Source organism: Allorhizobium sp. GW101-3B10 (genome assembly GCF_059424725.1).
The window spans coordinates 2,794,813-2,848,917 of the sequence record NZ_JBWKZR010000001.1 but is presented as its reverse complement, the minus strand read 5'-3'; the positions used below and the strand labels follow the sequence as shown (position 1 = coordinate 2,848,917).

The 54,105-nt window shown below is 64.1% G+C and carries 60 protein-coding genes and 1 pseudogene (2 of these 61 cut by a window edge); 18 read left to right on the top strand and 43 right to left on the bottom strand.

Annotated elements, in window-relative coordinates; translation table 11 throughout:
* Nucleotides 1–589 carry the end of a methyl-accepting chemotaxis protein gene (locus AC07Y0_RS14345; protein ID WP_498678348.1) on the top strand. The gene continues 1,364 nt to the left of window position 1, outside the view, so 589 of the gene's 1,953 nt are visible here — the last part of the coding sequence; the start codon falls outside the window, past its left edge; the stop codon is at nt 587–589.
* Between the two features lie 91 nt (nt 590–680).
* Here AC07Y0_RS14345 and AC07Y0_RS14340 read toward each other — a convergent pair whose 3' ends face one another.
* The 3 genes from AC07Y0_RS14340 to AC07Y0_RS14330 form a co-directional block, all read right to left on the bottom strand.
* Nucleotides 681–1,013, bottom strand: coding sequence for a hypothetical protein (locus AC07Y0_RS14340; protein ID WP_498678346.1), 333 nt, complete (start codon nt 1,011–1,013; stop codon nt 681–683).
* 92 nt (nt 1,014–1,105) lie between these two features.
* Complete coding sequence (locus AC07Y0_RS14335) at nt 1,106–1,390, bottom strand: antibiotic biosynthesis monooxygenase family protein (RefSeq protein WP_498678344.1); 285 nt, start codon at nt 1,388–1,390, stop codon at nt 1,106–1,108.
* Nucleotides 1,391–1,401: 11 nt separating this feature from the next.
* Complete coding sequence (locus tag AC07Y0_RS14330) at nt 1,402–1,704, bottom strand: monooxygenase (protein ID WP_498678343.1); 303 nt, start codon at nt 1,702–1,704, stop codon at nt 1,402–1,404.
* 117 nt (nt 1,705–1,821) lie between these two features.
* Between AC07Y0_RS14330 and AC07Y0_RS14325 the strand changes: the two genes are divergently transcribed.
* Nucleotides 1,822–2,745, top strand: coding sequence for a LysR family transcriptional regulator (locus tag AC07Y0_RS14325; RefSeq protein ID WP_498678342.1), 924 nt, complete (start codon nt 1,822–1,824; stop codon nt 2,743–2,745).
* Between the two features lie 52 nt (nt 2,746–2,797).
* On the opposite strand, the gene AC07Y0_RS14320 is transcribed toward AC07Y0_RS14325, so the two are convergent.
* Both AC07Y0_RS14320 and AC07Y0_RS14315 read right to left on the bottom strand, forming a co-directional pair.
* Nucleotides 2,798–3,121, bottom strand: a complete 324-nt coding sequence (locus tag AC07Y0_RS14320; protein ID WP_498678340.1) for a hypothetical protein — start codon at nt 3,119–3,121, stop codon at nt 2,798–2,800.
* A 150-nt stretch (nt 3,122–3,271) separates the two neighbouring features.
* On the bottom strand, nt 3,272–3,874 hold the full coding sequence (locus tag AC07Y0_RS14315; protein WP_498678339.1) for a superoxide dismutase: 603 nt from the start codon (nt 3,872–3,874) through the stop codon (nt 3,272–3,274).
* A gap of 193 nt (nt 3,875–4,067) precedes the next feature.
* On the opposite strand from AC07Y0_RS14315, the gene AC07Y0_RS14310 reads away from it, so the two are divergent.
* The gene (locus AC07Y0_RS14310) at nt 4,068–4,385 is read left to right on the top strand and encodes a hypothetical protein (RefSeq protein WP_498678337.1); all 318 of its coding nucleotides are present in this window, start codon (nt 4,068–4,070) and stop codon (nt 4,383–4,385) included.
* A gap of 6 nt (nt 4,386–4,391) precedes the next feature.
* Here AC07Y0_RS14310 and AC07Y0_RS14305 read toward each other — a convergent pair whose 3' ends face one another.
* Nucleotides 4,392–4,730: a YkgJ family cysteine cluster protein gene (locus AC07Y0_RS14305; RefSeq protein ID WP_498678335.1), complete on the bottom strand. Its 339-nt coding sequence runs from the start codon at nt 4,728–4,730 to the stop codon at nt 4,392–4,394.
* 54 nt (nt 4,731–4,784) lie between these two features.
* Nucleotides 4,785–5,954 carry an MFS transporter gene (locus tag AC07Y0_RS14300; protein WP_498678334.1) on the bottom strand — a complete coding sequence of 390 codons (1,170 nt, stop codon included), beginning with the start codon at nt 5,952–5,954 and terminating at the stop codon, nt 4,785–4,787.
* A gap of 166 nt (nt 5,955–6,120) precedes the next feature.
* On the opposite strand from AC07Y0_RS14300, the gene AC07Y0_RS14295 reads away from it, so the two are divergent.
* On the top strand, nt 6,121–6,477 hold the full coding sequence (locus AC07Y0_RS14295) for a type II toxin-antitoxin system RelE/ParE family toxin (RefSeq protein WP_498678333.1): 357 nt from the start codon (nt 6,121–6,123) through the stop codon (nt 6,475–6,477).
* Here the strand turns inward: AC07Y0_RS14295 and AC07Y0_RS14290 are convergent.
* From AC07Y0_RS14290 to AC07Y0_RS14275, 4 genes are all read right to left on the bottom strand, one after another.
* On the bottom strand, nt 6,474–6,785 hold the full coding sequence (locus AC07Y0_RS14290) for a helix-turn-helix domain-containing protein (protein ID WP_498678332.1): 312 nt from the start codon (nt 6,783–6,785) through the stop codon (nt 6,474–6,476). The genes AC07Y0_RS14295 and AC07Y0_RS14290 overlap by 4 nt on opposite strands.
* 79 nt (nt 6,786–6,864) lie before the next feature.
* Entirely contained in the window at nt 6,865–7,122 is a 258-nt protein-coding gene (locus tag AC07Y0_RS14285) for a hypothetical protein (protein ID WP_498678330.1), read from the bottom strand.
* Nucleotides 7,123–7,158: 36 nt separating this feature from the next.
* Nucleotides 7,159–9,078, bottom strand: a complete 1,920-nt coding sequence (gene dxs, locus AC07Y0_RS14280) for a 1-deoxy-D-xylulose-5-phosphate synthase (RefSeq protein WP_498678326.1) — start codon at nt 9,076–9,078, stop codon at nt 7,159–7,161.
* A gap of 116 nt (nt 9,079–9,194) precedes the next feature.
* The gene (locus AC07Y0_RS14275; RefSeq protein ID WP_498678322.1) at nt 9,195–10,121 is read right to left on the bottom strand and encodes a pirin family protein; all 927 of its coding nucleotides are present in this window, start codon (nt 10,119–10,121) and stop codon (nt 9,195–9,197) included.
* A 233-nt stretch (nt 10,122–10,354) separates the two neighbouring features.
* Between AC07Y0_RS14275 and AC07Y0_RS14270 the strand changes: the two genes are divergently transcribed.
* From AC07Y0_RS14270 to AC07Y0_RS14260, 3 genes are all read left to right on the top strand, one after another.
* Nucleotides 10,355–11,242, top strand: coding sequence for a hypothetical protein (locus AC07Y0_RS14270; RefSeq protein WP_498678318.1), 888 nt, complete (start codon nt 10,355–10,357; stop codon nt 11,240–11,242).
* Nucleotides 11,243–11,286: 44 nt separating this feature from the next.
* Entirely contained in the window at nt 11,287–11,514 is a 228-nt protein-coding gene (locus AC07Y0_RS14265) for a hypothetical protein (protein WP_498678316.1), read from the top strand.
* A 96-nt stretch (nt 11,515–11,610) separates the two neighbouring features.
* Nucleotides 11,611–11,844, top strand: a complete 234-nt coding sequence (locus AC07Y0_RS14260) for a hypothetical protein (RefSeq protein WP_498678313.1) — start codon at nt 11,611–11,613, stop codon at nt 11,842–11,844.
* 38 nt (nt 11,845–11,882) lie between these two features.
* Here AC07Y0_RS14260 and AC07Y0_RS14255 read toward each other — a convergent pair whose 3' ends face one another.
* From AC07Y0_RS14255 to AC07Y0_RS14235, 5 genes are all read right to left on the bottom strand, one after another.
* Complete coding sequence (locus tag AC07Y0_RS14255; RefSeq protein WP_498678309.1) at nt 11,883–12,245, bottom strand: DUF1850 domain-containing protein; 363 nt, start codon at nt 12,243–12,245, stop codon at nt 11,883–11,885.
* A complete protein-coding gene (locus AC07Y0_RS14250) occupies nt 12,242–14,350 on the bottom strand; it encodes a TRAP transporter permease (RefSeq protein WP_498678307.1) in 2,109 nt (702 codons plus the stop codon). The genes AC07Y0_RS14255 and AC07Y0_RS14250 overlap by 4 nt, the downstream gene beginning before the upstream one ends.
* 239 nt (nt 14,351–14,589) lie before the next feature.
* Entirely contained in the window at nt 14,590–15,549 is a 960-nt protein-coding gene (locus tag AC07Y0_RS14245) for a TAXI family TRAP transporter solute-binding subunit (RefSeq protein ID WP_498678305.1), read from the bottom strand.
* A 150-nt stretch (nt 15,550–15,699) separates the two neighbouring features.
* Nucleotides 15,700–15,954 (bottom strand): exodeoxyribonuclease VII small subunit, encoded by a 255-nt coding sequence (locus AC07Y0_RS14240; RefSeq protein ID WP_028736872.1) that lies wholly within the window; start codon nt 15,952–15,954, stop codon nt 15,700–15,702.
* Nucleotides 15,955–15,956: 2 nt separating this feature from the next.
* Entirely contained in the window at nt 15,957–16,892 is a 936-nt protein-coding gene (locus AC07Y0_RS14235) for a histone deacetylase family protein (RefSeq protein WP_498678303.1), read from the bottom strand.
* Nucleotides 16,893–17,105: 213 nt separating this feature from the next.
* Here AC07Y0_RS14235 and AC07Y0_RS14230 point away from each other — a divergent pair, with 213 nt between their 5' ends.
* On the top strand, nt 17,106–17,507 hold the full coding sequence (locus AC07Y0_RS14230) for an acyl-CoA thioesterase (protein WP_498678301.1): 402 nt from the start codon (nt 17,106–17,108) through the stop codon (nt 17,505–17,507).
* Between the two features lie 134 nt (nt 17,508–17,641).
* Here AC07Y0_RS14230 and AC07Y0_RS14225 read toward each other — a convergent pair whose 3' ends face one another.
* From AC07Y0_RS14225 to AC07Y0_RS14205, 5 genes are all read right to left on the bottom strand, one after another.
* A complete protein-coding gene (locus AC07Y0_RS14225; protein WP_498678297.1) occupies nt 17,642–17,806 on the bottom strand; it encodes a hypothetical protein in 165 nt (54 codons plus the stop codon).
* 149 nt (nt 17,807–17,955) lie between these two features.
* Nucleotides 17,956–18,978: a ribosome small subunit-dependent GTPase A gene (gene rsgA, locus AC07Y0_RS14220; protein ID WP_498678295.1), complete on the bottom strand. Its 1,023-nt coding sequence runs from the start codon at nt 18,976–18,978 to the stop codon at nt 17,956–17,958.
* Between the two features lie 145 nt (nt 18,979–19,123).
* Nucleotides 19,124–19,399, bottom strand: coding sequence for a hypothetical protein (locus AC07Y0_RS14215; protein ID WP_028736876.1), 276 nt, complete (start codon nt 19,397–19,399; stop codon nt 19,124–19,126).
* Between the two features lie 174 nt (nt 19,400–19,573).
* A complete protein-coding gene (locus tag AC07Y0_RS14210) occupies nt 19,574–19,783 on the bottom strand; it encodes a cold-shock protein (protein WP_028736877.1) in 210 nt (69 codons plus the stop codon).
* 264 nt (nt 19,784–20,047) lie between these two features.
* Nucleotides 20,048–20,593, bottom strand: a complete 546-nt coding sequence (locus AC07Y0_RS14205; protein ID WP_498678293.1) for an SH3 domain-containing protein — start codon at nt 20,591–20,593, stop codon at nt 20,048–20,050.
* 248 nt (nt 20,594–20,841) lie between these two features.
* Between AC07Y0_RS14205 and AC07Y0_RS14200 the strand changes: the two genes are divergently transcribed.
* The gene (locus AC07Y0_RS14200; protein ID WP_498678292.1) at nt 20,842–21,300 is read left to right on the top strand and encodes a hypothetical protein; all 459 of its coding nucleotides are present in this window, start codon (nt 20,842–20,844) and stop codon (nt 21,298–21,300) included.
* A gap of 70 nt (nt 21,301–21,370) precedes the next feature.
* Here the strand turns inward: AC07Y0_RS14200 and AC07Y0_RS14195 are convergent, their stop codons facing one another.
* The 11 genes and pseudogenes from AC07Y0_RS14195 to AC07Y0_RS14145 form a co-directional block, all read right to left on the bottom strand.
* Entirely contained in the window at nt 21,371–22,672 is a 1,302-nt protein-coding gene (locus AC07Y0_RS14195) for a PQQ-dependent sugar dehydrogenase (protein WP_498678290.1), read from the bottom strand.
* A 72-nt stretch (nt 22,673–22,744) separates the two neighbouring features.
* A complete protein-coding gene (locus AC07Y0_RS14190) occupies nt 22,745–23,164 on the bottom strand; it encodes a type II toxin-antitoxin system MqsA family antitoxin (protein WP_498678286.1) in 420 nt (139 codons plus the stop codon).
* A gap of 2 nt (nt 23,165–23,166) precedes the next feature.
* Nucleotides 23,167–23,472: pseudogene (locus AC07Y0_RS14185) on the bottom strand (type II toxin-antitoxin system MqsR family toxin).
* A gap of 66 nt (nt 23,473–23,538) precedes the next feature.
* Nucleotides 23,539–24,654, bottom strand: a complete 1,116-nt coding sequence (pqqE, locus tag AC07Y0_RS14180; RefSeq protein WP_498678284.1) for a pyrroloquinoline quinone biosynthesis protein PqqE — start codon at nt 24,652–24,654, stop codon at nt 23,539–23,541.
* Nucleotides 24,651–25,004, bottom strand: a complete 354-nt coding sequence (gene pqqD / locus AC07Y0_RS14175; RefSeq protein WP_498678282.1) for a pyrroloquinoline quinone biosynthesis peptide chaperone PqqD — start codon at nt 25,002–25,004, stop codon at nt 24,651–24,653. The genes pqqE and pqqD overlap by 4 nt, the downstream gene beginning before the upstream one ends.
* A complete protein-coding gene (gene pqqC / locus AC07Y0_RS14170; RefSeq protein ID WP_498678281.1) occupies nt 25,001–25,801 on the bottom strand; it encodes a pyrroloquinoline-quinone synthase PqqC in 801 nt (266 codons plus the stop codon). Before pqqC ends, pqqD begins: the two co-directional genes overlap by 4 nt.
* A complete protein-coding gene (gene pqqB, locus AC07Y0_RS14165; RefSeq protein ID WP_498678279.1) occupies nt 25,764–26,678 on the bottom strand; it encodes a pyrroloquinoline quinone biosynthesis protein PqqB in 915 nt (304 codons plus the stop codon). Before pqqB ends, pqqC begins: the two co-directional genes overlap by 38 nt.
* Nucleotides 26,679–26,703: 25 nt before the next feature.
* Nucleotides 26,704–26,799, bottom strand: a complete 96-nt coding sequence (gene pqqA, locus AC07Y0_RS14160) for a pyrroloquinoline quinone precursor peptide PqqA (protein WP_028736886.1) — start codon at nt 26,797–26,799, stop codon at nt 26,704–26,706.
* Between the two features lie 791 nt (nt 26,800–27,590).
* A complete protein-coding gene (locus AC07Y0_RS14155) occupies nt 27,591–28,154 on the bottom strand; it encodes a biotin transporter BioY (RefSeq protein WP_498678278.1) in 564 nt (187 codons plus the stop codon).
* A gap of 90 nt (nt 28,155–28,244) precedes the next feature.
* Complete coding sequence (locus AC07Y0_RS14150; RefSeq protein WP_498678276.1) at nt 28,245–28,847, bottom strand: energy-coupling factor transporter transmembrane component T family protein; 603 nt, start codon at nt 28,845–28,847, stop codon at nt 28,245–28,247.
* A complete protein-coding gene (locus AC07Y0_RS14145; protein ID WP_498678275.1) occupies nt 28,844–29,524 on the bottom strand; it encodes an energy-coupling factor ABC transporter ATP-binding protein in 681 nt (226 codons plus the stop codon). The genes AC07Y0_RS14150 and AC07Y0_RS14145 overlap by 4 nt, the downstream gene beginning before the upstream one ends.
* A 739-nt stretch (nt 29,525–30,263) precedes the next feature.
* Between AC07Y0_RS14145 and AC07Y0_RS14140 the strand changes: the two genes are divergently transcribed.
* Complete coding sequence (locus tag AC07Y0_RS14140; protein WP_498678273.1) at nt 30,264–31,451, top strand: winged helix-turn-helix domain-containing protein; 1,188 nt, start codon at nt 30,264–30,266, stop codon at nt 31,449–31,451.
* A gap of 14 nt (nt 31,452–31,465) precedes the next feature.
* The gene (locus AC07Y0_RS14135) at nt 31,466–31,888 is read left to right on the top strand and encodes a GNAT family N-acetyltransferase (protein WP_498678271.1); all 423 of its coding nucleotides are present in this window, start codon (nt 31,466–31,468) and stop codon (nt 31,886–31,888) included.
* A 419-nt stretch (nt 31,889–32,307) separates the two neighbouring features.
* On the opposite strand, the gene AC07Y0_RS14130 is transcribed toward AC07Y0_RS14135, so the two are convergent.
* Nucleotides 32,308–33,003, bottom strand: coding sequence for a hypothetical protein (locus AC07Y0_RS14130; protein ID WP_498678270.1), 696 nt, complete (start codon nt 33,001–33,003; stop codon nt 32,308–32,310).
* Nucleotides 33,004–33,242: 239 nt separating this feature from the next.
* Between AC07Y0_RS14130 and AC07Y0_RS14125 the strand changes: the two genes are divergently transcribed.
* Nucleotides 33,243–34,799: an ISL3 family transposase gene (locus AC07Y0_RS14125; protein ID WP_498678269.1), complete on the top strand. Its 1,557-nt coding sequence runs from the start codon at nt 33,243–33,245 to the stop codon at nt 34,797–34,799.
* Nucleotides 34,800–35,088: 289 nt separating this feature from the next.
* Nucleotides 35,089–37,026 (top strand): GTP-binding protein, encoded by a 1,938-nt coding sequence (locus AC07Y0_RS14120; RefSeq protein ID WP_498678267.1) that lies wholly within the window; start codon nt 35,089–35,091, stop codon nt 37,024–37,026.
* Nucleotides 37,027–37,192: 166 nt separating this feature from the next.
* Here AC07Y0_RS14120 and AC07Y0_RS14115 read toward each other — a convergent pair whose 3' ends face one another.
* Nucleotides 37,193–38,617, bottom strand: a complete 1,425-nt coding sequence (locus AC07Y0_RS14115) for an aminotransferase-like domain-containing protein (protein ID WP_498678263.1) — start codon at nt 38,615–38,617, stop codon at nt 37,193–37,195.
* 88 nt (nt 38,618–38,705) lie between these two features.
* Here AC07Y0_RS14115 and AC07Y0_RS14110 point away from each other — a divergent pair, with 88 nt between their 5' ends.
* The gene (locus tag AC07Y0_RS14110) at nt 38,706–39,569 is read left to right on the top strand and encodes a DMT family transporter (RefSeq protein ID WP_498678261.1); all 864 of its coding nucleotides are present in this window, start codon (nt 38,706–38,708) and stop codon (nt 39,567–39,569) included.
* 82 nt (nt 39,570–39,651) lie between these two features.
* Here the strand turns inward: AC07Y0_RS14110 and ribB are convergent, their stop codons facing one another.
* From ribB to AC07Y0_RS14095, 3 genes are all read right to left on the bottom strand, one after another.
* Nucleotides 39,652–40,752, bottom strand: a complete 1,101-nt coding sequence (ribB, locus tag AC07Y0_RS14105; protein ID WP_498678260.1) for a 3,4-dihydroxy-2-butanone-4-phosphate synthase — start codon at nt 40,750–40,752, stop codon at nt 39,652–39,654.
* 9 nt (nt 40,753–40,761) lie between these two features.
* Nucleotides 40,762–41,856 (bottom strand): chorismate synthase, encoded by a 1,095-nt coding sequence (aroC, locus tag AC07Y0_RS14100; protein WP_498678258.1) that lies wholly within the window; start codon nt 41,854–41,856, stop codon nt 40,762–40,764.
* A gap of 139 nt (nt 41,857–41,995) precedes the next feature.
* Nucleotides 41,996–44,446, bottom strand: a complete 2,451-nt coding sequence (locus AC07Y0_RS14095) for a sensor domain-containing protein (protein ID WP_498678256.1) — start codon at nt 44,444–44,446, stop codon at nt 41,996–41,998.
* Between the two features lie 313 nt (nt 44,447–44,759).
* Between AC07Y0_RS14095 and AC07Y0_RS14090 the strand changes: the two genes are divergently transcribed.
* Nucleotides 44,760–45,020 (top strand): DUF1344 domain-containing protein, encoded by a 261-nt coding sequence (locus AC07Y0_RS14090; protein WP_028736899.1) that lies wholly within the window; start codon nt 44,760–44,762, stop codon nt 45,018–45,020.
* 25 nt (nt 45,021–45,045) lie between these two features.
* Here the strand turns inward: AC07Y0_RS14090 and AC07Y0_RS14085 are convergent, their stop codons facing one another.
* The 4 genes from AC07Y0_RS14085 to AC07Y0_RS14070 form a co-directional block, all read right to left on the bottom strand.
* Nucleotides 45,046–45,636 carry a histidine phosphatase family protein gene (locus AC07Y0_RS14085; RefSeq protein WP_498678255.1) on the bottom strand — a complete coding sequence of 197 codons (591 nt, stop codon included), beginning with the start codon at nt 45,634–45,636 and terminating at the stop codon, nt 45,046–45,048.
* Between the two features lie 23 nt (nt 45,637–45,659).
* Nucleotides 45,660–46,478, bottom strand: a complete 819-nt coding sequence (gene fabI / locus AC07Y0_RS14080; RefSeq protein ID WP_498678254.1) for an enoyl-ACP reductase FabI — start codon at nt 46,476–46,478, stop codon at nt 45,660–45,662.
* A gap of 122 nt (nt 46,479–46,600) precedes the next feature.
* Entirely contained in the window at nt 46,601–47,815 is a 1,215-nt protein-coding gene (locus AC07Y0_RS14075) for a DnaJ C-terminal domain-containing protein (RefSeq protein ID WP_498678252.1), read from the bottom strand.
* A 190-nt stretch (nt 47,816–48,005) separates the two neighbouring features.
* Nucleotides 48,006–48,455, bottom strand: coding sequence for an RT0821/Lpp0805 family surface protein (locus tag AC07Y0_RS14070; RefSeq protein WP_498678251.1), 450 nt, complete (start codon nt 48,453–48,455; stop codon nt 48,006–48,008).
* A gap of 66 nt (nt 48,456–48,521) precedes the next feature.
* On the opposite strand from AC07Y0_RS14070, the gene pdxH reads away from it, so the two are divergent.
* Nucleotides 48,522–49,142: a pyridoxamine 5'-phosphate oxidase gene (pdxH, locus tag AC07Y0_RS14065; RefSeq protein ID WP_498678250.1), complete on the top strand. Its 621-nt coding sequence runs from the start codon at nt 48,522–48,524 to the stop codon at nt 49,140–49,142.
* A 51-nt stretch (nt 49,143–49,193) separates the two neighbouring features.
* Here the strand turns inward: pdxH and AC07Y0_RS14060 are convergent, their stop codons facing one another.
* Entirely contained in the window at nt 49,194–50,237 is a 1,044-nt protein-coding gene (locus AC07Y0_RS14060; RefSeq protein ID WP_498678248.1) for a polysaccharide deacetylase family protein, read from the bottom strand.
* Nucleotides 50,238–50,360: 123 nt separating this feature from the next.
* Nucleotides 50,361–51,818 carry an MFS transporter gene (locus AC07Y0_RS14055; RefSeq protein ID WP_498678247.1) on the bottom strand — a complete coding sequence of 486 codons (1,458 nt, stop codon included), beginning with the start codon at nt 51,816–51,818 and terminating at the stop codon, nt 50,361–50,363.
* Between the two features lie 307 nt (nt 51,819–52,125).
* On the opposite strand from AC07Y0_RS14055, the gene AC07Y0_RS14050 reads away from it, so the two are divergent.
* Together AC07Y0_RS14050 and AC07Y0_RS14045 are read left to right on the top strand one after the other, a co-directional pair.
* Nucleotides 52,126–52,890, top strand: coding sequence for an SDR family NAD(P)-dependent oxidoreductase (locus AC07Y0_RS14050; protein WP_498678245.1), 765 nt, complete (start codon nt 52,126–52,128; stop codon nt 52,888–52,890).
* A gap of 208 nt (nt 52,891–53,098) precedes the next feature.
* A protein-coding gene (locus AC07Y0_RS14045) for a serine hydrolase (protein ID WP_498678243.1) crosses the window boundary here: on the top strand, nt 53,099–54,105 show its 5' portion. 310 nt of this gene lie beyond the right edge of the window; the window shows 1,007 of its 1,317 coding nt (coding positions 1–1,007); its start codon is at nt 53,099–53,101; the stop codon falls past the right edge of the window.

Here is a 54,105-nt window from a genome sequence, read left to right as displayed (position 1 = left end):
CTTGAATGCCGGTGTCGAGGCGGCCCGTGCCGGCGAGGCAGGCAAGGGCTTCGCCGTCGTCGCCCAGGAAGTGCGCGAACTGGCGCAACGCTCGGCCAATGCCGCGAAAGAGATCAAGGCGCTCATCTCGACCTCGTCGACCCAGGTCGGCAATGGCGTGGCGCTGGTCGGCGAGACCGGCTCGGAGCTGGAGAAGATCGTCTCTGCAGTTGAGGAAATCAGCGCCCATGTCTCGGCGATCGTCACCGCCAGCCGCGAGCAGTCGACCGGCCTGCAGGAGATCAATACCGCAGTCAACACCATGGACCAGGGCACGCAGCAGAACGCCGCCATGGTGGAAGAGCAGACGGCGGCCAGCCATGCGCTGGCAACCGAAGCCGCATCGCTGAACGCGCTTCTGGCCCAGTTCCAGCTCGGCCAGGCTCACGCAGCAGCGGCTCCTGTTCGCACGACCCGCGCCGCTCCGCTTTCCGCAGCCGATCGCAACGCCAAACCTGCCGCCTCGCCGGCCCGCGCGCTTGCCGGCCGCATCACCCAGGCTTTCGCCGGGGGCAACACGGCTGCCAAGCAGGAATGGTCTGAATTCTGACCGCCATCCGCGGATAAGGAACAACATGAAAACACCCGGCTCTCTTGCGAGGGCCGGGTGTTTTTTAACTTCGGAACCTGCGTCCCGAGGCTTAGAGCCAGCGGCGCGACGAATAGGTCGGCGCCTGCGACGAGGTCGCGAGGAAATAGCCGATCACGCCGCCGACGAGACCGGCCGTGAGCAGCGCGGTGGAGGTGCCCGTCGGGTGTTCGCGCGCCACCGAACCGATGCTGACGGCCTCGTCCTTGGCATAGCTCGCAACGTCCTGGACCTTGCGACCGGCGCCGTTCAGCAGTGTCGCAGCGCGGCCGCGCGCCTCACCGGCAACCTTTTCGCCTTCTTCCGAAAGCAGGTCCTTGAAGTGCATGACCTGGGCCTGGAGGCTGCGCAGTTCGTTCATCATGTCGCTGTTGTTGCTGGCCATGGGTGATCCTTTCCTGTTGAGGGCTTTGTTCCCAGGGGAAACGCGGCGCCGAGGGTAAGGTTCCTTTGCTCGGTGCGAAGGCGTATCGCGCCTCAGGCGGGTAGCGTCGCCACCCGCTCGACGGCGGTGAAGACCGGCGGCGCCAGCGCCCCGCCGGAGGCCATGGTCCCGGGAACCTCCGGATCGGCGCGGAAGGCGACAAAGGCCGCCTCGCTCGGCCAGTCGATCAGCACGAAGACACGACCGGGCTCGGCCGTGGCAAGCACGCTTGCACCCAGGCTGCCGTGTCTGGCACGCATTTTCGCGCCCGCGGTGGCGAAGACGGATATGAAACGGGCGAGATCCTCGATCGGTACCTCTGCGAGTGTGGTGTACATGTCGTTTCTCCTCACAGCGGCGCGCGGGTGATCGCCGAGAGGTCGGCATTGACGGCGAAGGACCGCGCGATGATGCCCCTCACGCCAAAGCCTTCCAGCCTTGCCTTGTGCTTGTCCGCATAGCGGGCGGCCGAGGCCGGATCGGCGAACAGGTAGATGCCGCCGGCGCGGCGCTCGGCCTCGTTCTCGGTCCAGATCTTCCAGATCAATCCGTCCTCGGCGGCTATGTCGTGAGCCAGACCCGAAAGGGCGGCGGTCATCTCGGCGCCGAAGGGCCCGTCGAAAGGAAAATCGAATTGCAGCAACGTCGTCATTCTGGTCATCCGCGAAAGAGTTTGATGGAATGGCGCGGTTGTATCGGAGCGCATCCTGCGGCAGAAGCGTGCGGCGGGTAAACGGACCCGTTACTGCCAGTGAACGGTGGAGGGAGCATGGACACACTGGAGAGCATGCGGGTCTTCGTGCGGGTCGTGGAGCTTGGCAGTTTTGCGGCGGCGGCGCGGGGCTTTGATCTGTCGCCCGCCATGGTCAGCAAGCATATCGGCCATCTGGAGAAGCGGACCGGCGCACGGCTGTTGAACCGCACGACGCGGCAGGTGCGGCCGACCGAGACCGGAGCCACGTACTTCGATCAATGCTGCGCCATCCTGCGCAGTGTCGATGCGGCCGAGGCAGAGGCGGGCGCCGACACGAGCACGCCGCGCGGCACGCTGAGGATCACTGCGCCGACCGAGTTCGGCAACCTGCATCTGCCGCCGGTGATCGCGGCCTTTCTCGATCGGCTCCCGGCGATCGACATCGCGCTCGATCTCACCAATCGCAGCGTCGACATCGTCCAGGAGGGCTATGATCTGGCGATCCGTATCGCCCGTGATCTCGACACCAGCCTCGTCGGTCGGCGCATCGCGCTGTCGCGCTTCCATGTCGTCGCGAGCCCGGCCTATCTTGCGCGGGAGGGGCGCCCGATGGAGCCGGCGGAACTGGCGCGCCGGCAATGCCTGACCTTTGCCGTTCCACAGCCCTTGACCACCTGGACCTTCAGTCATGGCGGCGAGACGCGGCAGGTGAAGATCACGCCGCGCATGTTGTCCACCAGCGCCGAGGCCCTGCTCCAGACTGCGCGCGCGGGCGTCGGCATCGGACTGCTGCCGACCTTCGTCTGCGGCGAGATGCTTACGCGCGGTGAACTCGTGTCGCTCTTCCCGGATTGCGAATGTGGGGTGCTGGGGATCTATATCCTGTTTCCCCATCGCACCCTGCTGCCGGCGCGCGTGCGCCTGTTCATCGATTTCCTCGTGGAGGCGATCGGTGGCGGTGCGGACCGGGATCCGTGGGAATTCAGGCCGGAGAACTGACAAGGAGAAGGCAGGGCGCGCCGGCAGGCACGCCTAGACGCTTCCTAAGCCGTCAATACCAGCGGCGGTGCGGATGATGTGGGGCCTGCGAGGCGCCGATGAGGTAGCCGACGAGGCCGCCGATCAGCCCGGCGGTCAAGAGGGCCGTCGAGGTCGCGGCCGGATGCTCCCGCACGATGCCGGCGACGCTTTCCGCTTCCGACCTGGCATAGTCGACGACCTCCTCGGCGGTGCGTGACGCATCGCGCATCGCGGCGGATGTGCGCTTGCGAAGTCGGGAAGCCGCAGCGTCCCCCTGTTCCGCCAGGCTTTCCGTCAGCGCGGCCACCTGTGCCTGAAGCTCGCGCAGTTGTGTCTGTAGGGAATTGTCGGCCATGGATGGCTCCTTCTGGTCTGGTGAAATCCGAACCGTTCTGCAACCCCGACTGTTTCACCCAACAGCCGCCCAAGCAAGGGGCTTCGTACCAAAGGAAAACCCGGCGCCTTTCGGCACCGGGTTTCTCGCATAGTCGAGATCGGACGAAGCTTACTTCGATGCGGCTTCGTACATTTCCAGGACGTAGTCCCAGTTGATCAGGCTGTCGACGAAGGCTTCGAGGTACTTCGGGCGGGCATTGCGGTAGTCGATGTAGTAGGAGTGTTCCCACACGTCGACGCCGAGGATCGGCGAGGCGCCGTGGACCAGCGGGTTTTCGCCGTTCGGGGTCTTGGAGATGGCGAGCTTGCCGTCCTTGACCGAGAGCCAGGCCCAGCCGGAGCCGAACTGGGTGGTGCCGGCCGCGATGAAGTCGGCCTTGAACTTGTCGTAGCCGCCGAGGTCCGAAGCGATCGCTGCTTCGAGCTTGCCCGGAAGCTTGGTACCGCCGCCGTCCTTCTTCATCCACTTCCAGAAATGGATGTGGTTGTAGTGCTGGGCGGCGTTGTTGAAGAGGCCCTGGTTGGTGCCGGAGGACTTCTTGACCACTTCCTCGACCGAGAGATCACCCATGCCGGCTTCAGCAGCGAGCTTGTTGCCATTGTCGACATAGGCCTTGTGGTGCTTGTCGTGGTGATACTCGAGAGTCTCCGCCGACATGAAGGGCTGGAGCGAGTCGTAGGCGTAGGGAAGTTCGGGCAATTCGAAAGCCATGGTGAAATCTCCTTTTGGCAACTGAATGCGGAAATCGGTGATCGGGAACATAGGAGCGGAACCCTACCGAGGCAACCTGCCAAAGGTCAAAATCGTTCCCTGCGGGGGAAGATTTATCTTCTCGGGTGAACTAGAAAGGGATCGGTTTTTCTGCTGCCGCGGACGCGGCCCCTCTCGTCGAAAGGATGTCTTCATGCCACGTCCCGCTTCCGCCCTTTTCCTGTTCCTCGCTGCCGCCGTCCCCGCTTCGGCCTCGTCCGACGACGCCTGGCAGGAATTTGCCAAGGAGGTCGGCGACAAATGCCTCGAAGCCGCGGCACCGATGCTCGAGGGCGCGCGCGTCGCCGTCGATCCGTTCGGCAGCGAGCGCTTCGGGCTTGCCGTGCTGTCGGGCAAGGCGAAGGGCGCGGAGGCGACCGTCTCCTATGTCTGCGTCATGGACAAGCAGACCCGGGCCGTCGAACTCGGCAGCGAACTGCCGGCCGAGACACTGGGCGTCACCATCCCCTGACGGGTCCTAGAGAAAGCGGTCCGGGTCGGGCAGCGCCTCGGTGCTGAAGCCGAATTCGGCGCGCGCCATCTTGCACTCTTCGTCGCCCGGCATGCAGGTCCGGCAGACTTGCGGCCGGTCGGCATAGACCGCGCAGCCGACATGCTTGCCCACTTCGCCGGTCAGCGCCGCGCAGCGCCCGGCCTCGAACTTCATGCCCGACAGGTCGGCGGCGATGAACGTGTCGGGGATCTTCGCGATCTCCTCGTCGGTCTCCAGCGAGAAACGCGGCCACTCCGCCGAATAGGCGCAGCAGGCGCCACAGGTCTGGCAATCGAAAATGTCGGGCGGCGAGGTTTCCAGCATGGGTCGGTCAAAGCAGATCGGGCCGGCAAAATCCAGCACGATCTGCCGGGTCGCTCAAGCGCGGGGCGCCCGGCGTCTCAGGCCGGTGGCGAAGATGGCGGCGAAGACCAGCATGATCGCGCCGACGGAAATGGGCCCGGCGCTCAACGACAGATCCATGATCACCCCGGTCGCGCCGGCGCCGGCCGCACTGCCGATCGCATAGGCCAGGCCATAGGCCGCGGCACCGGAGACCAGCAGCCCGCCGCGGAACTGGTCCCCCAGCAGGGTGAGCGCGCAGGTATAGAGCGAGAAGCTTGCCGCCCCGAGCAGCGAAACGGTGGCGAGCAGCGCGTATTCCGACGACAGGAAGGGCAGGAGCAGGAAGCTCGCGCCGCAGGCGACCGCCGAGCCGACCGCGATCAGCGGGCGTGACGCATGGTCGAGCAACCAGCCGACCAGCGGCTGGGCAAGCGCCGTCGGCAGCGCCACCATGGTGACCACCAGGGCGGCAAAATTCTCCGAATAGCCGCGTTCGACGAAATAGAGCGGGATCGTCGAGATCGCTGCGATGTCGGAAAAGCCGAAGGCGACCACCATCAGGGCGAGAACCGGCGCGGCGCGCACGAACTGCATCAGCCCGCCGGCGCTCGATGCCGCCGGCCGCGTGCGGGCAAAGCGCCCGAGCATGACCGAGGCAAAGGCGACGAAGGCGACATAGACGGCAATCAGCGCAAAGGCGAAACCGTCTTCCGTGCCGACGAAGGGAATGGCGAGCGGACCGGCGGCAAAACCGGCGCACATGCTGGCGCCATAGATGCCCGACACCCGCCCGCGCAGGCGGTCGGGGCAGGCGGTGTTGAGCCAGGCCTCGCTGACGGTGAAGATGATGCTGGTCGAAAAGCCGAGCAGGTAGCGGGCGACGAACCAGACGGCGAGATTGTCGAACAGGGCGAAGGCCGACAGCGACAGCGAGGCGCCGACCAGTCCCGCGACGATCAGCCGGTCGCCGCGCAGCAGCGCCGTCAGCCGGGTGATCATCAGCGTCGAAGTGGCAAGCCCGGCAGCAAAGACGGAGGCGTTCAGACCGGCAAGGCTCGACGAAACGCCCCGGCTGTCCATCACCAGCGCGATCAGCGGGTAGGTGAGCCCCTGGCCGACGGAAAAGGCCGTGACGCCCAGAATGACCACGGCGATCGCCGCCCAGTCGGGCGCGAAATCCTCGGCAATGGCATGCGACGACATAACGGCCTCCCTCAAGGCGCAATTGCCCTTGGGTTCGGGCTTTTGGTCCGGTCTATCCGGGGGAGGGGCGGAAGTCCAGCGGGGGCGAGGAGCCGATGCTTGTCAGGCGCTGTGCAATATGGCTGGATACAGTCAGGGGTGGTGCGTCGGGGCAGGATGGCGATCCATGAAGAAGTTCGAGTTCGTCAACGAGGCGGCGAAGCGTGCCTTTCTTGATCTACCGCGTGATGTCATGCGCCAGTTCGGTGCCGATTTGCAGGCCGTCCAGAACGACGAACGCCCCTTCTCCGATTACAAGCACCTCAAGGACAGCGTCGGTCCCGGCGCCATTGAGCTGATAGAAAACGGCAGTCCTGCTTACCGAGCGGTCTACTGTGCGAAATTTGCCGACACGGTTTTCATTCTCCATGCATTCACCAAGACCACCAACGGGGTGGATCGCAAGGCAATGAACACGGCGCGTGAGCGTTACAAGGAGATGCTGGAGCGCATCAAGCTTAGGAAGGCCAGTCCGTCGGCTTAAGCGGCATCGAGAACGTCGCAGACGACCTTTCCGTCTGGCCCCAGCGAGGGCTTCAGGCGGACATTCAGTCTGGCCAGAAGCCCGATCAGCTTGTCGGCGGAAAACAGGTCAATTTTGCCACGCATCAACTCGCTTACCCGGGGCTGCGAAATACCGAGCGTCGCCGCTATCTCGCTCTGCTTCCGGGCCTTGCTCTCGAGGATCTTTCGCAGCGTCAACAGCAGGTCGGCGCGAAACCGGAGGTCGGCCGCCTCGGCGCCGTCTTCGGTCATGACGTCGAAAATGTTGTCGTAGCTCAGCTTTGTCATCGTGCGCGCCCGGTTATACGAAATTTCGTATAATTTACTCCCGATGCCGTAAAGAGTCAAAGCGCAGCGGCACGGCCACTCAGTCGGCCGCTTTTCGCGTGCAGACATAGTCCTTCTTGATACAGGCCGTCGAAGGGGTCGAGCACATCGCCTTGCCGTCCGCCAATTTGCAGAAGCTGCACTGGTCGGTGAATTCCGCGCAATCGGGCGTATTGTGCAGGAAGTCCTGCATGCTCTGCATGGCCGTGGTTTCGTCGTCGGCCCATGCCGGCCCGGCCACGCAAAGGAGCGTGAAGGCGAAGAGGCAGGCCGTCGCTTTAGGGGACCTGTACGTCATGCGAGCCCTGTCCTCTTGGCGGAAAATCCGGTCGTCTCACCCGGCTGCATTCACTCCGACGCCGGGCTGGCCGAGTGCCTTGAACACGGTCTGGGTGATGCCGTGGCAGTCGAGGCCGGCCTTGGCATACATCGCCTCGGGCTTGGCCTGGTCCATCCAGAAATCCGGCAGCACCAGGGAGCGGAATTTCAGGCCGTTGTCGAGAAGCCCCTCGCTGGCGAGCAGCTGCACGACCTGGCTGCCGAAGCCGCCGACGGCGCCTTCCTCGACGGTCACCAGCACGGCGTGATGGCGGGCGAGCTGGCGGATGAGATCGTGATCGAGCGGCTTGGCGAAGCGCGCATCGACGACTGTGGTGGACAGGCCAGCGGCATCGAGGTCCTCGGCTGCCAGCAGGCAGTCGGCCAGCCGCGTGCCGAAGGACAAGAGCGCCACCTTGGTGCCCTGTTTCATCACCCGGCCCTTGCCGATCTCGAGGATTTCGCCGCGCTCCGGCAGCTGCACGCCCACACCCTCGCCGCGCGGATAGCGGAACGAGATCGGGCCGGCGTCATAGGCCGCCGCCGTGCGCACCATGTGCTTCAGTTCCGCCTCGTCGGCCGCCGCCATGACGACGAAGCCGGGCAGCGAGGCGAGGAAGCCGGTGTCGAACGAGCCGGCATGGGTCGGGCCGTCGGCACCGACGAAACCGGCGCGGTCGATCGGGAAGCGAACGGGCAGGCCCTGGATCGCCACGTCGTGGACCACCTGATCATAGCCGCGCTGCAGGAAGGTCGAATAGAGGGCGCAGAACGGCTTGAAGCCTTCGGCCGCGAGGCCGGCCGCGAAGGTCACGGCATGCTGTTCGGCAATGCCGACATCGAAGGTGCGCTTGGGGAAGATCTCCGCCAGCTTGTCGAGCCCGGTGCCGGACGGCATGGCGGCGGTAATGCCGACGATCTTCTCGTCGAGCGTCGCTTCCTGCACCAGCGCCTCGCCGAAGACGGCGGTATAGCTCGGCGCATTCGGCTTGGCCTTGGCCTGCGTGCCGGTGATGACGTCGAACTTGTTGACGCCGTGATACTTGTCGGCGGCAGCCTCGGCCGGGGCATAACCCTTGCCCTTCTGCGTCACCACATGGATCAGCACCGGCCCCTTGCCGTTGTCGCGCACATTGCGCAGCACCGGCAGAAGATGCTCGAACGAGTGCCCGTCGATCGGGCCGATATGGTAGAAGCCCATTTCCTCGAACATGGTGCCGCCGGTCACATAGCCGCGCGCATGCTCGACTGCCCGGGTGATGGCGCGGTCGATGTTCTTGCCGAGATAGGCCGTCAGCTTCTTGCCGAGGTCGCGGAAGCCCATATAGGTGCGGCCCGAGGCAAGGCGCGCCAGATAGGCGCTCATCGCGCCGGTCGGCGGGGCGATCGACATGTCGTTGTCGTTGAGGATGACGATCAGCCGCGCGTCGAGCGCGCCGGCATTGTTGAGCGCCTCATAGGCCATACCGGCCGACATCGCGCCATCGCCGATGACCGCGATCACCTTGCGGTCGGTGCCGGAGAGATCCGCCGCGACCGCCATGCCAAGGCCGGCCGAGATCGAGGTCGAGGAATGCGCCGCGCCGAAGGGGTCGTAGAGGCTCTCCGCCCGCTTGGTGAAGCCGGAAAGCCCGCCTTCCTGGCGCAGCGTGCGGATCCGGTCGCGCCGGCCGGTCAGGATCTTGTGCGGATAACACTGGTGCCCGACATCGAAGATCAGCCGGTCGTTCGGCGTGTCGAACACCTTGTGGATGGCGATGGTCAGTTCGACGACGCCAAGCCCCGCGCCCAGATGCCCGCCGGTCTTCGACACCGCGTCGATCATCTCGTCGCGCAGTTCGCGGGCGAGCTGCGGCAGATCGCGGTCTTCGAGCTCGCGCAGGTCTGCGGGATAGCGGACCTTGTCCAGCAAGGGCGTCAGGGGCTGGGATGTCACGGGGCTCGTGCCTCTTGTCGTTATCGTCTTTTCGGCGTGTCGCTCGCCTTATAGAGGATTTGCCGCTCAGGCAAAAGCTCGCGTGCAGTGCGGATGGCCAGCCTCCTATATAGAGTTCAAATGCCCTGCGGCAAAGGCACAAACTCTTCCTCGTCGCCCGGCACGATGTCGAAGCGGCCGGTTCTCCACTCTTCCTTGGCCTGTTCGATCCGCTCCTTCGAGGAGGAGACGAAGTTCCACCAGATGTGCCGCTTGGAGGCCATGGCCGCGCCGCCGAACAGCATGACATGCGCGCCCTCAGCGCCGCCGGTCAGCGTCAGCGGGTCTCCGGGGCGGAAGACCAGCAATTGGTCGGGGGCGAAGCGATCACCGGCGATCTCCAGTTCTCCGGAGAGCAGATAGGCCGCACGCTCCTCATGGTCGGCCTCGAAATGGAACCGGCCGCCCGGCTGCAACGTGACGTCGACATAGAGCGTGTCGGAAAACACCCTGACCGGGGAGCTAAGCCCGGCGGTCGAGCCGATCACCACCCGGCCGGACGCACCGTCCGCCTCGAACATCGGCATGGCGCTCTTCGAGGTATGGGCAAAGGCCGGGTCGATCTCTTCCCTGTCGTCGGGCAGCGCCAGCCAGGTCTGCAGGCCGGAAATCGACAGCGGCTGGCCGCGCAGCTTTTCCGGCGTGCGCTCGGAATGCACGATGCCGCGACCCGCCGTCATCAGGTTGATGTCGCCGGGCTCGATCACCAGCTCGGTGCCGAGGCTGTCACGATGCTTGATCTCGCCGTCGAACAGGTAGGTGACGGTGGAAAGGCCGATATGCGGATGCGGCTTGACGTCCAGCGCCTCGCCGGCCCGAAGCAGTGCCGGCCCCATGCGGTCGAAGAAGATGAACGGCCCTACCAGCCGCCGACGCATCGTCGGCAGGGCCCTTCGCACCGCGAAGCCGCCAATGTCGCTGGAACGCGGAATGATCAGCTGCTCGATGGCGTCGCTGGCGAAGGCGTCGCCGGGCAGGGGGTCTTGGCCGGGAAAGAACGACATGGGGCAGGCTCCTTTTGGCTTTGCAGTCCTGGTTCAGGCTACTCCGCGCTGTTCCTACGCGATAGCGGCAGGACATGAACAGTCCGTTCGCAGGAACAAGGGAGGGGGCTCCCGAACCTCCTGCCCGGCTCCGTCAAAAAAGGTCGACACCGCAGATCCGGAAAATGCGTTTCGTTAATGATTGAGGCCCAGTTTGATCCCGTGAAGCGCTAAAACAAAATCGAAGTGTGTGAATGTATTTCCTGGGTAAAATCTGCCAGTACAGAAAATATTGCGGGCTTATTGTCGTGGCTATGGCGGCGATAATTCCGATTAATTTCGCGTGCGCTGAAGATATATTGAAAAAGACAACGCATCTGATGGCGATCGGCATTTGTCCGCCTTGGAAGCCGCAGAATCCCGAGGCTTGCCGTCGCAGCGTGGATGCCATGGAGTCCGCCCTGACCGCGCGCCTGGGCATAGCCGACAAGAATGTCACCACCCTCCTGAACGCCGCCGCCACGACCGAAGGGCTGAAGGCGGCGTTTGCCGGTTTCAGCGGTCTCGGCCCCAAGGATCGTCTGATTATCTACGCCAACCTGCATGCCGGCGCGCTCGATCCCACGGCACAAGTCGGCCCCGACAATGATGTGTTCGTGCTGTGGACGAAGGACAAGCCCGCCGCCCTGCAATTTGCGGTGGCTGAAGGTGACTGGATCATGGCCAGCGATTTCGCCGCCTGGGTACATGCCCTGCCGGTCGGGGAGGTGATCCTGATCCTCGACGCCTGCGAATCCGGCGCCGTGACGCCCTTGTTCATCGATGCGCACCCTTCGGACGACGGGTCTCGCCCGGAAGCGGTCATCGTTTCCGCATCAGCCGATCAGATCGCCAATTTCAGCAGTGACCGGTCGGTTGCCCTCTACTCCCAGCAGTTGGCGCAGACGCTTGCCAGTACCGAAGGTACGTTTGGACATGCCGCCGACCTTGCCGCCGAACAGACCCATAACGCGGCGATCGCGATCTGCGATCTCCGGAAATCTTCGCTGGAGCAGGCGGGAGTTGATCCATCGTCGTGCCGTCAACAGCCGACGACCCGTGATCCCGACTCGCTGCTGACCCAGATCGTGCTGCGCGACTGACCAGCCGGCGATAGAGCCGAACCTCAAACCTAAGGAACAGACAAATGAAAAAGATCCTGATCGCATCGCTTTTCACCCTGTCGGCAACCTCTGCATTCGCGGGCGTCCCGGGCTGGATAACGGATGGCTGGGGCACGGATGACGTCAACACCAGCACCGTCTGCAAGATCAAGGACATCAATGTCCTGACCGCATCCGCCGAAGATTGCACGACAATCGGCGGCGAAGCGACCCATACGCTGACCCAGTCGGCCAAGCCGGTCACCAAGTAAGTTCGCTCGGCGCTCCACCGTCGCACAATGCCAGCCATCCGGCGTCAGGCCTACTGCCCAGAATCCGCCCCCACCTCCATTCACGGAAGCAATCCCATGAAGACGATCCTGATAGCATCGCTTTTTGCCCTGTCGGCAACCACCGCATTCGCTGGTCTTCCCATTCCGGGCTGGACCACGGATTCCTATGGCACGGAAGGCGTCGACGCCGGCACCGTTTGCAAGGTCAAGGACATCAATGTTCTGACCGCATCCGCCGAAGATTGCACGACAATCGGCGGCGAAGCGACCCACACGCTGACCCAGTCCGTCGAGCCGATCACCAAGTAGAGTTCCATCGGGGGGGCCTTTGGCCCCCACCAGTGCCGTCAGGGCCGGCATGGCCTGATCAGCACGTCATTGCCGGCCTCCGCACCCAGTTCGACGCACTCGCCGTCATGGCAGAACCTCCAGCCGCCGCCGGTCGTACCGGAGGCGGCCAGGCGCAGTTCGCCAACCGGCGGGTTCTTCGGCGACCATTCCCACCAGCCGTCCTTGAGCACGGCGCCGTCGCCCGGCTCCATGCCGGCGCCCGAGCCCTTGACTCGGGCCTGGGTCAGATGGAGGCCGGCCGGGGTGACTTCCCAGTCCTCCTGCCATTCCGTCTTCTGCACCGAATGGGTCCAGGCGAGCGAGAACAGCGACACGGCAATACTCATCGCCTTGGCGCCGGCGAGGATGCAGACGCTCATGGCGTTGCGGCCGCCGGTCCTGCCTTGCGGGCGCGCCACCGGTGGAAGGCGAGAAGCAGGCCGCCGACCACGAAGCCGAATTCGTCGGTCCAGGGCAGGGCGAGCACGACGCTGAAACCGGCGACGAAGGCAAGCAGGCGTTCAGGTAATGAGAGCCGCGCGAAGAGGTAGCCGACCACCGCTATGCCCCACAGCGCGATGCCGAAGCAGGCCTTGAAGAAGACGTAGGCGACCTCCACCGGATAGCCCCAGGCGGCTGCCATCGGGCCGGCATCCTGCAGCATCAGCGCCGGCGTATAAACCGCCATGAAGGGCACGACGAAGCCGGCCGTGGCCAACTTGGTCGCCTGCAGCGAGATCTTCAGGCCGGAGGTCTTGGCCATGGGGGCTGCGGCAAAGCAGGCGAGCGCCACCGGCGGCGTCAGGTCCGCCATGATGCCGAAGTAGAAGACGAACATGTGGCTGACGAGCAGCGGCACGCCGAGTTCCAGAAGCGCGGGGCCGGCCAGGGACGAGGTGATGATGTAGTTCGGGATGGTCGGGATGCCCATGCCGAGGATGAGGCAGGTGATCATGGTGAGGATGAGCGACAGGAACAGGTTGTCGCGGCCGATCTCGATCACCGCGCCGATGAAGGTGGAGGCGATGCCGGTCAGCGTCAGCGTGCCGATGACGATGCCGACGATGGCGCAGGCGATACCGACGGGAAGGGCGTTCTTCGCCCCTTCTGCGAGCGAATCCCGGCAGATGGCGAGCGTCTCCCGGCCACCCTTGAAGAGGGCGCAGGCGACGATCAGCGTGCCGATCACCAGGAGCAGAATGTTGACCCCGAACTTGAGGAAGGCGGCCGCGGCCAGGCCCAGCGCCAGCCAGAACACCAGGCGGAAGGCGAAGGGGCCGATCAGCGCGGCAAGCGGCGTGCCGAGGATCAGCACGACGACAAGCGCCAGTCCCATGGTGCCGGCGAAGATCGGCGTGAAACCGGCAAACAGCAGGTAGACGAGGGCCGCCAGCGGCAGGACCAGCGGCCAGTGTTCCTTCACCGCAGTCCAGGGATTGGGCAGTTCGGGCTTGGACATACCCTTGAGGCCCGCCTTGCCGGCTTCGAGATAGACCATCCAGAAACAGACGCCGAAATAGAGGATGGCCGGGATCAGCGCCGCCTTGACGATGTCGGCGTAAGGAACGTTGAGCGTCTCGGCCATGATGAAGGCGACGGCGCCCATGACCGGCGGCATGATCTGCCCGCCCATGGAGGAGGTCGCCTCGACCCCGCCGGCAAAGGCGGAGCGGAAGCCGAACTTCTTCATCAGCGGAATGGTGAACTGGCCGCTCGCCACCACATTGGCGACGCCCGAACCGGAGATCGTCCCCATCAGCGCGGAGGAGAGAATGCAGACCTGCGCCGGCCCGCCCCGCCAGGTCCCGACGAGACCCAGGGCAAAATCGTTGAACAGCGCCAGCATGCCAGCCCGTTCGAGGAAGGCGGCGAAGACGACGAAGATGAAGATATAGGCGGCCGAGACATAGATCGGCGTGCCGTAAATGCCCTCCGTGCCGAAGGCGAAATGCTCGACGATCAGCTCGAAGTCATAGCCGCGATGGGCCAGGGGCGAGGGCAGGTATTGCCCGAAGAAACAATAAGCGAGGAACAGCCCGGCGATGATGGTGAGAGGCAGGCCCATGAGGCGGCGCGCGCCCTCGAAGACGAGCATGACCATGATCGTGCCGACGGCAAGGTCGAGGGAGTTCAAGAAGCCGGAACGCTCGATCAGGCCCTCGTAGAAGACCCAGTTGTAGAGACCGGTGAGGAAGCCGAGAATGCCGAGCGTCCAGAACCAGATGCGCCCGGCGGTGCTGCGGGCGACCAGGTTGCCGAACAGCGAGAACCCCAGCAGCAGTAGGAAGCCGACATGCATGGCCCGCACCACCTGGCTCGGCAGCGTGCCGTAGGCAGCGGTCCACAGCTGGAACAGCGCGAAGGCAAAGGCAATCCAGAAGGCCGCCTTGCCGGGCAGACCGGCGCCGAACCCGGACGGCAGCCCCTCGATCGCTTCCTCGGCCGAGTGCGGTGCGGGGTGGCCTGGCGTGGTCGTATCGGTCATCATTCCTCCCGAAAAATGCCCCTCACCCTAGCCCTCTCCCCGCAGGCGGGGAGAGGGGACGCTGCGGCAATATGCTGCTCGCGTCCGGGTTCCTATCGTGCTGAACGTTTGCGAGAACCGCGAGGGCGCGGCATGTCCCTTCTCCCCGCCTGCGGGGAGAAGGTGGCGGCAGCCGGATGAGGGGCAATACTCCACGTCAGCCGGACGGCAGTGGACACGGTGCCCTTCGCAATCCGCCCTTACTTCAGGACACCGATTTCCTTGTAATACCGCTCCGCACCGGGATGCAGCGGGATCGGCATGCCGTCGAGCGCCTTCTTGACGTCGATCGCCTTGGCGGCGGCATGGGCGGCCGACAGTGCCGGCAGATTTTCGAACAGAAGCTTGGTCATCTGATAGGCGGTCTCGTCGGAGACGCCCTCATGGGTGATGAGGAAATTGCCGACGGCGGCCGTCGGCACGTCTTCGGTCTGGCCCTCATAGGTGCCGGCCGGAATGACGGCCGCCATGTAGGGCGCGCCGATCTTCTCGACATCGGCGGCCGGAACCGCGACGACGTTGATCTTCACCGAAGTGGCGAGGTCGCGGATCGAGGCGACGCCCATGCCGGCCGACTGTAGCGTGGCGTCGAGCTGGCGGTTCTTGATGAGCTCGACGGATTCGGCAAAGGGCAGGTACTCGGTCTTTCCGAGTGTGTCATAGCCCATGCCGGCAGCCTTGAGGATGGCGCGCGCATTGAGCTCGGTGCCGGACTTGGGCGCGCCGACCGACAGGCTCTTGCCCTTGAGTTCGGCCAGCGTCTTCACGCCGGAGTCCTGCGATGCGACGATCTGGATATAGTTCGGATAGATCGCGGCGATGCCGCGCAGCTTGTCGAGCTTGCCGGGGAAGCCGGCCTCCTTGTTGCCGTCCCAGGCCATCTGCACGGAATCGCCGAGCGAGAAACCGATCTCGCCACGTCCGGCCTGCAGCAGGTTGAGGTTTTCGACCGAAGCCTTGGTGGCCTGCACCTGGGTGCGGGCGCCGGCGATGTTGTCGCCGTAGATCTTCGACAAGGCCACGCCGAGCGGGTAGTAGACCCCCGAAGTGCCGCCCGTCAGAACGTTGATGAACTCCTCGGCCCTGGCCGAGTTGGCGGCGAGCGCGGTGGACAGCGCAAGTGCGCCGGCAAGCATTCTGGCGATTTTGGTGATCTTCATAATGGTCCTCCCAAACCGTTCTGATGAGGGGCCATCATGGGGAGGCGGTATGCCCCCGTCAATCGTTAGCATGCTCTTTTGCGGATCGGGCCTGGTTGGACCCGGCCCGTTGCGATCGAATTCAGGGTGTCGGTTCCCTGATCTGCCGGGCTATTGCGGGTCGAGAGGTTCGGTGCCGGCTGGCTTCCCGGCGCGGTCGAGGCGGATCTTCTCGATCCGGCTTTCGGCGGCGTTGAGCAGCGTTTCGCAATGCTTCTTCAGCAGTTCGCCGCGCTCGTAGATGGAAATCGACTCGTCGAGCGCCACGTCGCCGCGCTCCAGCCGCGCCACGATGCTTTCGAGTTCGGCCACGGCCTTCTCGAAGGAATAGCTGGAAATCTCGGCGGAAACGGCGTTCTCGGTCATAATCAACCCTTCATCAGTCGCAGGATGTGCAGGCCGGCCGATTCGGCCAGACCTTCCAGATCATAGCCGCCTTCGAGAATGCTGACGACCCGGTTATGGGCAAAACGGTCGGCCACCTCCATCAGCCGCCCCGTCGCCCAGTCGAAATCCTCGCCGACCAGGTTGATCTGCGCCAGCGGATCGCGGTGGTGCGCGTCGAAGCCGGCCGAGATCAGGATGATGTCGGGCGAGAAGTCGTTGAGCGCCGGCAGGACACGGCTCTTGAACGCTTCGCGGAAATGATCCGAACCGACATTGGGCGAGAGCGGCGCATTGACCACGTTGTTTTTCGTGCCCGTCTCGTCCTTCGCGCCGGTGCCGGGATAGAGCGGCATCTGGTGGGTCGAACAGAAAAGCACGGACGGATCGTCCCAGAAGATGTCCTGCGTGCCGTTGCCGTGATGTACGTCCCAGTCGATGATCGCTACCCGCTCGGCGCCGTACGTCTTCTGCGCATGGCGTGCCGCGACCGCCACCGTGTTGAATAGGCAAAAGCCCATGGCCTTGGATTTTTCCGCATGGTGGCCGGGCGGGCGCCCGGCGACGAAGGCATTGGCAATCTCGCCGGCCATCACCGCATCGACGGCGGCCATCGCTCCGCCGATTGCGGTCAGCGCCGCCTGCAGGCTCTTCGGCGATGCATAGGTGTCGGCTTCGATCTGGTTGATCTCGCCCTCTTCCTCGGGGGTCTGACGCATGACGGCGAAGAGATGCTCTTCCGGATGGGCGAGCAGCACCGCGTCCTCATTGGCGATCTTCGCCTCGACGCGCTGAAGGGGAGCGAAATTGGGGTGTTCCAGCGCAATGTTGAGCGAGCGCAGCCGGTCGGCCCGTTCCGGATGGCCGGCAGGGGTCTCGTGCTCGAGAAAGACGGCGTTCTCATAGAGGCGTGTGGTCATCGCTCATTCTCCTCGAAGGTCGAGGCCAACATAGTGCGCCCGGCCGTCATGTTCCACCGGCGCGCTCGAGACTTAGGCCTGTGACCTGTGGACAGAGCGGCGAAGGCGGGAGGTGTTGCGGCACCGGTCGGCACGGTCATTTTTCACCGCGCCTTGTGGTCGCCGGGAAAATGCCCTTGAATGCCAGGGCGATCGCAGAAGGGGAGAGGTTTCATGGACGACACAGAACGCGTCGAGGTGACGAACATCCGTGTGCCCTATCGCGACATCGACATGACCGGCCGGCTGCACAATGCCGCCTATCTCGCCTATGCCGAAACCGCGCTCTCCCATTTCTGGCGCTACCGTCCGCCGCTGGAAGACGAACCGTTTTTCCATGCCACCAAGATCGAACTGCGCCTGCACGAGGCGCTGCGGCTCGACGACGAGGCGCGGCTCACCGTGCGCATCGACAAGATCGGTGGCAAGTCGATCGGCTTCAACGTGGCGATCGAGAGGGACAAGACGCTCTGCGCCGAGGTCGAGATTATCTGGGTGGCCAACGACCGGGAGACCGCCGACCCGGTGGGGCTGCCGGAGGATATCCGCGACTGGCTGTATGGCTATCTGAAATAGGCATGGGGATTGGGCCATGGCAGCCCGAACGACCGGCGGACCGGATGCGTCCGGGGCGTCGTCCAAATGGGTGCGGCTATGGAAGTAATGCTTGCGGCCGCGGACAGCCAGGCTGCCGCGGACGCGGGGATCGATCAAAGGCTGATGCGACGGCCTTCCTTGTCGGACGACTTGCGGTCTGCGCCGTGCCTGTCGATGATGGCCTTGGCATCCTCGACGGAGATGCGATGCTTCTTGGCGAACTGAACGGGCTCGTAGGGCAGGTTCTTCGTCGAATCGTTGGTCTTGATCTCGGACATGAAATGTCTCCTGTTGTATGGGCCGCGGCGGGATACCGGGGCCATGGGATGCGATGAGGGTGAGAGGAAGGGATGCGCAGATCGTCTTGCGCTGCCCTGCGGGCCGTCATGCGGCCTGGTTGGCCGGTATCCGGTCTGGCAAGGGCCGGTCAGTATTTGTTGCGGCGCACGACCTTGTTGCCGCGTGGTCCGGTCTTGACCGGCGTTCGGCTGCGGCTTTCCTCGATCAGGTTGCGCCACCGTCCCAGCCGGTCGGCGTCGAGCTGGCCTGAGGCGACCGCAGCCTGCACCGCACAGCCCGGTTCGTGGACATGGGTGCAGTCGCGGAACCGGCATTGCTCCGCAAGGTCAGAAATGTCACCGAACAGCGTGTCGATGCCGTCGGTCACGTCGCTGACATAGAGCGTCCTGATCCCCGGCGTGTCGATCACCCAGCCCCCGCCGGCAATGGCATGCAGCGAGCGGGCCGTGGTCGTGTGTCGTCCCTGGGCGTCATGTTCGCGGATCGTGCCGGTCTTCTGGACCTCTCCGGCCTCTGACGCGGCCAGGGTGTTGACCAGCGTCGATTTGCCGACCCCGGAGGAGCCGACCAGCGCCACGGTCTGCCCGGCGCCGCACCACGGCTTCAGGATGTCGATCGCGTCCGCCGAGCGGGCGTTCAGGATGACCACCGGCAAATCCCGTTGCAGTGCTACGGCCTGGCGAAAATAGTCCTCCGCATCGGCGGTCGTGTCCGCCTTGGTGAGCACGATCACCGGCGAGGTTCCCGCCTGGTGGGCCATGATCAGATAGCGTTCCAGCCGGCCTGGGTTGAAGTCGGCATTGCAGGATGTCGTGATGAACAGCGTGTCGACATTGGCTGCCGCCAGCTGCTGTCCGTTGCGCGCTTCGGTGTGCCGTTGAAGCAGGGTCTTTCGATCGAGACGGCGCACCAGCATGTCGGTCTTGGGATCGGCCAGAACCCAGTCGCCGACGGCAAAGTCGGCGGTATTGGCATTGGCCGCAAGTTCGAGCCCGACCGGTCCGTTTGCATCGATCGCTTCGAGGCGGGCCCGGTGAACCGAGGCAATGCGCCGGGGTGCAAGACGGGCCTCGCCCGGCTCCACCTGAGCGGCAAAGAAATCCGACCAGCCGAGCTGCTCCAGCGATGAAGGCGTGTCCGACCCGCTCAAGGTTTGATCCGCGTTCTGGCAAGGTTGGTCATCGGTCAGCTTTCCGTCGGATGGAGAAGATGCGGTGGTCGCCTGGCGATCTTGGCGCGACCACCATGCAACTGCTGCCCGTCGAACATCCGGCATATTTGCCGCGCCGCAGAAGTCAGGCGCGGTCAAAGGTGAAGGACGTCAACAGGCTGGTCACGAAGTTGCTGGCTTTTTCCTTCACCAGAACCTCCGTCCACTCGTTTGTACCGCGAAGCATCAGGCCGGTATAGATGCTGTCGACGGCCGCCTCTTCAATTCGCTTGATATGCGCCTTGAACTCGGCCTCGCTGCCGGTCCTGTAGATGTCGCGCACGACGATCCGCAGGATTTCCTGGATGGCGATCTGCCAGGCGGTGGTGGTCGCCTGGAGTTCCTTTTCCGCTGCTGTCATGGATCGCTCCGATCGCGCGGCTCGGACCATGTCGGCCGGCGACAATCTTGCCCGGACAACCCTCAGACGAACCGAAAAGCATAAAAAAAGGCCAGGTAATTTGCCTGACCTCGCTTGGTAACTTGGCTTTCGACAGTGCCAGTACATCCGTGGTCAAAGGAAAGCCGTTACCGATTATACGGCCTGCAGGTTGCAGGCAGACATCTTGCCCGACTTGCTGTCGCGCTCCATGTCGTAGCCGATCTTCTGGCCTTCGACGATTTCGCGCATTCCGGCGCGTTCGACGGCCGAGATGTGAACGAAGGCGTCCTGGCCGCCGTCGTCAGGCTGAATGAAGCCGAAGCCCTTGGTGGAATTGAACCATTTAACTGTGCCAGTGGTCATGATGAACCCTTTCATAGCATATTGAATGACCACAGCGCTGATGCGCCGCGGATGGTGATAGCGATTTTTGAAAGGAAGGTTCGTTCAGGGCGCGGTGCCAGACGCGCGGTAACCAAAGCTCAGCAAGCAAATCTCGATAAGCTTCATATAGAGAGCCCCGCCCGGCTTGTCAACTTTTAGTTTATGAACCTTGTTGTATTCGAATTTTGGTTGTACCTCGCCCGGGATGCAATCGCGCTGAAACGCCCGGCCGGGCGACCCGCTTCAGAAGCTCCCCGGCGGGTTCTCGTCGCAGTCGTAGAGCACGCCTTCCGGCCTGGCTCCGCCCATGGTGCAGAAGATGCCGCCCCAGTGATAGCCGGTGCCGGAGGCGGTCTTGACCTTGAACCACTGGTAGTCGTCGGTCCAGATACCGGTCGCCTCGATCAGTTCGATCGGCTGGCCGAGCTTGATGCTGGCCTTCTTCTTCGAATCCATGCTTGGGCCCGAGCGCAGGATGCCGCCATAGGAAAGCGCCGAGAGATCCTCGATCGGGGTGGCGGCCTGCGCGTCGGCGGGGGCCGCACCCTCGGCCGCGGCGGAATCGTTTTCCGCCTCGAACATGCTCTGCACGTCGCCGTGGCAGCGCTCCGGAATCCTGCTCCATTGGGCGTCGTCGGAGAAGCACTGCATCACCGGCGTCTTGCCGCAGAGCTCTTCGACCGCCTGCATACAGGCCTCGTCATAGCCCTGCGCAAGAGACGGGGTGGACAGGCCGCCGCCGAGGAACAGGGGGACGAGGGCGAGGAGAAAAGTCGGTGTCTGACGCATGAAGGCCCCGGGACGCTGGATGCGGCAGGCATCGTGCCGGCCGCGATGGAGGCCCATGCTAACGGAGCGCGTATCAGAAGCACGGGCCATTTTGGGGAATTGTCGCACAGTGCTCCACGGGGGCCGACTGGATGGTCGCCATTGTGTAGTGCGTGATCTTGACGTTCGCGTTATCACCTCCCACCAATTGGAAAGCGAGAGCGGGGGAGGACCAGCGAATGGGCGGGAGACTACAGGGAGCTTTCTGTGTGTCGATCATGATGGCCGCGGGCGCCGCTGCAGCAGAATGGCGGCCCTACGAAAATCCTCGTTTTGGTACCTACGCCGAGGTGCCGGCGAGTTTCGCGTCCGAACCGCCCCCGGAAAACGGTGACGGCCAACGTTTCAGCACCCCGACCGGCGGAACGATCGCCGTTTACGGTTCATTCGACTTCAACGGCGGCGGGCTCGCGGTCTACCGGGCCTTCCTCATCGAGACCCTGAAGGGCGAAGGCTGGAGCCTGACCTATATGCCATCTGGCGCCGGCTGGTTTGTGCTTTCCGGGGTGCGCGGTGCCGAAATCCTTTACCATCGCGGCGAACAACCGCTCGGTTGTGGTGGCGATCTTTTTCATCATATCGAGTTTCGTTATCCGGCGCGCGACAAGGCGCTCTGGGCGCCATTCGTCGAGCACGGTGCGGCCTCGCTCGACGGGCCCTGTGGCTAGCCGTATTGACGGGCGGTCGCCGAAAAGAAGACGCCCGGTTCATCACCGGGCGTTCTGTTTCAATATTCAACTAGGCTCCGGCCCCGGTCACCCGCCAGATGACGTCGCCGACATCGTCCGCGACCAGCAGCGATCCGTCCGGGCCGATCGTGACGCCGACCGGGCGGCCGTAGGAATATTTCTCGTCCGGGGCGAGGAAGTCGGTGAGGATGTCGCGCGGCGGGCCGGACGGGCGGCCGTTCTCGAAGGGCACGAAGATGACCTTGTAGCCGGCGAGGTTGGAGCGGTTCCACGAGCCGTGCTGGCCGATGACCATGCCGTCGGGGAAGCCGGGCAGCGTGCCGGCGGGCAGCCAGCAGAGGCCGAGCGAAGCCGTGTGGCCGCCGAGCGCATAGTCGGGGCGGATGGCGGTCGCGACCTTGGCCGGGTCCTGCGGCACGCGGTCGTCAACCGTCTTGCCCCAGTAGCAGAACGGCCAGCCGTAGAACCCGCCGTCCTTGACCGAGGTGAGATAGTCGGGTGGCGTCTCGTCGCCGAGCCCGTCGCGCTCGTTGACCACGGTGAAGAGGTCGCCGGTCGTCGGCTCGAAGGCGAGGCCCACGGGATTGCGCAGGCCGCCGGCGAAGATTCGTTGCGTTTCGGTCTCGAGGTCCACCTCGTAGATGCAGGCGCGGCCTTCCTCCTGGTCCATGACGTCTTCGCCGATATTGCTGAGCGAGCCGACACCGACATAGAGCTTCTTCCCGTCGCGGCTCGGCAGGATGCTGCGCGTCCAGTGACCGGCCGGCTTGTAGTCGGCGATCTTGCGACCCTGTGCCTGGATCTTCGTTGCGCCCTCGGCATAGGGAAAGGCCATGATGCCGTCGGTATTGCCGACATAGAAGGTGCCGTCGAGCATCGCCATGCCGAAGGGATGGTTGAGCCCCTCCATGAAGGTGTGGCGCACTTCCGCCACCCCGTCGCCGTCGGCATCGCGCAGCAGCGTGATGCGGTTCGGGCTGTTGCCGACCGCCGCCGCGCGCTTCATCGTCGAATACATGGCGTAGTCGAACGGGGTCCTGATCCGCCCGCCGTCGACGCCGAGCGCCTCGGCCGTCAGCACGTCGCCGTTCGGCAGCACATGGATCCAGCGCGGATGCTTGAGGCCTTTGGCAAAGGCATTGACCTTGAGGCCGGGGGCGGCGGTCGGCGCGTGGCCGTCCTCCCAGCCCTTGGCGGTCGGCATTTTGAGCGTCGGGATGCGCTGCGGCTTTGCTTCCGGAATGATCGGTGCGCCGCCGAGAGCCGGCTTTTCCGGGCTCTTGCCCCAGCGCCGCATCAGGATCATCGCCGCGCCGATCATGGCGACAAGGCGAGCGAAAAGGGCGGTCATGTCAGTCTCCTTCAGAGTTTCGCCGGAACCATAGCCGAAGCCCGAAGCGCTTGGAACTGATGACCGGCAAAATCAGCGCAGATCCTCGATCAGCTCCGGATGCCGGTCGAGCAACCGCAGCAGCTGGCTGGTCGGCCCGCTCGGCTCGATCATACCGCGCTCATATTTGTCGAAGGCACTTTCACCGACCTTCAGCAGCGTCCCGGCCTCCCGTTGCGAAAGCCCGAGCTTTTTTCTCAGTCGACGGATCGTCTTCGGCGAAGGGATGCCGTCGATCTTTTCCTTCAGGCTGCGCAAGGCTTCGTCTGCGACGGCCATGTCGTCACCGACGTGCACGCAGTCACCCTCGCCCTCGGGATAATAGCCGGGAAGGTCGACAGTCAGGGTTTCACCCTTGTAGCGAAGCTCGAACGGGCGACTGTCGCGCCGCAGGATCGCTCCCGTCTCGGGCGAGGTCATCGTATCCGGCAGTGTCCGCGCGGTGGAGGTCATGGTCATTTCTCCTTAAACGACATCACGGTGAATTCGGTGACGACGTCGGCCTGGAATTTCACGTAAAGCAGAAGATCGGCCGCCGGCACGTGATAGACGTCCTGCCAGACCCTGTGGTCGGCGAATGTCGTCATCGACTTTTAGAACATGCGCCCTTCGATGGTTGAGATCGTCGCCACGATGCCGCTTCTGTCAAAGCCGAGCGCCATCGCGTCCCGCAGCGCCGACGAGGTGATCGCCAACGAGCTGACGGAGCCGAGCGCAGCCTTGATCGCCGCGAGATCATAGGTCGAGCGTAACTTTTCCACGGAGAAAGGATGCCACCATTAAGGTGTCATTTCAAGGGCGTGTATTGCCGTGATGTGATGCGGATCTCACCGTCCCCGATAGACGAACGGCCCGGGTTCGGTCTCGCCGTCCTCTTCGGCTGCGGCCGCAAGGCTCGCGTGGAGCGGCGAGCGGATGCAGACCGGGTCGGTGGCGGCAGCGTCGCCGGCAAGCGCCATGGCCTGGCAGCGGCAGCCGCCGAAGTCGATATGCTTTCGCTCGCAGCTGCGACAGGGCTCGGCCATCCAGTCGTCGCCGCGATAGGCGTTGAAGGCCGCCCCCTCGAGCCAGATCTCGGCAAGCGGCGTCGCGCGGACATTGTCGAAGGTAAGCCCCGGTATGGTCTCGGCCGCATGGCAGGGCAAGACGCGCCCCGCCGGATTGACGTTGAGCCCCGTGCGGCCCCAGCCGCCCATGCAGGCCTTCGGATAGCGCGAATGGTGGTCGGCCGGCACATAGTCGATCACCAGCGTTCCGGCGAGCCGCTTCCGCGCTTCCGCGACGAAGGCGGTGGTCGCTTCCACCTGCGCCCGCGTCGGCATGAGCGAGGCCCGGTTGCGCTCGGCCCAGCCGTGGAACTGCACGGTGGCGATCTCGATTCGCCGCGCACCGAGCTCGATGGCAAGCCCCACCATGTCCTCGATTTCGTCCATGTTCTGCTTGTGGCAGACCGCATTGACGGTAAGCGGAATGCCGGCCGCATGGGTCCAGCCGGCCACCGCGATCTTGCGGGCATAGCCGCCCGCATAGCCGCCGACCAGATCGGCCTTTTCCGGCGTGACCCCTTGGATCGACAATTGCAGATGGTCGAGCCCGGCCTCCGAAAGCTCCTGGATGCGTGCTTCGGTCAGCCCGACACCCGACGTGATGAGATTGGTGTAGAGGCCGAAGCCGGAGGCGGCCCTGGTCAGCGCCACCAGATCGCGGCGCGAGGCGGGTTCGCCGCCGGAGAGATGCAGGTGCAGCACGCCGAGATCGGCCGCCTGGCGGAAGACCTCGATCCATTCCTCGGTCGAAAGCTCTTCCGAGGCGCGGGAAAGCTCCAGCGGGTTCGAGCAATAGGGACAGGCGAGCGGACAGCGATGGGTGAGTTCCGCCAGCATGGCGATCGGCGGTGGCGGACGCTGGGCGGCGAAACGCACGGGCGAGGGGTGTTCGTTCATCGGACGATCTCCAGCAGGCGCCGGTCGGAAAACTCGCGGATGAAGGCGATGACGTCGGCGAGCACCTGATCCTGCGGCGCCTCGAACTGACGGGCAAAATCCTCAGCGATTGTATCGAGGTCGCGGGTGCCGTCCAGCGCCTTGACGATGGCAACCGCGATCTCGTCGAGTGCCAGTGCCCGTTCGGGTGCGAGCAGGACCGTCTGGCCGCGCACCGGGTCCTCGCGCAGCCGCACGCCGCGCGCCAGCCGGGCCACGGTTGCGCCGGTGACCGCGACGCCGGTGCCGCCGGCCTCGGCGGTTTGTACTGAGCTCTCGCCAGCGCTTGGGGCCGTCCCTTTGCCGCTCATTCCGCCGCCCCGCGCAAGGGGTTCTCGTCGAGCGCGCCGGTCACGCCCTCGCGCCCGTCCCAGCCGCCTGGCGGAAGGCGCGCCGGCGCCACATAGGCCGAATGCAGCGTATCGAGCTGCGACCACAGCACATCGGTCTTGAAGGTGAGCGCGGCGGCCGCCGCATCCTGCTTCTCCAGCGTATCGGCATGGTCGAGCACGAAGGCGAGGCCGAACTTGACGTCCTGCGGTGCCTCGTTCAGCCGCTGGCGGAAATAGGAGAGCGCGCTGTCGTCGGCGAAGGCATAGTGCTTGAGCAGCCCGGCAATGCGGTTCTCGTGGATCGCCGGGGCGAAGAGTTCGGTGAGCGACGAGGCGACCGCTTCAAGCAGCGGCTTTTCGCGGACGAAATGCACATAGGCATCGACGGCAAAGCGCGTGCCCGGCAGCACGCCGCGAGTCGAGGCGACGAAATCCGGATCGAGCCCGACCGCCTCGGCAAGCTTCAGCCAACGGCGGATGCCGCCGCCCTCGCTCACCCCGCCGTCATGATCCTCGATGCGGCTGCGCCAGATGCGACGCAAGTGCGGATCCTCGCAGCGCGACAGGAAGGCCGCGTCCTTCATCGGGATGCGGCTCTGATAGTAGTAGCGGTTGATCACCCAGGCGCGCACCTGGATCATCGAACAGCCGCCGCCATGCAGCATCTGGTGAAACGGATGCTTGTCGTGATAGCGCGACGCCCCGATCGCCCGCAGGCGTGCCTCGAATTGTTCTCTGTCAGGAGTGGGCAACAAGGATGACCTCCATTCCGTCATGGCCGATTTCGAAACCCTGCGCCTCGACCTGATCGCGCTCCGGCCCGGCGCGCCAGATCGGGTTCGTATTGTTGATGTGGACGAAGACCTTGCGGCCGATCGACAGGGGCGAAAGCGCCGCGAGGCTTCCGCCCTCGCCATTGATCGGCATGTGCCCCATGCGTCGTCCGGTCTTGCCGCCGACGCCGGCGACGATCATCTCGTCGTCCTCGAACACGGTGCCGTCGAAGAAGACGAGGTCGGCATTCTCGAGCCTCTGCGAAAGCGTTGCCGGCATCGAGCCGCAGCCGGGAATGTAATAGGCGCGCTTGTCGCCGATCCTGAATTCGACGCCGACGGTGTCGTCGGTTTCCTGTCCGAGCTTCAGGTCTGCCCCTTCGAGATAGAGCGGCACCTTGCCGGGCACGGCGAACAACCGGATATCGAGGCCGTCAAGCGGCGAAAACGACGTGTCGAGGCCGACGGTCCGCTGCTGCACGAGCGCGGGATCGAGCACCTGGAAGACCGGGTTCTGCCCGAGCGTCTCCATCAGCGCCGCTGTGGCAAAAAGCGTGAAGCTCTGCTTTTCCCGCAGCGTCAGGAGCCCGGTGATATGGTCGATGTCGCCATTGGTGACGACCACGCTTCTGATCGGGCTGTCGCGTAGTGCGTGCGGATGAAGGCAGGCATTGTGCTCGATCTGGGCGCGGATGTCGGGCGAGGCGTTGAACACGACCCACCGTTCGCCGTCCGGGCTGACCGCCAGCGACGATTGCGTCTGGGGTTTGAGGCCCGACGCCGGATCACGCGCCGCGCGACAGTTCGGGCAACCGCAGTTCCACTGGGGCAGGCCTCCGCCGGCCGCGGCACCGAGCACGAGGAAACGAACTTGCGCCATCGCCTCGTGCCCCGTCACCGTTCAATCAGAACAGCACAGGCTCGTCGCCGTCCGCAGGGGCGTAACGGTTGATTTCCATGCCGCAGCTGACCTCGACGAATTTAGGGGCATTCCATTTCATGGTACTTCCTCCCAAGGTTGAAGAGCGCGCTTGTCGTCCTTTGCAAGAGCAAAACGCCGATTTTCCGACGGGTCGGAAGGCTGCCGGCTGGACACTCCTCCAAGCCTTGCGATCTTAGGGGCGCGGGTCCGACGCCCGCAATACAGCGAAACGTATCGGTTTTGGGCACGTGCCGGCCGCATGTCACCGGGTGGCGCCGACAGGCCAGATCCCGCTCGCGCCGTTCGCCGATTTCGCTATGATCCGGTGTCAGGCGCGCATCGGCTTTGCTGCCGCTGGTGATGGTGCACGGCAGGGGGCGGCCAAACGGCCGGGATCGCATGGCTTCGAGAATGCTGAAGACGGTATTGGTCGCGCTTGCGGCTCTGGTCGCGGGATATCTCGCGGCCCTCGGTGTCGGGCTGGTCGCCTTCGACGTTTTCGAGGTGTCGCAGCGGGAGGGGGCCGCCGCCATGGGGCTGGCCTTCGTCATCGGCCCCGCCGTGGCGATCGCCTGCGCCCTCGCGGGGGCAATCTGGTACTGGATCTTTCCGGAAGGCGGAACCCGCAGATACGGGCGCCGCGCGGATCGGCGGTTCGCCTGGCATGGGCCGCAGCCGCTGCTCTCGGCGGCTGGCTCGCCGGCCTCTTCCTGCAATGGATGCTGGAAGGCCGGTCCTACGAGACCTTTGTCGTCGCGCTCTCCGTTTCGCTGGCGCCGTGGCTCGGCGCGCTGGGCCTTGCCGCCGCAACATGGTTCCTGCTGCGGCGGCGAGAGAGCTGACTGTCGGACGTTGCCGGGACGCTATCCCTCAGGCGCGCTCGGGCAGCAGCGGATAGCCCACCATCACGGCGCGGCCGGCAAGGCTGGCGATCACGGCCTTCAACAGGTCGCCCGGGATGAAGGCCATCGAGCCGAGGAAGGCCTTCTGAAGGCCAAGGCCGGCGCCGAAGGCGAGATAGCCGATGCCGAAGACATAGAGAACGACGACGCCGCCAAGTGCTGCCGCGGCGAAGAAGCCGAGCGTCTGGCGGACGGCGGACAGACCCGGGCGGGCGAAGCGCTCGGCGATTAGGCCGGTGACGAAGGCCGCCGGCACCCAGCCGATCAGGAAGCCGACGGTCGGCCCGGCAAAGACGGCAAGGCCGCCGCGGCCGCCAGACAGCACCGGCAGGCCGATCGCCACAAGCAGGATGACCAGCACGGCGGCGAGCGCACCGCGCCTGGCGCCGAGAATGACGCCGGCCAGCATGACACCGAGCGACTGCGCGGTGATCGGCACGGGAATGAAGCCGAGCGTGATCGGCGGAACGAAGCCGAGTGCGACGATGATCGCGGCAAACAGCGAGATGAGTACGAGGTCACGAGTCTGCATGATGTCTCCCTTGGATCTGTCGGGCAAGGCCATCAAGCGGCCTTGTGAAAGCGACAGATGTGAAACCGGAATTCTCCCCAACGGAAAATGTCACTGCCCGCGAATGCCCCGGGCGTCAATGGCCTCGGCGATATTATCCGCATCCTTGAGGGTGGCGATGATCAGCGGCCCGAGCATGGTGGTGATCTTCGGGCGGATGCCGCGCGCCCGGTGCGCCTCGCGGATCGCTTCGTAGCGGGACAGGATTTCCGGCACGAACCGCACCACCAGCCCGACCGAGAGGCCGATGTCCGAGGCCTTGACGAGGCCGATCCGCTCGAGCGGCGCGGCGGCCCTGGTGATCGTCTCGATGAAGGCCGAGACCGTGGTCGTCGCGGTCACGGCCGCCCCCAGCAGCATCAGCGTCGAAAGGCGAAGCACGGTGACCATCGCCTCCTCGGCGCTGGTCAGCAGCAGATGGAACAGCCCGACGATGGCGATGGTGAGGAAGACGGGCTTCAGCGGCGACAGCGCCGCGCGCAGCGGCTGGCCGAGCGTGAAATAGAGCATAGCCGCGGCGACCAGCACCGGCACCAGCAGGCGCGGATCGCGCGTCAGGAAGATCAGCACGGCAATCAGCGCCAGCCCGGCGATCTTCACCGCCGGTTTCGTCCGGTGCATCAGGCTGTCGCCGGCGACATGCAGGCTTCTCATGAAAGCGCGACCTCCCGGTAGCGGGCGATGGCCTGGCCGGCCTCGCCGTCGAAGGCGAGATGCCCCTGATGGAAGACCAGCACGCGTTCGAAATCGGCGATCAGGTCGAGATCGTGGCTGATGACGAGCGCCTGCTGCGCGAGCCCCTCGATCGCGGCCTTCACCATGGCGCGGTTCTTGAGGTCCAGCTGGTTGGTCGGCTCGTCGAAGATCACCAGCTCCGGCTCGGTGACCACCACCGCGGCGAGCGCCGCCAGCTGCAATTCGCCGCCGGACAGCTCGTGCGGCCGCCGGCCGGCGAGCTGGGTTATGCCGAAGCGGTCCAGCACCGCATCGACCGCCCGGTCGAGCGCGCCGCCCTTCAGCCCCCGGCTCTTCGGTCCAAACGCGATGTCGTCGCGGATGATCGGCAGGATGATCTGGTTGGCCGGGTTCTGGAAGATGAAACCCGCCTTGGACAGCACCGCCCTGTCGTCCTTCACCGTGTCGAGCCCGTCGAGCGAAACCGTGCCGGCCGACGGCTTGATGAGCCCGTTGATCAGCCGCGCAAACGTCGTCTTGCCCGACCCGTTGAGCCCGATCACGCCGATGCGGCGCTCGCTAAGCGCGACGCTCAGCGGATGGAGCGCCACCGCGGTGCCATAACGCACCTCTGCCCGGTCGAATGTGATCTGCAAGTCTGAAAGTCCCCGCCGATGTTCTGGCGTCTCTATAGACCGGGGGAGGGGCGAGGGGAATACGGGTCGGCCTTGGCGCGGGCTTGCCCCTCATCCGCCTGCCGGCACCTTCTCCCCGCAGGCGGGGAGAAGGGACAAGCGGCACCGTCGGGCACGTCCCCTCTCCCCGCGTGCGGGGAGAGGGTTAGGGTGAGGGGCAGTTCTCCATCCGCCCCCGCCCTTCGAGGGTCGCTGACGCTCCCGCCTCAGGGTGAGGGCTACCGTTGTGCCGCTGGTTCCCTCGGACGGCGGCGCTCAAGGGTTGCCCCTCATCCGCCTGCCGGCACCTTCTCCCCGTTTTGACGGGGAGAAGGGACAAGCGGTACCGTCGAGCACGTCCCCTCTCCCCGCTTGCGGGGAGAGGGTTAGGGTGAGGGGCAATTCTCCGTGCGCGACGAGCAGGTCAAGGGTTTGAGGGCGATCCTCCATCCGCCCCCGCCCTTCGAGGGTCGCTGACGCTCCCGCCTCAGGGTGAGGGCTACCCTTGTGCCGCTGGCGCCACCAGGCAGCCGCCCCGTCTCATCTGTCGCCCATCTGCACCGCCACCCCGACCTGCCCGTCGCTCGTTGGCGCGGCCACCCCGATCGCCCCTCATGCTGAGGTGCCCGAGCACAGCGAGGGCCTCGAAGCATCCGGCCGCAGACTCAACCCGCATTCCACCCCATTGAACATAACATGAACATCCTTTACCCTCCCTCCCATGGCGATTCCTCTCTCCAACACTCAGGCGCGAAAAATCTTCCTCGAGCGGCAGGGGCTGTCCCGCCCGCCGCATCGGACGCTCGGCAAGGCCGGGCTCTACGACTTGATCCACGATCTCGGCTTCGTCCAGGTCGACAGCATCGCGACCGTCGAGCGCGCCCATCACCAGATCCTCTTTTCCCGCAACCAGACCTACCGGCCGGAACACCTGACCGCGCTTCTGGAAAAAGACCGCACGCTGTTCGAGCACTGGACGCACGACGCCTCGATCATCCCGTCCGCCTTCTTTCCCTACTGGAAGCACCGTTTCGTGCGGCGCGAGGCCCGCATCCTGGAAAACTGGGCGAAATGGCAGGGCGAGAGCTTCGACCAGGCCTTCGACGAGACCTATGAAAAGATCCGCGAGCGCGGCCCGATCATGGCGCGCGAGGTGAAAGCCGAGGACCACAAGTCGGGCGGCTGGTGGAACTGGCATCCGTCGAAGACCGCGCTCGAATTCCTCTGGCACACCGGCAAGCTGGCGATCGCCGGCCGCGACAATTTCCAGAAGGTCTACGACCTCAGTGAGCGCGTCATCCCGCCCGAACATTTTGCCGCCGAGGTCGATCCCGACGCCTTCATCGACTGGGCCTGCAGGCAGGCGTTGACGCGGCTCGGCTTCGCCACCCATGGCGAAATCGCCGCCTTCTTCGATCTGGTCACCCCGCAGGAGGCGAAGGCCTGGGTGGAGGACCACCGCGACGAGCTGGAGGACGTCTTGATCGAGACGGTCGACGGCAAGCCGCGCGCCTCCTTCGCACTTGCCGAAAGCCTGCCCGCGCTGCTCGACCCGCCCGAGCCGCCGGCCCGCATCCGCACTTTGAGCCCCTTCGACCCGCTGATCCGCGACCGCAACCGCACCGAACGCCTGTTCGGCTTCTTCTACCGCATCGAAATCTTCGTCCCCGAGCCGAAGCGCGAATACGGCTACTACGTCTTCCCGCTGCTCGAATCCGACCGCCTGATCGGCCGCATCGACATGAAGGCCGACCGCAAGGCGGGCATGCTCGACGTGAAACGGCTCTGGCTGGAAAAGGGTGTCAAACCGTCGGCCGGACGGCTGGAGCGGCTGGAGGCGGAGCTGGTCAGGCTGGCAAAATTCGCCGGCGTGGAGCGGGTGGAATATCGCGACGGCTGGCTGGGGTGAGAAGAGGAATGGAAATGTCGGAAAAAGACAACAGCGACTACCGCATCGAGGCTCAGGTGCCGGGCATCGAGGATTACTTGCGCCTGCGTCGGGTGGCGGGCCTCAGTCCCTTCTCCCGGCAAGCGGCCGAAAGGGGCTTGCCGAACTCGGTCTTCGGCGTCTGCCTGATGCGGGGCGAGGAGGTGGTCGGCATGGGCCGGATCATCGGCGACGGCGGCTGCTTCTTCCAGTTGACGGACATCGCCATCGAGCCCGCCCATCAGGGCAGGGGACTGGCAAAGTGGATCATGCAGGCGCTCACGGATTTCATCAAGACGCTGCCGAAGTCTGCCTATGTCAGCCTGATCGCCGACGTGCCGGCGAACCACCTCTATGCCCAGTTCGGTTTCGACGAGACCGCGCCCCGCTCCGTCGGCATGGCTCGCCAGGTGGTGTGAACCCACTGGCCGTCTTTATTGGAAGGTCACGGGGGGGTGGGGCATCAAACCGTCTGCCTGGCGGCTCGAAAAACTGTAAGCTGAACTCGCCCGCTTCGTGGTCGTGGAAACGGTGGGTGCTGAGGGGGGGCTGGCTGGGGCGAGTGAGGGTGCCCTGTGCTCGGCCGCTTTGCGCCAGAAGCGGTCATTGCTGATGTCACTCCTCGAACCCGCCACAGCTACAATAGAGCTGCCCGACCGGGAAAAGTCGTCACGCCGGAACACATAAACAGGACAAGTGGGATCAGCCATACCTTTGATTATGGGTGGCAAGGACGGATCGCAAGCTATGAAATCCGCTTCGGCCGAACCGCGCCCTGGCTCAGGAGCGCCAACGGGATACAGTTCAACTGGCTCGCTGACCGGAAAATCATGTCGACTTATTCCTTCATCAATTGCGCAATCGTCTTTCCCATGGCATCAGCGATCTGTGTGAAAGGGGTCAGTTCGGACATGTCCTTTTCCCGCCAGAGCATGATGACTGCCAACAGATCATCCCCGATTTTCATATACATACGACAATGCCCAAACTCTTGGTCAGGTGGGCAGCCGTAGGGATGTCCTTGGCTTTTCTGGAGAAGCGTGATCCGAGGTGATAATAATTCTCCTGATAACGTGACCGCCTCGCTTGCCTCTTTCAGATGAAGCATCTCCATCGCGAAGCCCAGATCAGAACGGTGGATGATTTGTATCCAGCTTACATGTGCGTTCTTCGCCGGCGAAGCCACGGCATATCGACAAAGAGGAACATCAACTCCCGACGCACACGCCTTGTCGATCGTCAACGCCAATTCGAATATCTGCAGGCCTGTCTCGGCGTTCGCCATGGAATGCAGGCGGCTACGATTTTCCGCGTCGAGATGGGCCTTTTCTGTCGATAAATGAAATTCGTTCTTATGATCGGCGGTTTGGACGCCCAGGCCGCGCACCAACGGCACTTGCAGGCGAGCGCCTCCGATGGCTGCGGAGACCCACTCTATCTTCTCTGGTTTGGAATGCTGATCTCCTGCAAGCCCGGAGATGGCCATCAGGAGCCACAACAAGAATCCCATGATACAGGCTGAAAATTTTTGCACCTATTGCTCCCTATCAACAGCAGATGCCCGGTTTACCACGAAATCCGTCCACGAGACGGCAAAAGTCGGGCCGCCGCCAACGTGTGCAGGAATGATACCCAATCGGGGTTCTAGATCGCGGATCGCCCATATATCCTCAATTGCAGACCGTAACTGTTGATTTGCGCTGAAAACTGGCTCTGACTCACATTTGCTGCTGTTTGGGGCGACGCTTTCGCTGATTCACCGGAGGATCAGCAATGCGACATCGGTTCCAGCGCACGAGCCTCGCGCCGCCTGGCTTTGCAGTAGACGAAGTGATGGTTGTTGGGGAATGCGTTCAAGTTCGGCTCCGATCACGCTATCCCTCAGGGTCTTGTCCGGACTGCGGACGACCAAGCCGGAGGGTGCAAAGCAGATATCTGCGACGGCCAGCTGATCTTCCCCTCTGCGGCCGGCGAGTAGAATTGACGATCGTGGCGCGTCGGTTCTGGTGCGATGCAGTTCTTTGCGGACGGCGCATCTTCTGCGAGCAGTTTGATAGCGGCGTCTTGGCTCGGTATGGCCGGCGCACCCAGCGGCTAGAGACAATTGTTCACCACCTCGGCTTGGCGCTGGGCGGAAGACCTGCTGCCGGCTTTGCCAATCGTTTGATGGTTCCGGTGAGCAACGACACGCTGCTGCGGGTGGTTCGCCGCCGCATTGCTGACCAGAACGATGAACTCACCGTCATAGGCATTGATGACTTTGCCTTCAGGCGCGGCCAGACCTATGGAACGATCGTTTGTGATCTAGAGCGGCGGAGGCCTGTCACCCTGTTGCCGGATCGTGCGCTGGATACGTCTCGGAGATGGCTTGCCGAGCATCCGTCGATATCGATCGTCGCTCGCGATCGAGGCGGTGGCTATGGTGAGGCCATAGCGAAGGCCTTGCCCAATGCCGAGCAGGTCGCCGATCGCTGGCACCTGATGGAGAATTCCAGCCGGGCCTTCCTCGATGCAGTCGGCAAGTCGATGCGCCAGATCAGGCAGGCGGTCGGCAGCAATGTCGTTGACCCGAAGCTTTTAACCTACGCTGAAAAACTGCAGTACGAGGGATATCTGCGCCGCCAGGAAACAAACGAGGCGATCCGGGAGATGTCGAAGAAGGGAACTTCAATTCGACAAATAGTCCGGCAAACCGGCCATAGTCGGAAGATTGTCCGCGACGTTCTGAGGGGCCAGCGCCTCGATGTCTTCCGGACACGGCCCAGCTCATTGGATAGCTGGCTGCCGTGGCTCAACGGCCGCTGGGACGAAGGCGTGCGGAACGCCTTGGCGCTCTGGCGGGAGATGAAAGCGAAAGGCTTTCCGGGACAGAGCGGTGTCGTCTCCCAATGGGCTCAGCGGCGCCGTCTTGCGGAGAAAGCCAACCAGAGCGGGCTTGCGCGAACGCCATCGGCCCGGGTCATTGCCCGGTTGATGACAACCGCGCGCGATGACTTGGCGAAACCTGAAGCGATCCTGGTTGCGGCTATCGAAGTGAACGTTCCGGAACTGATAGTCGCCCGTGCGGCCATCGGCGAGTTCCAATCCATGATCCGTTCGAAAACAGCGCGAAAGCTGGATGAATGGGTTGAAGCTGCCAAGAACAGCCTGGTCGGATCGTTTGCCGGTGGCGTTGCGAAAGATCTCGACGCCGTGCGAAACGCAATTCTCTCACCTTGGTCGAACGGACAGACGGAAGGTCAGGTCACACGATTGAAGCTTATCAAACGCCAAATGTATGGGCGAGCCAAACTTGATCTGCTGCAGGCCCGATTGATCGGTGCAGCGTAAGCTCCGACGCCAGCAAAAGTGCGTCAGAGCCGAAAACTGACCCGGGACCAGCTCAGTTCCGCGTGGAAACCAATATGCGCCAAAAGGAGACATTCGACCTGGAAGCTGAGTGCAGAATGCCCCCGTCCAGCTATTCTGGTGACCTTGACTGTCTGAACGTATAGAAATTACAAAGGCGAGTGTGCTTACGCGCGCAGCATATAGTTTATCTCTTTTTCCAGTGAGGCCCCGATGCGCCGAGTCCCTTCTCAAGAAACCCAGAACGGAAATTTTGAGAAGATGATTCGATATGCGTATTTTGAATCTGGGCATTCTCGCCCATGTGGATGCAGGAAAAACTAGCCTTACCGAGCGACTGCTTTTCGATACCGGCGCGATTGCGAAACTTGGCAGCGTCGACGGCGGCAATACCCAGACCGATAGCCTTGAGCTCGAGCGGCAGCGTGGCATCACGATTGCTGCGGCCGTCGTGGCGTTTCGGATCGGCGATCTCTCCGTCAATCTGATCGACACGCCTGGACATCCGGATTTCATTGCCGAAGTCGAGCGGGTGATGAGAATGCTCGACGCGGCGATCGTCGTCGTTTCGGCTGTCGAAGGCGTGCAGGCACAAACCCGCGTTTTGGTGCGGGCATTACAGCGGCTCGGCATCCCGTTCCTGTTTTTCGTCAATAAGATCGATCGGGCGGGTGCCCGTTATTACGAGCTGCTTACCGAACTCGAGAGCAAGCTCGGAAACCGGCCTCTTGCAATGTCCTCTGTGCGGGATGCCGGCGGCAAGCATGCGGTCGTTACACCGGTCGATCTCACTTGCGATCCCGGCCTTTCGGCTATCAGCGAGGCGCTGTCTGCCAATGATGAAGCCTTACTCTATGATTATGTTCTGGCTCCCGACAGGATCAGCGGCGACCGGCTTCGATCCGCGCTTGCGGCTCAGGTGGCTGGTGGCCTGCTGCACCCTGCCTATTGCGGGATCGCGATGACGGGCGAAGGCGTTACCGATCTGATCGGCGCCATAGAGCATCTGCTGCCGAGCCGAACGCCGGATGCGGCGGCGCCCCTTGCAGGCAACATATTCAAGATCGAGCGAGGATGGGGTGGCGAGAAGATCGCCTATCTCAACCTGACAGCCGGCTCGCTTCTGGAGCGTAGCCAGATCGAATTGCCGGGTGGTGTCGGCAAGGTCACGCGCATTCAGGTCTTTGACGACGGTGCGCTGAAGAAACAGGCCGAGGCTCGCGCAGGCCAGATCGTCAAGGTCAGCGGCCTCAGCGTAGCAAGAATCGGAGATCAGTTCGGCACGGCTGCCCTGCGTCTGCTCGCACCGCAGTTTGCCGCTCCAACGCTGGAAACGCGCATCCTCTCCGGCAAACCGTCGCAGAACGGAGAGCTTTGGACCGCTCTGCAGCAATTGTCCGAGCAAGACCCGCTGATCAACCTCCGAACCAATGCCAATGCAAGCGAGATATTTCTTTCGCTTTATGGCGAGGTGCAGAAGGAAGTGATCCAAGCAACGTTGCTGCATGATTTCGGTGTAGATGCGGTATTTGAGGAGAGCACCGTCATTCATGCCGAGCGGCCGATCGGTGTCGGAGAAGCAATCGAAGTCATCTTCAAGGAGCCAAATCCATTCCTGGCCACTGTCGGCCTGCGTATCGAGCCCAGTTCCGAAGGGTCAGGCAATACATTTGCTCTGGAAGTCGATGTCGGGCAGATGCCGGCGAGTTTTTACCGTGCCGTCGAGGCAGCGGTGTCAGAAACGCTGAAGGCAGGTCTCTACGGCTGGCCAGTGATCGATTGCCATGTGGCGGTCACCGCGCTGAAGCATAGTTCGCCTTCGAGCACGGCAGTCGATTTTCGATCCCTGACGCCGCTTGTTCTGGCTCGCGCTCTTGTCGCTGCAGACACGGTCGTCTGTGAACCGTTCGAGCGATTTCAGATCGAGGTTCCGCTTGCCGTGCTTCCGACACTGCATGTGCTTTTGTCGAAATCGGGTGGCGCGGTGCGGGCAACCGAGATCGATAGCGGTGTCGCTCGGCTGGAAGGAGTGATCCCTTCAACCAAGGTACAAAACATCCGCCAGCAACTGCCGGGGCTTTCCAGTGGTGCAGGCATCATGGAAACAGTCTTCGATCACCATGCTGCGCTGGCGGGAACGCCGCCGATGCGGCGCCGTATGAGTGCCAATCCGTTCGACCGTTCGGAATACCTGGCACGACTACGGTGAGGCGCGGCTGCTGGCTGGCAATCCGATGACCACAAATGAGGGAGGCATCGATAAACGGTGCCTTCTTTGTATCAACTGAACTCGGCTATCAGAGGCTTTCTCTCCGGTTAGGGCCGATAGCAGATCCGCGCAAAACTCAATTCATCGAAACGTCACACGCCCCCCATCACCCCCGCATCGCCCTCTCGACCGCCGCAAACACCCGCGGATCGCTCGACTGCGCCACATTGAACCGCAGAAACCGCGTCGCCGTCTGCGAGACGCTGAAGACATTGCCGGGGGCGAGCACGATCTTGTCGGCGAGCGCGCGGCGCGCGACGTCGGCGGCGTCGAGGCCGTCCGGCAGCTGGCACCAGAGGAACATGCCGCCGCGCGGTTCGAGCCAGGGTTTGAGGCCGAGCGCTTGAAGCTTCTTGTTGGTCTCGCCCGTGGCGCGCGACAGGCGGTCGCGTAAGGTCGCGATGTGCTTGCGATAGGTCCCGTCCTTCAGGATGTTCAGCACCAGTTCGGCGGAGACGGGATTGCCGCCGAAACTCGTGGCGATCTTCAGGTCGATCAGCCCTTCGATCCAGTCGGGACGGGCGGCGATGAAGCCGCAGCGCGCCGCCGCCGACAGCGTCTTGGAAAAGCTGCCGATATGGATCACCCGGTCCAGCCCGTCGAAGGCCGAAAGCCGCGGCGCCGGCTCGGGCTCGAAATCGGCAAAGATATCGTCCTCGATGATGGTGAGGCCGGATTGTTCGGCGAGCTTGAGCAGCCGGTGGGCGGTCGCCGGCGAAAGCGTAGCACCTGTCGGGTTGTGCAGCGCCGAATTGGTGATGTAAAGGCGCGGCCGGTGTTCGGCAAGCGCTGCGGCAAACAGCGTGATGTCCGGGCCGGTCGCCGTATAGGGCACGCCGACGACCTTGACGCGGTGGGCACGCAGCAGCGCCAGGAAGTTGAAATAGCACGGGTCGTCGACCAGCACGGTGTCGCCCGGCTCGATCAGGAAGCGGCAGAGCAGGTCGATCGCCTGCGTGCCCGATTCCGTCAGCATGATCTGGTCGGGCGCGGCCTGGATGCCGCGCTCGGCCATGCGCCGCGACAGGAGCTGGCGGAGCGGCGGCAGGCCGAGCGGCGAGCCGTAGTCGGCCAGCACCGTGTCGTCGGCCCGGGTCAGCTGGCGCAGCGACCGGCGCAGCTCGTCTTGCGGCATCCAGGCCGCCGGCAGCCAGCCGCAGCCGGGCGTCAGCGTGTCCGCGCCGGCTTCGAGCGACTGGCGCGACACCCAGAAGGGGTCGACGGCGCGATCGAGCCTGGGGCCGATCTCGGCCAGCACCAGCGGCGGCAGGTGGCCCGCGACATAGAAGCCGGAGCCCGGCCGCGACTGGATCAGCCCCTCGGCGGCCAGCCGGTCATAGGCCTCGACCACGGTCGAGGTGGAGACCGCCATGACCTTGGCAAAGCCGCGGATCGACGGCAGCCTTGCCCCCGGCGCCAGCGTGCGCCCGCCGATCCTCTGGCGGATGGCGCCCATGACGCGGCCGACGCGCGTGCCGTCCTCGCCGTCGATGGCAGTCTTGTCCAGCATCTGTACTGCTCTCGTGACCATTACAGTTCGGCAAAACTGTAATGCACTGTCTCTGAGAAATCCATCCGCGATTGCCTATCCTTGGGGCCAATCGACGAGGATGGATTTGATGGACAAGACGACAAGCGGCTGGATCAACGGTTTTCTCGGCGTGCTGATCTTCAGCGGCTCGCTCCCCGCGACGCGGGTGGCGGTGGCCGATTTCGATCCGGTGTTCCTGACCGTGGCGCGCGCCGCCATTGCCGGCGCGCTGGCGCTCGGCCTGCTGCTGCTGTTCCGGCAGAAATGGCCGAAGCCGGGCGAGATGGTGTCACTGGCCGTCGTCGCGCTGGGCGTCGTCGTCGGCTTTCCGCTCTTGACCGCGCTGGCGCTCAAGCACGTCACCTCGGCGCATTCGATCGTCTTCGTCGGGCTCCTGCCGCTCGCCACCGCCAGCTTCGCGGTCTTGCGCGGCGGCGAGCGGCCAAGGCCGGCCTTCTGGCTGTTTTCCGGCCTCGGCAGCCTGCTGGTCGCCGGATTCGCCCTGCTGCAGGGCGTGACGGCTTCCCCGGTCGGCGACCTGCTGATGCTCGGCGCCATCATCGTCTGCGGGCTGGGCTATGCCGAGGGTGCCAAGCTTTCCCGCACGCTCGGCGGCTGGCAGGTCATTTCCTGGGCGCTCGTGCTCTCCCTGCCGGTCATGGTGGTGCTGGCGCTCGCCACCATGCCTTCATCCTTTGCCGGAACCGGCCAGCCGGCCTGGCTCGGCCTTGCCTATGTCTCGGTGTTCAGCATGCTGATTGGCTTCGTCTTCTGGTATCGCGGCCTTGCCCAGGGCGGCATCGCCGCGGTCGGCCAGCTGCAGCTGCTGCAGCCCTTCTTCGGCCTGGTGCTGGCGGCCGGTCTGCTCGGCGAGGCGGTGAGCGGGTCGATGGTCGCGGTCACCGCCGCCGTGGTGGCCTGCGTCGCAGGGGCAAAGCGCTTCGCTCGATAAGCTTCCGCGGCGCGGCGACAGGGGACGTGCAGAACTGCCCCCGGCGAACCGGGGGCATCGTCAGTCGCTCAAGGTCTCCGGGTCAGACGATCTCGGTGGCGATGATGCGGATGCCAAAGCCTTCCAGCCCGACATAGTGGCGTTCGCGCGAGGCAAAGAGCCGGATCGAGGTGACGCCGAGGTCTTTCAGGATCTGCGCGCCGAGGCCGATTTCCAGCCATTCGTTCTCGCGCGCCTGCGCCTGTTCGTGCGCCTCGCGCTCGTGGTGGCCGGCGCGTGCGGTGGTCGAAACGCCGACGCCGACGGAGCCTTCGCGCAGGTAGACGATGACGCCGCGGCCCTTGGCGGCGATCTTCTTCATGATGTCGTCGATCTGGCGGCCCTTGCCGAACACGTCCTGGCCGACATGTTCGAGATGCAGGCGCACCGGAATGTCGACGCCGTCGCGGATGTCGCCGAAGACGACGGCGAGATGCTGCATCGGGTCCCAGGGCAGCGAATAGGCATGCGCCTTGGCCGGGCCGTAAGGGGTCTCGATGGCGAAGCTCGAGGCGAGCTGGATCAGCGTTTCCTTGCGCTGGCGATAGGCGATGAGGTCGGCGACGGAGAGCAGCTTCAGTCCGTGTTCGGCGGCGAAGCTTGCGACCTGCGGGCCGCGCTTCACCGTGCCGTCGTCGTTGACGAGCTCGGAGATCACGCCGATTTGCGGCAGGCCGGCGAGCTTGCAGAGGTCGACGGCGGCTTCCGTATGGCCCGAGCGCATCAGCACCCCGCCTTCGCGGGCGACCAGCGGGAAGATGTGGCCGGGGCGGACGAAATCGGCGGCGCCGACGTTCGGATTGGCGAGGTTGCGCACCGTCAGCGTGCGGTCATCGGCGGAAATGCCGGTGGTGGTGCCGTGCTTGAAGTCGACCGAGACGGTGAAGGCCGTCGTGTGCGCGCTGTCGTTTTCGGCGACCATGGCGCTGAGGTTGAGGCGCTTGGCCTCCTCGCGCGGCATCGGCGCGCAGACGATGCCGGAGGTGTGGCGCACGATGAAGGCCATCTTCTCCGGCGTGCAGTGGACGGCGGCGACGATCAGGTCGCCCTCGTTCTCGCGGTCGTCGTCGTCGACGACCACGACGATTTCGCCCGCCTCGAAGGCGCGGATGGCGTCGACGACGCGGCTCTGGTCATAGCTCATGGAAAACCCTCACTTCAGCCGGCCGGTCTGGCCGCGGTCTCGCAAATAATGATCGGCAATGGCGCAGGCGAGCATCGCCTCGCCGACAGGAACCGCCCGGATTCCGACGCAGGGGTCGTGCCGGCCCTTGGTGCGCACATCCACCTCGTTCAAGTCGGCATCGATCGAGCGCCGTTCGGTGAGGATCGACGAGGTCGGCTTGATGGCAAAGCGCGCGACGATTGGTTCGCCGGTCGAAATCCCGCCGAGAATGCCGCCGGCATGGTTGGAGAGGAACACCGGCTTGCCGTCCGGCCCGATGCGCATCTCGTCGGCATTCTCCTCGCCGGTGATCTCGGCGGCGCCAAAACCGTTGCCGATCTCGACGCCCTTGACCGCGTTGATCGACATCAGCAGGCTGGCAATGTCCTGGTCGAGCTTGCCGTAGACCGGCGCGCCGATGCCGGCGGGCACGCCTTCGACGACCACCTCGATCACCGCGCCGACCGAGGAGCCGGCCTTGCGGATCTCGTCGAGATAGGCCTCCCAGACCGGAACGATTTGCGGGTCGGGTGCAAAGAACGGGTTCTCGCTCACCTGCGCCCAGTCCCAGTTGGCGCGGTCGATCTTGTGTTTGCCGATCTGCACCAGCGCGCCGCGAATGGTGACGCCGGGAACGACGAGGCGGGCCAGGGCGCCGGCGGCGACCCGCGCCGCCGTTTCGCGCGCCGACGAGCGGCCGCCGCCGCGATAGTCGCGAATGCCGTATTTGACGTCATAGGTGTAGTCGGCATGGCCCGGCCGGTAGCGCTTGGCGATGTCGCCATAGTCCTTGGAGCGCTGGTCGGTGTTCTCGATCATCAGCGAGATCGGCGTGCCGGTCGAAATCATCGATCCGTCGTCCTGCGGCATCACGCCGGAGAGCACCTTGACGAGGTCTTCCTCGCGCCGCTGGGTGACGAAGCGCGACTGGCCGGGCTTGCGCTTGTCGAGGAAGGACTGCAGGTCGTCGAGGGTGAAACGGATGCCGGGCGGGCAGCCGTCGACCACCGCGCCGAGCGCCGGCCCGTGGCTTTCGCCCCAGGTGGTGACGCGGAACAGGTGACCGAAGGTATTGTGCGACATGGCTAAGCACCGGAACGTTCGGGCGGCACTGGGATCTCAGCATACCGCCGCGGCTTTTGTTGGGGCTCACTCATAGTGGAAAAGGCCCGAGCGCGACAAGCCTTTCTTGGAAACGCTGCGTTCGGGATTTGTCGTCGGTTCACGACGCCTTGCGCTGCGGAAAACCCTTGGTGAAACGGCTGAACTCGTCGAAGGGCAGGGGCTTGGCGAAGGCATAGCCCTGGAGGTAGTCGCAACCGAGATGGCGCAGGAGGTCCGCATGGTCGAGGCTTTCGACGCCCTCGGCCACCGTCTCCACGCCGAGCGAGCGGGCGATCTCGATGATCGAGCGCACCAGGGCGCGTTCCTGCGGCGAGTTGACGATCGGCATGACGAGCTGGCGGTCGATCTTCAGCCGCTTCGGCTTCAGCCGCAGCAGGCTGAGGATCGAGGTGTGACCGGTGCCGAAGTCGTCGATCTCGATGTCGATGCCGAGTGCCTTGATCTTGTCGATGTTCTCGGTGACCACGTCGTCGCTTTCGTCGAGGAAGATTGATTCCACCAGTTCGAAGCAGATGGCGCCCGGGTCGATGGCGAGACCGTGCAACTGTTCGACGAGCGTCGCGTCGTGCAGGCGCTTCGACGAGACGTTGACCGAAATGCGCGGCACCTTCACGCCGAGTGCCGTCCAGCGCATCTGGTCGCGCAGGGCCTTTTCGAGCACCATCTGGTCCATCCGCGCCATGACGTTCAGCTCTTCGGCAACCTTGATGAAATGGTTGGAAGCGATCACGCCCTTGTCCGGGTGGTTCCACCGAACCAGCGCCTCCGCGCCGGAGAGCTGCATCGTCGCGGTTTCGAACTGCGGCTGGTACCAGACGGTGAATTCGTCGCGCTCAAGGCCCGTCAGAATCTCGTCGGCCATGCGCTTCTTGGACACTATGTTGGCCTGCAGGTCGGGGGTGAAGAACTCGTAGCAATTCCGGCCCTTTTCCTTGGCCTGGTAGAGCGCGATGTCGGCATTGACGAGGATACGGCGCGCGTCGGGGGCGATGCCGGAGGCCTGGGCGATCCCGATCGAGATGCCGCAGCGGCAGGAAAAACCCTCGAAGTCGATCGGCTTGTTCATCTCGACGATGATGCGTTCGCACAGTTCCGAGATCTCGGCGGTCGGCACGGCCCTTCGGGCGAGGATGACGAATTCGTCGCCGCCGATGCGCGCCACCAGATCGCCGCGTGGCACGTTGCGGGAAAGCACCCTCGATGCATGCACCAGCATGGCGTCGCCCGCCGCATGGCCGAGCGTGTCGTTGATCTCCTTGAAGCGGTCGAGGTCGAGATGCAGGATGGTGAACCTGGTGCGGTGGCGCTGGCCCGACTGGCTGAGTTCATCGAGTTCGATGTCGAGCTTGCGGCGGTTGGCGAGCGACGTCAGCGGATCGTGCAGGGCATTGAACTCGATACGGTTCTTGGCCAGTTCCAGTTCCAGGTTGCGGCTGTCGGCGTCCGCCTTGGCGGCCCTGAGCTGCTCGGCCAGAAGGGCGTCCGCGGTGACGTCGAAGGCAATGCCGATGATCTTCTTCTTGCCGTCCTTGCCCATATGCACCTGGCCGACGGAACGGACATAGCGCAGCTCGTTGTTGGGCAGGAGAATGCGTTGGGTGGTGTTGACGGTCGTGCCCGAAGCGATGGCCCGGTTGGTGGCAAGCTGCACGGACTGGCGGTCGTCCTGATGGAGGGCGGAAAGCCATTCGTGCCGGGTCACGGGCCGGTTCCTGTTCGGCACGTTGTAGAGCTGGTGCATCCGATCGTCCCAGTAGGCGGTGGTGGTCACCGGGTCGCCTTCCCAGATGCCGCAATTATAGGAGGCGAGCGCAACGTCGAGCTTGTGGGAGAGCTCCGAGAGCTCGTGCTCGCGGCTCGAAAGCTCGTCGAGCGCCAGTTCCAGTTCGGCATTTTTGATATCGCTGGTCGCCTTCGCCTCGCGAAGGGCCTGGTTGAACAATGTGTCGTTGGTGACGTCCCAGACGATGCCGGTCAGTCGCCTCGGGCCGTTCCCGCCGTTCGAGTGGGCGCCCACCGAACGCAGGTGGCGCGTCATGCCGTCGGGCAGCGTGATGCGGTAACTGATGTCCCAGCTTGCGGTCGAATCGCCATGAAGCCTCGCGGAAAAGGCGGCCTCGACGTCCTGGACATCGTCTGGATGAATGATCTTGTACCAATGGGTCATGCGATCACAGCCCTCGGTGGGGGCAAAGCCGTGCAGTGCGGCGGCACGCGCGTCCCAGGACAGCAGATCGTCGGCTTCGCCGACCTCCCAGATGCCGATATTGGCGGTTTCCATCGCAAGGTTGAAGCGGCGCGACAGGTCGAGCAGTTTCTCCTCGCGTGCCTTCAACTGAACAATGTTGCGGTTGCGTTCGTGCAGCAGGTGGAGGCTGAAGAGAACCGGCACGATCATGGCGAGACCGGCGACGATGCCGCCGCGCGTATCGAACACGAGACCGGCGATGACGATCGTCAGGCCGACCAGTGCGCCGCCCACGAGAAAGACGATCGCGCCGGCCCTATGGCCACCGTCGCGTTGCCGATATCGATTGAAGATTTTCAAGTCAGGATGTTCCCCAAGTCTGTCAGGTAATCCTAAAGGGCGCCGGTTAATATAGAATTGAATCGGCGATAGTATTGGCGCGCCAATACGTTCGCGCCGGAGATGGATGGGTGCGGCAGTGCCCCGCTCAGGCGCGAATCTCCGGAAAGATGCGGCAAAGCTTGCGATACCCGTCCCGGGTGCTTGAACCGCGTCGTAATTCCGTTCATCAATCGCACCGAAAATGTCATTGTTACGGGCGATTTTTGCCACATTCTGGAGGCCTATTTTGAGACACATCCTCAATCCGTCGAGACTGGCAAAGGTAACCCGCATGCGTATGATGATTTCAGTGCTTCTGGCGACTGCGAGCTTCCTCTCGCCGCTCAGCGTGCTGGCGGGAAGCGACGATGTAGAAGCGACCATTCAGGCGGTCAACGTCGACGGCCTGAGCCTGGTGCTGGACGACGGGAAGACCTATTCCCTTCCCGAGGAATTCAACTTCGACGGCCTCGAAAGCGGCGTGAAGGTGATCGTGTTCTTCACCGAGGTCGACGGCAAGCGCGTCGTCGACGACCTGGAAATCGTGCAGTAGGTTCCGCGAACGGTTCGTCGGCTCGTCAGAGCCAGCCGAGCAGGCCGCCGTCGCGGTCGATCTTGAGAATGCGGTCCTGCGGCACGTCCATGTCGCAGGCCTTGTCGCCGCTCCAGCCGCCGACGATGCGGAAAACGCTGCGCACGATCCCGCCATGGCTGACGCAGACGGTCGGCTGGTCAACCGCGGTGAGCCAGGCTCCCACCCTCCATGACAGAATCTCGTAGCTTTCGGCATCCTGGCCCGGCGGGATGAAATCCCATTTATGCTGCGCGCGCGCCTCGACCCTGTCGGGCATGACGCGCTGCAGTTCCGGAATGGTCGATCCCTCCCAGTCGCCGAAGGACAGTTCGATCAGCCGGGGATCTGTGCGATAGCCGTGCGGATCGAGCCCCATGGCGGCGCGCACCCGTTCCATGGTTTCGCGGGTGCGGCCAAGCGGGGAGGCGACATAGTCGAAGGCGGCGGCGCGTTCGCCGAGTTCCTCCGCCAGGCGTCTGCCGTTCTCGCTCGCCTGGCGTCGTCCGTTCTCGTTGAGGCCGATGTCCTTCTGCCCTTGCAGTCGGCCCTCGGCATTCCAGTCGGTCTGGCCGTGACGGATCAGATAGATGAGCACGGCATGCGACCTCGAACTGGAGACTATTCCTTGGCGACGGTGATGTCCGGCGCATCCACCGCCTTCATGCCGACGGTGTGATAGCCGGAATCCACATGGTGGACCTCGCCGGTCACGCCGGTCGACAGATCGGACAGGAGATACATGCCCGATTTGCCGACTTCGTCCGTCGTCACGTTGCGCTTCAGCGGCGAATTGTACTCGTTCCACTTCAGGATGTAACGGAAGTCGCCGATGCCGGATGCGGCCAGCGTCTTGATCGGACCGGCCGAGATGGCGTTGACACGGATGCCGCGGCCGCCCATGTCGACGGCGAGATAGCGCACGGAAGCCTCGAGCGCGGCCTTGGCGACGCCCATGACGTTATAGTGCGGCATGACCTTCTCGGCGCCGTAATAGGTGAGCGTCAGGATCGAGCCGCCGTCGTTCATGATCTTCTCGGCGCGAGCGGCAACCGCGGTGAACGAGTAGACGGAAATGTCCATCGTGCGGGCGAAGTTGTCGCGCGTCGTCTCGATGTAGCGGCCGGTCAGTTCGTCCTTGTCGGAAAACGCGATGGCGTGCACGACGAAGTCGATCTTGCCCCACTTCTCCTCGAGGTTCTTGAACACGGCGTCGATGCTGTCGAGATTGGTGACGTCGCAATCGCCGGCCATGAAGGCGTCGAGTTCCTGCGCCAGCGGCTCGACGCGCTTCTTCAGCGCTTCGCCCTGCCAGGTGAATGCGATTTCGGCTCCCTGTTCATGACAGGCCTTGGCGATGCCCCACGCGATCGAGCGATTGTTTGCGACGCCCATGATGATGCCGCGCTTGCCTGCCATAAGGCCGGAACCTTGAGCCATGTTTTGCTCCCTAAGACTTTCGATTGACCCTGCCTATGGCATAGCCGGCATCACGGTTCAAGATTGCACCGGATCATCAACTGTAAGGCAGCGTAACAAAGGGTGTGATCGTTACAAATACTTCATAAAAACAGGCCTTCGCGCATGACGCGCATCAAGTCCGTGACTTTGTCGTCCGGCTTTTCCCACAGCATGACGCGCAGTTCAACTGCCAGTGCGCCGCGGCCGCCCTCGTCGTTCGGCAGGCCGAGGTCGTCGAGGCGGATCACCTGGTCGGAGCTCGACCAAGCCGGAATGGTGATGGTGAGCGGCCCGTTGGGCGTCTCGACAGAGGCCTCGCAACCCAGCACGGCATCTTCGAGCGTGATCGGCAGAGCCGTCTTGAGATCGTAGCCGTCGACGGTGAATTTCTCATTCTTGGCCACGCGCACGGTGACCGCCACGTCGCCGCGGCTCATGCCCTGGAGCTTCAGGCCCTGGCCCTTGAGCCGCACCACATGGCCCTGCGTGACCCCGTTGTCGAGCGGAACGCGAAGCTCGCGGCCGTCGGACAGCGTGATCGGCACCGACTTCTGCGCCAGCAGGTCGTCGATCGTCACGGTTGCCTCGACCACCAGGTCGGGGGCCTTTTCCGGCGGCGGCTGGATGCCGCGGATGCGACGGACGAAGGAGCTCAGCAATTCGATCGGTGCAAGGATGGACACCGGCTTGGGCGCGCCGGACGGCTCGCTGTTTTCCACGCGTTCGGCTTCGGCCTCGGTTTCGCGCTTCAGCGTTTCGGCCGCGGCGGCCGCTTCGGGCGTGTCGCCGAAGATGCGCGAGACGACGGCTTCGGGGCTTTCGCCCGCACCGTCGGGCTTGGCCTGGCCCTGCGTATGGGCTTGTGCCTGTGGCTGAGCCTGTGCCTGGGCGCCGCCTGTCTGGGCCTTTTCCTGCTTTGCCTGAGCGGCATGGGCCGCCTGTGCAGGCTGAGCCTGCTTGTCCGCTTTCGCCTTCTCGGCTTCGGCGCGTGCCAGTTCGGCGAGGATCCGCTCGGCATTCGCCTTGGCGATCTTGGCCTTTTCGGCCGCCTCGCGGGCCGCCTGGCGCTGCTGCATGATCGTCTGCTCCCGCTCGAGAGCTTCAACCTTGTCGCGCTGCTGGTCGTAACGGCTGCGCTTGGCCGGGTCCTTCAGCACCTCGTAGGCGCGGCCGACCTCGGTAAAGCGTCGATTGGCGTCCGGGTCGTCGCGGTTCTGGTCGGGGTGCACGCTTTTCGCCTTCATCCGCCAGGCCGACTTGATCTCATCGGCTCCCGCATCGCGCTTTACGCCGAGCACTGAATAGAAATCGCGCATCTAGGCCACCAATTGACAAAAGACCGTGCATCGCCGTTCTTGGCCGATGCAACCGGCAAGAAACACCTCCCGATCCGCCGCCATCACGGCAGTCCGGTTTTACAATTCTGGGAGTATGGCAAGAAGATGCTAATCAGTGGTTACGCGGAAAACCCGGTCATCCGGGCCGCATCGCCGGCCTGGAGAGACTTCAGGGCTGCCGGCTGAAGCTCATCAGCTGCCACTGGCCGGAGCCCGCGGTGCAGGTCTTGCCGGAGAAGTTGGCGATGCCTTCATAGGAATGACGAGTCGTCGAGAAGTTTCGGCATACAACGCCGTTCGACTTCTGCTCCTCGATCGCCGTGACCACGCCGGCGCTGCCGGTCGTCGCATTGGCCCAGGGCAAAGGGCTGGCGGTTCGCGAGAGATCTGCGGAGGAGACGGCGTTCTGCACCGTCAACTCGTCGGAACGGCCTTCCGCCGTGTTCTTAGCCGCGACGGTGTTGGTGGAAATCGATCGATCCACATCCGAGCCGAAGAGGTCCATGCTGCCACCGAAGCAACCGCTGATCGGCAGCGTCGCGGCGAGAACGATGAGTAATCTGCTTTTACCCAGCGACCCGCCCTTTTTGCGCTCGTTCGACTTTGCTATGTCTCTCAATGGGCGTCCTGTCCAGTGTTAAGACCCTGGGCAATGATGATGAAGTTCGGGAGCATTTGAAGCAATATGTCAGAGACTGGGTTAACAAGCAGTGACTTCACCGAGGAAAACGAACCTTTCGCATTGTTCGGTGCGTGGCTCAAGGACGCAGAGGCCTCTGAGGTCAACGATCCCAACGCGGTAGCCGTTGCAACCGTGGACGAGAACGGCTTGCCGAATGTGCGCATGGTCCTGCTCAAGGAATTCGATTCCCGGGGTTTTGTGTTCTACACGAATTTCGAGAGCCAGAAGGGACAGGAAATTCTCGGCCAGAAAAAGGCGGCCATGTGCTTCCACTGGAAATCGCTGCGGCGTCAGGTGCGCCTGCGCGGCGAAGTCGAAGTGGTTTCCGACGAGGAAGCCGATGCCTATTTTCGCTCCCGGCCGCTCGGCAGTCGCATCGGTGCCTGGGCGTCGAAGCAGTCGCGCCCGCTGGAAGGTCGGTTCGCCCTGGAAAAGGCCGTGGCCGAATATACAGCCCGCTACGCCTTCGGTGAGGTTCCGCGGCCGGCCCACTGGTCCGGTTTCCGCATCAAGCCGATTTCGATCGAATTCTGGCACGACCGCAAGTTCCGCCTGCACGACCGCATCGAGTTTCGCCGCGACACGCCGGATGCGCCCTGGCACAAGGTCCGGATGTATCCCTGATCGCCATGGTCGGCCGGCGGGTTTCTCGCCGGCCTTGACCGTCCTTGCGGATCAGCCCGTCAGGCGGAAGGGGATGCCGGAGGCAAGCGCCGCGACATAGCGCGGCTTCTGATAGTATCCGTTGAGCGAGATGCGCGGCAGGAGCAACGGCGCGGCAAGCGCTGCCGCATCGATCGTCCCCGCCCGGGTCGTCACGGCAAGGGTGAAGCCGGCCCTGGCGGCGAGTGTCGCGATGCGGCTGGTGGCGCTGCGCGCGTCGCCATAGGGATAGGCGAAGCTCGTCGGCCGGCGCCCGGTCAGCGTCTCGACATAGTCGGCGCTGCCCGAAAGTTCGTCCAGCGCTTCCGCGTCGGTGAGAAAGTCCAGCGCCCGGTGACTGAGCGTGTGGGCACCGAGGCTGGCGAGCGGATGGCGTGCCAGCGTCTTCAGTTCCTCCGCCGTCATCACGAGCTGCGCGACGATCGCCGCAGGATCGATGCCGACGCTGCGCGCCGCCGCATCGAGCCGGGCGATTGCCAGGCTCTCCTTCGGCCCGCAGATCGCATCGCAGATGAGATCGGATACCGCCCCCTTCGCCGCGATCGAGGTGACGACGTGGGTCTTCGGGCCGCCGTCGGTTTCGATGGTGAAGCGGTCGGTGGCGTTGAGCAGGGCTTCCGCGGTCTCCCACCAGAGCGTGTGGCTGCGTTCGCTGAAACCCTTGGTGACGAAGACGGTGAAGGGCACGCCGTGCCGTTCGAAGACGGGCAGGGCATGCTCGGCATTGTCACGGTAGCCGTCGTCCAGGGTGAAGGTGGCGAAGGGCGGTCCGTCCGGCGCGGCAGCGAGCAGGTGCGGCACGTCGTCGAGGGCTGCGAATCGGTAGCCCTCGGCCTTCAGTCGCCGGATCGCCGCGTCCAGGAAGTCCGGCGTGATCTCCAGATGACCGTTCGCATCGAGCGGCGGGGGGCGGTGGGGCCGCACGTGATGCAGCGTGAAGATCGCGCCGCGGCCGCGCGCCGCGCGCATGGCGCCGAGCCGGCTCAGAAGCCGGGACGCTTCCAGTCCGCCGGTGATCGCGGCCTTGCGCACGAAGCCTTTCAGGTTGGCCTTCATTGTCCTTGCCTGGTTTTGCGTCGCAACATCTTGCACTCCAGACTATGCGGGCGGCGTTAAGCCTTGCTGAATAGTCTCTGCCTGTTTTTGGGGTGCTGGTTCGTCCGGCGCGACCAAAGGTAGTCACCGCATGAGCATCACCGCGCGGCGCGCCGCCAGCGAGGCGGGGATCGCCCAGACAAGCGCGACGGCGAAGGTGAGCGTCAGCACGCCGCGTATGGCATCGGCGGATTGCGCGGTGGCCAGCCCCGCTCCATTGGCGCTGATGCCCGCAAGTGCTGCGCCGAGCGCGAAGCCCGCCGATTGCAGTGTCGGCAACAGCGCCGAGGTCTTGTCGCGTTCATGGCTCGGCGTCGCCTCCATCAGCATCTGGCTGAGATAGCCCCAGCTCGAACCGAAGGCTGCACCGATGGCCACCTGCGCGACGGCAAGCATGGCGATGTTCACGGTCCCGATCGCGCCGGCGAGGGTGGCGAAGCCCAGGACCAGCAGCAGGGGCCCAAGCCAGATCGCCGTCTGCCGCGACCGCTCGGTCCGCAGATTGGCGACGCCGATCGCCGTGAGGCTCCAACTGATCGCCATCAATGCCCCGAGCGCACCGGCGAGCGTCGGGCGGTAGCCGAACAGATATTGCAGGGAGTAGACGAGATAGACGCTGCTCGTCGCCTGTGACAGCGGCATGAGCAGGATGACCCAGAGCCCGAGGCCGAGCGGGGAACGGGTGGAAAACGCACCATCCGGAAGGATCGAATCCTCCGCGCGTCCGTCGAGCCGGACGGCGCCGAGCACCAGCAGCATCGATCCGGCAATCACGGTTGCCGTGGCGAGTGCGGAGCCGGCAAGCCCCGCCACCAGCATGGCAATGAGGCCGGCCGAAAGCAGGCTCAGCCTGAGTGTGGGAAATTGCAGCCGCCGACCCGCTTCCGAACCTGACGGCACGAGGATGAGCGCGAGCAGCAGAAAGAGGGCGATGAGCGGCGCGTTGACGAGAAAGGCCACCCGCCAGGAAAAGGCCTCCGTCAGCGAGCCGGCCAGCACCGGCCCGCCGAAGGCGGCGATCGCCCAGACGCTCGCCTCCGCGCCGAACACCTTCGGCACCAGGGCGGGCGGGAACATTTCCGGGATCAACGCGTAGCAGATGGCAGCGATGATGCCTTCGCCGATGCCCTGGCAGATCCGTCCGAAGAGCACGGTGTTCATGTCCGAGGCGAGGGCGGCCGCCAGCGTTCCGGCGAGGAAGATCAGGGCGGCGGCGAAGAGAACGGTTCTCGCGCCGTAGCGCTGTTTGAGCAGGGCGGCACTGGCGCCTGCGACGATCGACGCCACCAGATAGAGCGTCATCGACCAGGACAGCAGTTCCGCACCGCCGATCTCGCCGACCGCCGTCGGCAGTACGGTGCTGACCAGGAAGCCGTTGAAGGCATAGAGCGCCACGCCCATGCACAGCATCGCCGTCGTCGCCAGATAGCGGGGGGCGAGTAGCTCGGCCCAGCGGCCACTCGCCTCGTTCTCCGGCGCAAGACCGGACCTGACGGCAATCGGTGACCCCGCGACGTTGGGCACTTTTATCTCTGGCTGCATGGGGCCTGTTTCCTTGTCCTGAATTGCGGTCGGACCGGAACCTACAATCTCAACTTAAGTTGAGGTAAAGAGGCAAATTGAAAAAAATGCAGGGGCTTGTCGACGGACAAGAGAACCAAGGGGCAGCGCTCCCGTTCAATGCACCCGCTTCCATAGCATGAGGATTGGGCCGCCACAGGATGGGCAACCATCCGCCACCATCCTATGTGTCCTCAACCACCTTCCGAGGCACACCGCCCGAAGATTACTGGACTCAGTCAAGTAAATATCTAGACTGCAGTGGCACACCATAGGAGGTCCGACAAGCATGACGTCTGCGCGCCGCATGGATGGAAAGATATGCCTGGTCACGGGCGGTGGAACGGGTATTGGCATGGCGGCCGCGCTGCAGATGGCGCGCGAAGGCGCCGCGGCGGTGGTGATCGCCGGCAGGCGCGAGCCGGAGGGCGAGGCCGTTGCTGCCGCCTGTCGGGCCTTCGGTGCGCAGGCCGTCTTCCTGAAGACCGACGTGACGCGTGAAGCGGATGTCGAGGCGATGGTGTCGGGCACGCTGGACCGTTTCGGCCGGCTGGACGTGGCCTTCGACAATGCCGGCTTTCAGGAGCGCCGCGCACCGATCGAAGACCAGGACGACGCAACCTATGCCGCCGTTTTCGACACAAATCTGCGCGGCGTTTTCCATTGCCTCAGGTATCAGATCCCGGCCATGCGCAAGACCGGTGGCGGCGCGATCGTCATCAATGCCTCGGTCAGCGGCATCCGCAATCCGAACCCCGGCTTCGCGCTCTACAATGCTTCGAAGGCCGCCGTCATCGCCATGATGCGCACGGCCGCCATCGAGAATGCCGCCCGCGGCCTGCGCATCAATGCCGTGGCGCCGGGGAGGGTGGTCACGGACATGATGCTGGCGGCCGGCGTCGGCGACGTGGCGACCGTGGCCGCCGGCCTGCCCTTGCGGCGTATGGGGCGACCCGAGGAAGTGGCGGAAACCGTCCTGTGGCTTGCCTCGGACGCAGCCTCCTATGTTGTCGGCCATGTTCTGGCCGCGGATGGTGGGTTTCTTGCCGCTTGAGGCTGCTTTTGTCGGCAGATCCAGCCTCGCGTCATTTACCTTTTGTTTACTCTCATCATGAAACTTTTAGTTAACTTTCGGACTGTGGGCGCTGCACTGCAAAAATCTCGCCCCAATTCTGCTTTAGTGAGGCCGTCGTCTACCGGGCGGCGAATCTCGTCGTCGAATTTCGACGTTCCGCCAAAATAAGCCTGCCCCTGGAGGATTCATGAACAAGCTGTTGATCGCGTTGACGTTCCTTGTTGCGATCGCTTCATCGTCAACCTCCGCGACAGCCGGAAGCGCCCAGCTTCTCCTCGATGCCCGCACCGGCGAAGTCCTGGCCTCGGAAAACCCCGACAGCCTCAATCACCCCGCCTCGCTGACGAAAATGATGACGCTTTACATGACGTTCGACGCGATTCGTCGTGGCGAACTGTCGTGGGACAGCAAGGTGCCGTTCTCCAAATATGCGGCCTCCCGCCCGCCGACCAAGCTTCGCGTGAAGGCGGGCGATGCCATCACTGTGAAGGAAGCAGTGATGGGCATGATCGTGCAGTCGGCCAATGATGCGGCAGCCGCCATGGCGGAAAAGCTCGGCGGCACCGAAAGCCAGTTCTCCGCGATGATGACGACGAAGGCCCGTTCCCTCGGCATGTCTAAAACCACCTTCGTCAATGCCTCCGGCCTTCCCGACGACCGGCAGATCACCACGGCCCGCGACATGTCCACCCTCGGCATCGCGCTGCTGCGCGACTTCCCTCAGGAATACAAGCTGTTCAACACCAAGAGCTTTGCCTTCCGTGGCCGCACGATCAACGGCCACAACAATCTGATGTACCGCTACAAGGGCATGGACGGCATCAAGACCGGCTATACTAACGCTTCCGGCTTCAACCTCGTCAGCGCCGTGAGAGACGGCGACCGCCGCGTCATCGGCGTCGTGATGGGCGGCCGCTCGGCGGCGAGCCGCGACAAGGTCATGGAAAAGCTGATCGCCGGCAACATCGCCAAGGCATCCCGCGGATCGCAGCTCATGGCCAGCAATTCGGCCCGGGTCGGCATGGACCTGGCGCGCCTGGGCTCCGATGTCCCGGTTCCGGCTCCCCGTCAGGATGCGGTGGCCGCTGTCATAGGCCTGGCAAACGCAAGTCCGGTTGCCGCCTCCATGCTTGGAACGGCCTATGCCAAGCCGGTGGAAATGGCCGCTGCCGACGTCTCGAGCGACGTCCCCGC

Coding starts and splice junctions, on each gene's coding strand:
- AC07Y0_RS14335 (WP_498678344.1), bottom strand. CDS start 1,390: ATGTACACCACACTCGCAGAGGTACCGATCGAGGATCTCGCCCGTTTC.
- pqqB (WP_498678279.1), bottom strand. CDS start 26,678: ATGGCGCAAGTTCGTTTCCTCGTGCTCGGTGCCGCGGCCGGCGGAGGC.
- AC07Y0_RS14265 (WP_498678316.1), top strand. CDS start 11,287: ATGAAAAAGATCCTGATCGCATCGCTTTTCACCCTGTCGGCAACCTCT.
- AC07Y0_RS14190 (WP_498678286.1), bottom strand. CDS start 23,164: ATGACCTCCACCGCGCGGACACTGCCGGATACGATGACCTCGCCCGAG.
- AC07Y0_RS14270 (WP_498678318.1), top strand. CDS start 10,355: ATGTATTTCCTGGGTAAAATCTGCCAGTACAGAAAATATTGCGGGCTT.
- AC07Y0_RS14295 (WP_498678333.1), top strand. CDS start 6,121: ATGAAGAAGTTCGAGTTCGTCAACGAGGCGGCGAAGCGTGCCTTTCTT.
- AC07Y0_RS14290 (WP_498678332.1), bottom strand. CDS start 6,785: ATGACAAAGCTGAGCTACGACAACATTTTCGACGTCATGACCGAAGAC.
- AC07Y0_RS14240 (WP_028736872.1), bottom strand. CDS start 15,954: ATGACCGAGAACGCCGTTTCCGCCGAGATTTCCAGCTATTCCTTCGAG.
- AC07Y0_RS14120 (WP_498678267.1), top strand. CDS start 35,089: ATGCGTATTTTGAATCTGGGCATTCTCGCCCATGTGGATGCAGGAAAA.
- AC07Y0_RS14320 (WP_498678340.1), bottom strand. CDS start 3,121: ATGGCCGACAATTCCCTACAGACACAACTGCGCGAGCTTCAGGCACAG.
- fabI (WP_498678254.1), bottom strand. CDS start 46,478: ATGGCTCAAGGTTCCGGCCTTATGGCAGGCAAGCGCGGCATCATCATG.
- AC07Y0_RS14260 (WP_498678313.1), top strand. CDS start 11,611: ATGAAGACGATCCTGATAGCATCGCTTTTTGCCCTGTCGGCAACCACC.
- pqqA (WP_028736886.1), bottom strand. CDS start 26,799: ATGAAATGGAATGCCCCTAAATTCGTCGAGGTCAGCTGCGGCATGGAA.
- AC07Y0_RS14110 (WP_498678261.1), top strand. CDS start 38,706: ATGGACAAGACGACAAGCGGCTGGATCAACGGTTTTCTCGGCGTGCTG.
- AC07Y0_RS14125 (WP_498678269.1), top strand. CDS start 33,243: ATGCGACATCGGTTCCAGCGCACGAGCCTCGCGCCGCCTGGCTTTGCA.
- pqqC (WP_498678281.1), bottom strand. CDS start 25,801: ATGACGGAATGGAGGTCATCCTTGTTGCCCACTCCTGACAGAGAACAA.
- AC07Y0_RS14060 (WP_498678248.1), bottom strand. CDS start 50,237: ATGAAGGCCAACCTGAAAGGCTTCGTGCGCAAGGCCGCGATCACCGGC.
- AC07Y0_RS14115 (WP_498678263.1), bottom strand. CDS start 38,617: ATGGTCACGAGAGCAGTACAGATGCTGGACAAGACTGCCATCGACGGC.
- AC07Y0_RS14245 (WP_498678305.1), bottom strand. CDS start 15,549: ATGAAGATCACCAAAATCGCCAGAATGCTTGCCGGCGCACTTGCGCTG.
- AC07Y0_RS14275 (WP_498678322.1), bottom strand. CDS start 10,121: ATGTCGTTCTTTCCCGGCCAAGACCCCCTGCCCGGCGACGCCTTCGCC.
- ribB (WP_498678260.1), bottom strand. CDS start 40,752: ATGAGCTATGACCAGAGCCGCGTCGTCGACGCCATCCGCGCCTTCGAG.
- AC07Y0_RS14285 (WP_498678330.1), bottom strand. CDS start 7,122: ATGACGTACAGGTCCCCTAAAGCGACGGCCTGCCTCTTCGCCTTCACG.
- AC07Y0_RS14305 (WP_498678335.1), bottom strand. CDS start 4,730: ATGCTGGAAACCTCGCCGCCCGACATTTTCGATTGCCAGACCTGTGGC.
- AC07Y0_RS14310 (WP_498678337.1), top strand. CDS start 4,068: ATGCCACGTCCCGCTTCCGCCCTTTTCCTGTTCCTCGCTGCCGCCGTC.
- AC07Y0_RS14205 (WP_498678293.1), bottom strand. CDS start 20,593: ATGCGTCAGACACCGACTTTTCTCCTCGCCCTCGTCCCCCTGTTCCTC.
- aroC (WP_498678258.1), bottom strand. CDS start 41,856: ATGTCGCACAATACCTTCGGTCACCTGTTCCGCGTCACCACCTGGGGC.
- pqqD (WP_498678282.1), bottom strand. CDS start 25,004: ATGAGCGGCAAAGGGACGGCCCCAAGCGCTGGCGAGAGCTCAGTACAA.
- pqqE (WP_498678284.1), bottom strand. CDS start 24,654: ATGAACGAACACCCCTCGCCCGTGCGTTTCGCCGCCCAGCGTCCGCCA.
- AC07Y0_RS14255 (WP_498678309.1), bottom strand. CDS start 12,245: ATGAGCGTCTGCATCCTCGCCGGCGCCAAGGCGATGAGTATTGCCGTG.
- AC07Y0_RS14090 (WP_028736899.1), top strand. CDS start 44,760: ATGCGTATGATGATTTCAGTGCTTCTGGCGACTGCGAGCTTCCTCTCG.
- AC07Y0_RS14325 (WP_498678342.1), top strand. CDS start 1,822: ATGGACACACTGGAGAGCATGCGGGTCTTCGTGCGGGTCGTGGAGCTT.
- AC07Y0_RS14230 (WP_498678301.1), top strand. CDS start 17,106: ATGGACGACACAGAACGCGTCGAGGTGACGAACATCCGTGTGCCCTAT.
- AC07Y0_RS14050 (WP_498678245.1), top strand. CDS start 52,126: ATGACGTCTGCGCGCCGCATGGATGGAAAGATATGCCTGGTCACGGGC.
- pdxH (WP_498678250.1), top strand. CDS start 48,522: ATGTCAGAGACTGGGTTAACAAGCAGTGACTTCACCGAGGAAAACGAA.
- AC07Y0_RS14315 (WP_498678339.1), bottom strand. CDS start 3,874: ATGGCTTTCGAATTGCCCGAACTTCCCTACGCCTACGACTCGCTCCAG.
- AC07Y0_RS14215 (WP_028736876.1), bottom strand. CDS start 19,399: ATGACAGCAGCGGAAAAGGAACTCCAGGCGACCACCACCGCCTGGCAG.
- AC07Y0_RS14150 (WP_498678276.1), bottom strand. CDS start 28,847: ATGAGAAGCCTGCATGTCGCCGGCGACAGCCTGATGCACCGGACGAAA.
- AC07Y0_RS14055 (WP_498678247.1), bottom strand. CDS start 51,818: ATGCAGCCAGAGATAAAAGTGCCCAACGTCGCGGGGTCACCGATTGCC.
- AC07Y0_RS14250 (WP_498678307.1), bottom strand. CDS start 14,350: ATGACCGATACGACCACGCCAGGCCACCCCGCACCGCACTCGGCCGAG.
- AC07Y0_RS14210 (WP_028736877.1), bottom strand. CDS start 19,783: ATGACCACTGGCACAGTTAAATGGTTCAATTCCACCAAGGGCTTCGGC.
- AC07Y0_RS14140 (WP_498678273.1), top strand. CDS start 30,264: ATGGCGATTCCTCTCTCCAACACTCAGGCGCGAAAAATCTTCCTCGAG.
- AC07Y0_RS14195 (WP_498678290.1), bottom strand. CDS start 22,672: ATGACCGCCCTTTTCGCTCGCCTTGTCGCCATGATCGGCGCGGCGATG.
- AC07Y0_RS14225 (WP_498678297.1), bottom strand. CDS start 17,806: ATGTCCGAGATCAAGACCAACGATTCGACGAAGAACCTGCCCTACGAG.
- AC07Y0_RS14155 (WP_498678278.1), bottom strand. CDS start 28,154: ATGCAGACTCGTGACCTCGTACTCATCTCGCTGTTTGCCGCGATCATC.
- AC07Y0_RS14300 (WP_498678334.1), bottom strand. CDS start 5,954: ATGTCGTCGCATGCCATTGCCGAGGATTTCGCGCCCGACTGGGCGGCG.
- AC07Y0_RS14075 (WP_498678252.1), bottom strand. CDS start 47,815: ATGCGCGATTTCTATTCAGTGCTCGGCGTAAAGCGCGATGCGGGAGCC.
- AC07Y0_RS14340 (WP_498678346.1), bottom strand. CDS start 1,013: ATGGCCAGCAACAACAGCGACATGATGAACGAACTGCGCAGCCTCCAG.
- AC07Y0_RS14235 (WP_498678303.1), bottom strand. CDS start 16,892: ATGACCACACGCCTCTATGAGAACGCCGTCTTTCTCGAGCACGAGACC.
- AC07Y0_RS14330 (WP_498678343.1), bottom strand. CDS start 1,704: ATGACGACGTTGCTGCAATTCGATTTTCCTTTCGACGGGCCCTTCGGC.
- AC07Y0_RS14135 (WP_498678271.1), top strand. CDS start 31,466: ATGTCGGAAAAAGACAACAGCGACTACCGCATCGAGGCTCAGGTGCCG.